We start from the raw sequence: 57,054 nt of genomic DNA, 5'->3' as shown, positions 1-57,054 counted from the left end.
GCTGGGCACTGGTCACGCGGTGCTGGCAGCACGCGCTGCAATTGCCCGTGGATATGACGATGTTCTCGTCTCCTTTGGCGACACGCCGCTTATTTCGCTCGAGGCTCTTAAGGCGCTGCGCGCAGGCCTTTCCGAAGGCGCACACGTCGTCGTCATGGGGTTTCGCACTGAGCGGCCTTCTGGCTATGGGCGGCTGATCGAAGATGGCGAGGCGCTGGTTGCCATCCGTGAGGAGAAGGACTGCACCGATGAAGAGCGCCGCATCACCTTCTGCAATGGCGGAGCAATGGGGATTGCCGGCAGCCAGGCGCTGGAGCTGCTCGAAGCCATCGGCAATGACAACGCCAAGGGTGAATACTACCTGACGGACATCGTCGAGATCGCAACCGCCCGAGGGCTCAAGGTGCGCGCCATCGAGGCCGATTATGAAAGCGCGCTCGGCATCAACAACCGAGCCGAACTCGCAGCCGCGGAAGCCATCTGGCAACAGCGCCGCCGAAACGCGGTGATGCTTGACGGCGTGACCCTCATCGCACCGGAAACCGTGTATTTTTCGCATGATACCGTTATCGGTCGCGATACGATCATCGAGCCCAATGTCTTCTTCGGTCCCGGTGTGACAATTGGAGAAAACGTCACCCTCAGGGCAAATTCGCATCTTGAGGAGGCGCGTGTCGACGCGGGCGCCTCAGTCGGCCCCTTCGCGAGACTGCGCCCGGGTGCCGAAATCATGGACGGCGCGAAGGTCGGAAACTTCGTAGAGATCAAGAAGGCGCGTGTGGAGCCGGGTGCCAAGGTCCCGCACCTTTCCTATGTGGGCGATGCACGGGTGGGAGCAGGAGCCAATCTCGGTGCCGGCACCATCACCTGTAACTATGACGGTTTCTCAAAACATTTCACCGATATCGAGCCTGGCGCGTTTGTCGGAACCAATTCGTCTCTGGTTGCACCGGTCACCATCGGGGCGGGCGCCTATGTGGCATCCGGTAGCGTGATCACCGAGTCCGTGCCTGCCGACGCCTTGGCTTTCGGCCGTGCCAGACAGTCCAATCGGGAGGGGCTCGGAAAACGCCTGCGCGACCGGCTGGCGGCGCTTAAGGCCCGCCGTTCGAGTAGCTGAAGCAGGGGCGTCAAAACGGCCGTACCGGCTTGATACGAAGTGAAAGACTTGTTGATTTTCATCCCCTTCTTCCGCGACCTAGAAGAATTGCGTGAATCGGGGATCGATTGTTTGGTGGGAGGCTGAGACAGCCATATGTGTGGAATTGTTGGCATTGTCGGGCAGACGCCGGTGGCGCCGCTCATCGTCGACGCGCTGAAGCGGCTTGAGTATCGCGGATATGATTCAGCCGGTGTTGCAACCCTGGATAATGGCAGGCTCGATCGACGCCGTGCCGAGGGCAAGCTGGTAAACCTTGAGAAGAGGCTGGGGGAGGATCCCCTTGGCGGCTTGATTGGCATCGGCCACACGCGCTGGGCAACCCACGGTGTTCCCAACGAAACCAACGCGCATCCGCATTTCGCCGGCGACGTGGCCGTCGTCCACAACGGCATCATCGAAAATTTCGCTGAATTGCGCGATGAATTGAAAGCCGGTGGTGTTTCGTTTTCCTCACAGACCGATACGGAAGTCGTCGCACATCTCGTTGCGAACGAACTGAAGAAGGGATCTGCTCCCCGGGATGCGGCTTTCGCGGCGCTGAAGCGTCTGCGCGGTGCCTTTGCCCTGGCGATCCTGTTCCGCGGTGATGAGGACATGATCGTCGGTGCTCGCAATGGCCCGCCGCTTGCGGTCGGCCACGGTGAGGGAGAGATGTATCTTGGATCCGACGCCATCGCGCTCGCACCGTTCACGAACACGATCACCTATCTGGAAGACGGCGACTGGGTGATCGTGCGGCGTGGGGGCATGGAGATCTTTGGCATGGATGGCCGGCCGGTCGAACGCGCACGGCAACAGTCCGTTGGCACCAGTCTGCTTGTCGACAAGGGTAACCATCGCCATTTCATGGAAAAGGAAATCCATGAACAGCCGGAGGTCATTTCCCACACGCTCGCCCATTATCTCAATTTCGCTGAGGGCGGAGTGGCGGAATTCGATCTGCCCTTCGACTTTGCGAAGATCGAGCGTCTGGCGATTTCAGCCTGCGGCACGGCCTACCTGGCCGGGTTGATCGGCAAATACTGGCTGGAGCGCTATGCACGTCTGCCGGTCGATATCGATATTGCCTCCGAGTTCCGCTATCGCGAAATGCCAATGCCGAAGAACAGCGCGGCACTGTTCATTTCTCAGTCCGGCGAAACGGCCGACACACTGGCCTCGCTGCGCTATTGCCGCGGAGAGCGGATCCCTATCTCGGCTATCGTCAATGTGCGGGAATCGACTATCGCGCGCGAAAGCGATGGCATTTTCCCCACGCTCGCCGGCCCGGAAATCGGTGTTGCCTCCACCAAGGCATTCACCTGTCAGCTCAGTGTCCTTGCGGCACTGACGCTCCGGGCTGCCAAGGCGCGCGGTACCATCTCCGCAGACGAAGAAAAGGCGCTTGTGCGGCAGCTTTCGGAAGCGCCGCGGTTTGCGTCCCAGGCGCTGAAATTGAACGCCAGCGTAGAGAAGGTCGCACGCGAACTCTCGCATGTGCGTCATGTGCTCTATCTCGGCCGCGACACGAACTATCCGTTGGCGCTGGAAGGCGCGCTGAAGCTCAAGGAAATCTCCTACATTCACGCCGAAGGTTACGCCGCCGGCGAACTAAAACATGGTCCCATCGCGCTCATCGATGAGCAGATGCCGGTGATCGTGATCGCCCCGCATGATCGCATATTCGAGAAAACCGTCTCGAACATGCAGGAGGTCGCCGCACGTGGCGGGCGGATTATCCTGATCACGGACGAAAAGGGCGCGAAGAATGCAACGCTTGACACGCTGGAGACGGTGGTTCTGCCGGATGTTCCGGAGTTCGTTGCCCCAATCATCTACGCTTTGCCGATCCAGATGCTTGCCTACCACACGGCCGTCATCATGGGGACGGATGTGGACCAGCCCCGCAATCTGGCAAAATCCGTTACGGTCGAATAGCAAGCACGGGGCTGTCATATGGCGGCCCGAATTCCTATTCTATTGTTCAGCCTGGTGGCGTAATGTCCACCGGGCTGTTCTTCCTTAATCCATCACATTCGAGGCCCGTTTCCGCATCATGATGACTCGTCTGCGCAACTATTTTCTCACGGGCTTTATTGTCACAGCGCCACTGGCCATCACCGCCTATCTCGCCTGGTCAATGATCGGCTGGGTGGATTCCTGGGTCAAACCCTACATTCCCTTCCGATATAACCCTGACAATTATCTTCCATTTGCGGTTCCGGGTTTCGGGTTGATTGTCGCCCTCGTCCTGATCACGCTGATCGGGTTTCTTACAGCGAATTTCATTGGGCGCACCATCATCGCCACCGGCGAGAAAATCCTCGGACGCATGCCGCTGGTTCGCAGCGTCTACCGAGGTCTCAAGCAAATCCTTGAGACCGTGCTTTCGGAAAGATCGGACACCTTCAAGAAGGTTGGCCTCATCGAATACCCTCGAAAGGGACTTTGGGCGCTTGTCTTCATCGCCACCGAAACGCGAGGCGAGGTCCAGGCGAAGATCGATGACGATATGGGGCAGACAATCGCGGTCTTCCTGCCGACCACACCCAATCCGACTTCCGGTTACCTCTTATTCGTCCCTAAAAAGGATGTGATAGAACTCAAAATGACGGTGGAGGAGGGAGCCAAGCTTGTCATTTCGGCTGGTCTTGTGGCGCCGGAATACCAGGCAAAGACAGAGGCGCTTGCCGCCGAGGCGAAGGCGAAATCCGCTCAGCCCGCCCGCAACAAGCGAATCGCCTCATCGCGCCCGAACAAATAAAGGAGAAGCCTAAGCGCTTCGCCACGTGGGGATTGCAGATCTGGATCGCGTGACAGGATCAGGCGCGCATCGTCGCGCGCGGCCTGCAGAAGGTCCAGATGGGCCTCGATCCGGGCGACCCGAAACCCCGGCGTCCCCGACTGTTTTGTTCCCAGAAGATCGCCTTCACCGCGCAATTTGAGGTCTTCCTCCGCGATGACGAACCCATCTTCGGTGTCGCGCATCACTTCCAGCCTGCGCGTTGCCGTCTCACCGAGCGGCCCCTTGTAGACGAGCACGCAGGAGGAGGCGAGCGCACCGCGCCCCACACGCCCTCGCAACTGATGCAATTGCGCCAAGCCGAATCGTTCGGCGTGTTCGATCACGATGATTGTCGCATCGGGCACATCCACACCCACCTCAACCACTGTGGTGCCGACAAGAATGCGCGTTCGCCCGTCCTTGAAGGCACGCATTGCCTCGTCCTTGTCCGCTCCCTTCATGCGCCCATGAATGAGACCGACCTTGTCTCCAAAGACCTTTTGAAGCGAAGCATGACGGTCTTCCGCCGACATCAGTTCAAGCTCTTCGGATTCTTCCACGAGCGGGCAGATCCAATAGACCTTCTGTCCTTCCGACAACGCTTTTTTTATCCGGTTCACCAGTTGCGGCAGGCGCTCGACCGGCAGTGTAACGGTGCGGATCGGCTGGCGACCGGCGGGTTTTTCGGTGAGGCGCGACACATCCATGTCGCCGAAGGCGGAGAGCACGAGCGTGCGCGGGATCGGCGTTGCTGTCATGACAAGCATGTCGGGCGCATTCCCTTTGGCCGTCATCGCAAGGCGTTGATGCACGCCGAAACGGTGTTGCTCGTCGACAACAGCAAGCGCCAGATCACGGAACTCGACCGTTTCCTGAAAGAGCGCATGGGTGCCGATCACAAAATCGGCCGCACCCGTCGCAATCTCCTCGAGAATGCGCTGGCGCTCCCGACCCTTTTCACGTCCGGTCAGGACCGCAACGCGCAGCCCGGCGGCCTCCGCCAGCGGCGTGATGGTCGCTGCATGCTGACGGGCGAGAATTTCCGTGGGTGCCATAAGGGCCGACTGTCCGCCTGCTTCGGCGGCGCGGGCCATAGCCAGGAGCGCCACCACGGTCTTGCCGGCTCCCACGTCACCCTGCAGGAGGCGCACCATGCGCTCTTCGCCTGCGAGATCCTCGAGGATATCAACTACGGCATTTTCCTGCGCGACAGTCAGCGAATAAGGCAGTGCTTGACGGATCTTTTTCTCAAAACGCCCGTCACCCTGGAGGGGCCGGCCAGACAGGCGCTTGACCTTTGCACGCACGAGCGCGAGTGAAAGCTGGCCGGCGAGAAACTCGTCATAGGCGATGCGCCGCCAGGCGGCGCTTTCGGGCTGAATGTCCTCTGGTGCCTGCGGATCGTGAAGCCTTTTGAGGGCGGCATTGAAGGGCGGCATCCGGTTTCGTGATAGAAAGCTCTCGTCCTGCCATTCAGGCAGATCCGGCAGGCGCTCCAGCGCTTGTGAAATGGCGCGGCGCAACACTTTTGCCGAAAGGCCGGCTGTCAGCGGGTACACCGGCTCCAGCATCGGCAGCGTGTGGGCTTCTGCTTCCGGGACAACGAAATCAGGATGCACCATGGAGGCGCGGCCATTGAACCATTCCATCTTGCCGCTCACCAAGACCCTTTCCCCTTCGGGAAGAATTTTCTCGATCCATGGCGCGCGTGCATGGAAGAAGGTGAGGGCGATCTCGCCAGTCTCGTCGAATGCGAAAACCCGGTAGGGAACATTTCTGCGGCCGGGCGGAGAGGGGAGATGGCGCCCCACTGTCAAATCGAGTGTGACGATCGACCCTTCCGGTGCGTTGGCGATGCCGGGGCGGCTGCGCCGATCAATCAGCGAATGCGGCAGCACGAAGAGCAGGTCGCCCACGCGAAGTTCACGCCCTGTCCCGTCGCCCGGAGCTATGTTCGCCAGAAGGTCGGCAAGTTTGGCTCCAACGCCATCGAGCGCAGTCACAGGAGCAAAAAGGGGATCGAGCAGTGTAGGACGCATCCTGTCATGATTAAGGGCCAAATTCGCCGACGCAAGGCTGACAGACGCTCATGCACACGCTATATCCGCCCGGGCGACCGACCGCTGCAGAGCATGAAAGCAAAACCATGACAGGTACCACCCGTTCCAGCCACGATCTCGATCCACGCCGCCGCCGAGCACTCGTGCGTTCCTGGCGCCGTGGCATGCGCGAGATGGATCTTGTGCTGGGTGGCTTTGCCGATGCCGAGATCGATCGGCTCAGCGACCAGGAAATGACTCAGTTCGAAGCGATTTTGAATGTGCCGGATACCAATCTCTTCAAGTGGGTCACGGGCGAACTTCCGGTGCCGCCGGATTATGATACGCCGTTGTGGAGTCGCATTATCGCATCGCAGGGACGCTGAGGCACGACGTCGATGACACTCATCAATGCTTTGAATCTCCCGCGCGCGGGGGTCGGCGCCGTTACCGTCGATGGAGTTGCCGATGGGTTTGAAGCATTCGCCCTGGCCGCCGCGGCGAGAGAGGTGGCACCCGACGGTCCGATCATCTTTGTGTTGCGCGACGGGCAGCGTCTACCGTCGCTCGTCGACACGCTTCGGTTCGTGGATCCCGGTCTGCCGGTTCTTGATCTTCCGGCGTGGGATTGTCTTCCCTATGATCGCGTATCGCCCGGGGCGGATGCAGCCGCGCGCAGGCTTGCCGCCATGAGCGCAATGGCGGAACTGCGTGCGAATCCCCACCGCGCGGCAGTGATTGTCAGCGCCAATGCGCTGTTGCAGCGTATGCCGCCGGCAGACCAGATCGGCGCGCAGGGCTTTTTCGCCCGGCCCGGTAATCAGGTGGACATGACGGCGCTGACGGCGCGGCTTGAAACCAGCGGGTTCGAGCGCGTTTCCACCGTGCGCGACGTGGGCGAGTACGCGGTGCGCGGCGGCATTCTGGATCTCTTCGCACCCGGTTGGGACGAAGCGTTGCGTCTCGATTTCTTTGGCGACACGCTCGAATCGATCCGCGCTTTTGACATCGCTACCCAGCGCACCACCGGCCAGCGCAAGGAAGTTTCGCTCCAGGCCATGAGCGAGATCACACTGTCTCCCGAGGTGATAAGCCGGTTTCGCCGAAACTATATCGAAACGTTCGGCGCTCCCTCACGCGATGACGCGCTTTACAGCGCAGTGAGCGAGGGGCGGCGTTTTGCCGGAATGGAGCACTGGCTGCCGCTGTTCCACGAGCGGCTTGACAGCGTGCTCGATTATCTGCCCGACGCGCCGCTTGTATTCGACCACCTTGCCGAAGAAGCGCTGGGCGAACGGCATGCGCTGATTGTCGATCACTATGAGGCCCGCCGTACGCAGATGGAGGGCACCGAGCTCGGCGGGGCCGTGCCCTATAAGCCAGTGTCACCCGAGACGCTCTATCTCGATCCGAAGGAAATCAATGCAGCCGCAGCTGCACGGCGCGTGATCCATTTTACGCCCTTTGCCACGCCAGAGACCACCAAGGCGCGCATCTATCATGCGGGTGCTGTTGCCGGGCGCAACTTTGCCGAGGAGCGTGCCGACCCCAAAGCCAATGTATTCGATCACGCCGTCAAGCACATTGGAGCGTTACGCGCCAATGGCAAGCGTGTGTTGATCGCGGGATGGAGCGAAGGCTCTGCCGAAAGGCTGTCCCAGATCCTTGCCGAGCACAATCTTGGCAATGTGGCCCGCATCGACACGCTGGGGGAACTGGAGAAACTTCCGCCTGAAAAGGCAGGCATCGGTGTCTTGCCGCTGGAAGCTGGCTTTGAAACGCCCGTCCTTGCCGTGATCGGTGAACAGGACATTCTGGGTGACCGCCTGGTCCGACGGGCCAAGAAGCGCAAGAAAGCTTCGGACTTCATCTCTGAGGTGGCAGCACTTTCGGCAGGAGACATCGTCGTACATGCCGATCATGGCATTGGCCGTTTTGTGGGTCTCAAGACCATTGAAGCCATGGGCGCGCCGCATGACTGTCTGGAGCTGCGGTATGCGGGTGATGACCGGCTGTTCCTGCCGGTCGAGAATATCGAGCTTCTGTCCCGCTACGGGTCTGATGGTCCCGACACCATGCTCGACAAGCTGGGCGGTGTGGCCTGGCAGTCGCGCAAGGCCAAGCTCAAGAAGAAGCTTTTGGAGATGGCGGGTCATCTGATCCGCATCGCCGCTGAGCGCGAGATGAGTCCCGGTGTCAGGCTTGCTCCGCCGGAAGGGCTTTACGGCGAGTTCGCCGCGCGTTTTCCCTACGAGGAGACGGATGATCAGCAGGCGGCCATTGACGCCGTCATTGACGATCTGGGTTCGGGCCGTCCTATGGACCGTCTGATCTGCGGCGACGTCGGCTTCGGCAAGACGGAAGTCGCGCTGCGCGCAGCGTTCGTGGCTGCGATGGAGGGGCTGCAGGTTGCCGTTGTCGTACCAACGACACTGCTTGCTCGCCAGCATTTCAAGACGTTCCGCGACCGATTTGCAGGGCTGCCGCTGCGTGTGCGTCAGGCCTCGCGCCTTGTCGGTTCGAAGGAGCTTTCTGAGACCAAGAAAGGCATTGCCGACGGTACGGTCGACATTGTTGTGGGCACGCATGCGCTTCTGGGCGGCTCGATCTCGTTCAAGAATCTCGGTCTTCTCATCATCGATGAGGAGCAGCATTTTGGCGTCAAGCACAAGGAGCGGCTGAAGGAGCTGAAGTCCGATATCCACGTGCTCACCCTTTCGGCGACACCGATCCCGCGCACCCTGCAACTGGCACTGACGGGCGTGCGCGAGCTTTCGCTCATCACCACGGCACCCGTGGACCGCATGGCGGTGCGCAGCTTCATCTCGCCGGTCGACCCGCTGGTGATACGCGAGACGCTTTTGCGCGAGCGTTATCGTGGCGGCCAGAGCTTCTATGTCGTCCCGCGCATTTCGGATCTGGCGGAGGTGCGCGCATTCCTCGAAGAACATGTGCCGGAACTGAAAGTGGCCACCGCTCATGGGCAGTTGCCGCCGGGCGAACTCGACGACATCATGAACGCCTTCTATGACGGGCAATATGATGTTCTCCTGTCCACCACGATTGTGGAATCAGGCCTCGACATCCCCACGGCCAACACCCTGATCGTACACCGCGCCGATATCTTCGGTCTTTCGCAGCTCTATCAGCTGCGTGGACGCGTGGGGCGCTCCAAGGTGCGGGCCTATGCGCTCTTCACCCTGCCGCCGAACCGGACGCTTACATCGACTGCGGAGCGGCGGCTCAAGGTGCTCCAGTCGCTCGATACGCTTGGCGCAGGCTTCCAGCTTGCAAGCCACGATCTCGACATTCGCGGCGCCGGCAACATTTTGGGCGAAGAACAGTCCGGTCATGTCAAGGAAGTTGGCTACGAACTTTACCAGCAAATGCTGGAAGAAGCGGTTGCCGAACTGAAGGGATCGGACGAGGCGGTCGATACCGGCTGGTCGCCGCAGATCACGGTCGGTACCGCCGTCATGATCCCCGAATCCTATGTTTCCGACCTGCAGTTGCGGCTCGGCCTCTATCGCCGCATCGCGGAACTGGAAACGCCGGAAGAGATCGACGCCTTCGGCGCGGAGTTGATCGACCGTTTCGGGCCGCTTCCGCAGGAGGTGGAACACCTCTTAAAGATCGTTTTCATCAAGGCGCTGTGCCGAAAGGCCAATGTGGAAAAGCTCGACGCCGGCCCCAAGGGCGCGGTGGTGCATTTCCGCAATCAGGAATTCCCCGAGCCCGTGGGGCTCGTGCGCTTTATTGGCGAACAGGGTTCACTGGCAAAAATCCGGCCCGACCACAGCATCGTGTTCATTCGTGACTGGGCGACACCGGAAAAACGCCTCGCCGGCTCCGCCGTCATCATGACGCAGCTTGTGCGGCTGGTCGAGAAAAAGGCGGCCTGAACACTCAAGCCGCCTTTGCCGGGCTCTTTACGCCTGGTCCTGGTCAAGCGTTCCTTCGGCCTTGGCTTGCGCCACCTGACGAATCGCGTCGGCAAGCGTGGCCGGCTCCTGAGCGCCGACCACCGCATAGCGGCCTTCAAGAAGAAAGCAGGGCACGCCCGTCACCCCCATTTGCTGTGCGGTGGCGATTTCCTGTTCCACCTCTGCCTTGTCGGCATCGGTTGCCAACAGTGTTTCGACCACGGCAGCATCCATGCCCGCATCCCGTGCAGCCTGAACGAGCACAGCGGAATTGCCGATATCCGCGCCTTCCTCGAAATAGAGCGCGAAAAGGCGTCCAACCAGCAGATCCTGTACACCAGGTTCGGCGGTTGCCGCCCAGCGGATCACCCGATGTGCGTTGAGCGTGTTCGGAGAGATATCAATGGCTTCGAAATTGAAATCGATCCCTTCCGCCGCACCGAGAGTGCTGATTTGCTCATGCATCTGGCGGATGCGTTCCTCATCGCCGAATTTTTCGGTCAGATAAGCTTTTCGGCTCTTGCCGTCGGGCGGAATGGTGGGGTCGAGCTGGAAAGGGCGCCAGCGTATATCGACCGCCAGGTCCGCAACGGTTTCAAGTGCTTTTTGCAGGCGCGCGCGCCCCACATAACACCAGGGGCAGACAACGTCGGACACGACGTCGACAGTCACGATAAGAGACATGGTTCTGGCCTTAATCTGCGTCTGGCTTGTGCCACCAGGTCTGCAGCTTGTATCCGTAGAGGGGTGTTTTTTCCGGGTGAGCCAGATCGTTCCAGTAGGCCACCCATTCGTCGCTGTCGTGTTGCATCGGAACGACATAGGCCCCCGACATCAAAAGCCGGTCGAGCGCGCGCACGGCAGCAGCATAATCATCCATGTCGCGTGCGTTCAGCATCGCATCGATCATCGCATCGATTGCCGGATCGGCTGCGCCCGAGAGGTTGAAACTGCCTTCGGCTTCGGCTGCGGCAGATCCCCAGCGGTTGATCTGCTCGATGCCCGGCGAAAGAGAACCGGAAAAGCCCACCGACGCGATGATGACGTCGAAGTCGTAGCGCTGTTTGCGCTGCTGCGCCTGTGAATCGTCCAGCAGGCGGATCGAAACACCGATACCGATCTTCCTCAGAGCGCGCTGGAAAACGGCAGCCAGTTTCTCGCCTTCCTCGGATGTGACAAGAATTTCGAAGGTGAGAGCCTCGCCCTCGGCATTCACCAGCGCGTTGCCTTCAAGACTGTATCCCGCCTCCTGCAGCATTTTTAGCGCTTCACGCATCTCGTTGCGTCCGATCGGAGCGCCGGCCATCTCGGCTTTCCCGTAGGTGCCGTCCATAACCTCTGGCGTCACCCGGTCGGCAAACGGCTCGAGAAGGGCGCGTTCGCGCTGATCCGCTGGTTTCCCAAGCGCCGAAAGGTGAGAGCCCTGCCAATAGCTCAGTGTGCGCTCATACTCGCCCCGCAACACATTGGTGTTGACCCAGCCGAAATCGTAGAGTTTGGACAGGGCACGGCGCACCTTGGGGTCGGAGAATTTTTCGCGCCGCGTGTTGAAGAAAAAGCCTGTGACGGCAGGCGGCACGCCATTGCTGAAGGTCTCGCTGACAACCTTACCCTCGCGCGCGGCAGGAAAATCAATGCCATGCTGGCGGCGGACCGGATCGGACTCCGCATAGACCGAGCAAATGCCCTTCTTGAACGCTTCGATCATCGAGTTTGCGTTCAGGAAATATTCGATCGTGACCTTGTCGAAATTGTCGAAACCGCGCTTGGAAGGGATGTTTTCGCCCCAATACTCCGTGTTGCGGGTGAAGACGATCCGGCGGCCGGGTTCGACTTCCGTAATGCGGTATGCGCCGCTGCCGATAACCGGTTTAAGCGTCGTCTGATCGAAGGTCTCGATGTCGAAGGCGTGTTCGGGAATGATCGGCGTCATCGCGATGATCAAAGGAAATTCGCGATCCGCCTTGTCGTTAAAGGTGAAGCGTACACTGTGATCGCCTGTTTTTTCGATCTTTTCGATCTTGGCCATTCGGCTGGAATAGGGAGGCCGGCCCTTTTCCGTATAGGCTTCATAAGTGAAGATGACATCCTCGGGTGTGACAGCCTTTCCATCGGACCACTCGGCCTCCGGGTTCAGATGGAACTCTGCGTAGGTGCGTGCCTCGTCCATCTCGACGCTTTCGGCCAGGAGCCCATAGAGCGTGAAGGGTTCATCCGCGCTTCGCATCATCAGCGGTTCGAACACCAGATTTCCGAAAATCGTGTCGATCACGCCCCGCGCTGTGGTGCGCATGCTTTTAAGGATGAAGGGATTCAGATTGTCGAACGATCCGACAACGCAATAGGTGACGTCTCCGCCTTTTGGCGCATCGGGATTGACGTAGGTGAAATGTTTGAAATCCGCCGGCAGTTCCGGTGTTCCGTGCATCGCGACGCCGTGCATCGGTTCAGCCTGGGCGAGGACGACACCGGATGCGATCAGGCTGGCAGAAATCGTGAAACGAAGGGTTTTGAGGGCTGCAAACATCGACGCACCTTTGGCGGGGAACTCGAACGGACCCATGCGGATCCATGATTCGCCGGGGAGCGTAACACACCACGTGTGTTTTTCCGGGGCATCCGGCGGATCGTGTGATGTTTGCCGCACCTTCTCACAAAGTCCAGCGAAATGCTTTGACGGGCTGGATTCGCGCCGCATGGCGGTGTAACACGCGGCCAAGGGTCATGCTGTCGCCGCATTTTAACAACAGGTGACGCATGGATCGATATTCTGGCGCTGTGCATTTAGAGGAACTGAGCCATATGAAAAGCCTGAACGCGAAAGCAACCCGCACCCTGTTCGCCCTTGCCGGCGCCGCCTGCGTGGCCGCAAGCGGAGTTGGTGTCGCCGCCGCGCAACAGCAGCAGCCGCCGCAGGGCTGGTTCAAGGCCTGCACCAAACAGGAAGATGTGGACATCTGCAACGTGCAGAATGTTCTCGTCGCGGAAACCGGCCAGATGATCACCGGCGTCAGCCTGATCGAGGTGAAGGGCAAGGTGAACCGCAAGGTCTTCCAGATCACCGTGCCGACCGGCCGCATGGTGCCTCCCGGCATCGGCCTGCAGATCGATGGCGGACAGACCCAAAAGATCGACTATGCGATCTGCCTGCCCGATCGCTGCATCGCGGAAGCGCCGCTGACTGATCAGCTCGTCGCATCCTTCAAGCGCGGATCGGAATTGACGCTTACCTCGGTCAACTTCCAGAACCAGCCGAACCCGATCAAGATGACGCTCTCCGGTTTCACCAATGCCTATGATGGTGACCCGCTGCCACAGTCCGACATCGAGGACCGTCAGAAGAAGCTTCAGGACTTCGTGAACAAGAACAACGAAGAGTTCACCGAGAAACTGCGTGAAGCGCAGGAGAAGGCAAAGAAGGCGGAGTAGCCTTTAAGACCTCGAAACAAGAACAGGGCCCGCGTGGCCCTGTTTTCATTTGAGACGGAAACTTCCGGTCAGTGATGCATTCGCTCGCGCGGCTCGTAATGGCCGTCACCGGTTTCCACGAAAAACTCTGCCAATTGTGGGTGCCGAACCGGCACGCCGGATTCATCCGGCACCAGGTTCTGCTCTGAAACATAAGCCACATACTCCGTCTCCTCGTTCTCGGCGAGAAGATGATAGAAGGGCTGATCCTTGCGCGGGCGCACTTCCTCGGGGATCGCCTGATACCAGGCTTCGGTGTTGTTGAATTCCGGGTCTACATCGAAAATCACGCCGCGGAAGTCGAACACCCGATGGCGGACGACCTGGCCAATGCGAAATTTTGCAGTTCCAATCGTTTGCATAATTATACCTCTGACTTCCTATGTGGCGCAGCAGCCGTCACAATTCAATCCCGCAGGCTTGACGGGCAGGGCGCTCGCGGGCTAGCCGGCATGTGTGGGCGATCCGTTTGCGCACCGTTTTCAAGGGGCGTTGAAGCGGGCGGTGGCCCAAGCAGGGATGGGCCATGACCAGTGTCGCAGGACTTGTTCTGCCGTTTTTCGGATTGATCTTCATCGGCTACGCCGTGGCTCGGCTGAAGCCGCATCCGGCTGATGCGCTTGGCTGGATGAACACCTTCGTCATATATGTGGCGCTCCCGGCGCTGTTTTTCCAGCTTCTGGCCAAAACACCTATCGAGCGCCTGACGGAGTGGGGCTATATTTTCGGCGCGGTTGCCTCCACCTACATCGTCTTCGGGATCATGTTTGCTGGCTCACTTTTCATCAGCCGCAGTTCGATCGCCGAAAGCACCATCAAGGGGCTTGCCGCCAGCTATGGCAATATCGGCTATATGGGGCCCGGCCTGGCGCTTCTCGCCTTCGGCGAAGAGGCGGCGGTGCCTGTCGCGCTCATCTTCTGTTTCGAGAATATGATCCACTTCGCGGTGGCCCCGATGATGATGGCGATCTCGGGTGGCAACGGTGAGAAACCTGGCCGACTCGCCCTCGACGTTGTGCGCAAGATTGCGCTGCACCCCTTCATCGTCGCGACCGCGGCTGGGGTTGCTGCAGCGGCTCTTAATTTCGCACCGCCATTGCCCATCGAGCGCCTGCTCGCCTATCTTGCTTCAGCAGCGGCGCCATGCGCGCTGTTCGCCATGGGGGTCAGCCTTGCTTTGCGACCGCTGAAGCGTGTGCCGCAAGAGGTGGGCGCCATCGTCGTCCTAAAGCTCATTCTCCACCCCGCAATCTGCTACGTGATGTTGAGCTGGATCGGCAATTTCTCTGAAAGCTGGGTGTTTTCGGCTGTGCTTTTGGCGTCGCTTCCCACGGCCACCAACGTCTTTGTGATCAGCCAGCAATACGGTGTTTGGATGGAGCGCGCTTCGGCAAGTGTGCTCATCACCACGCTCGTATCGGTGGGGACTGTGACCGCCTTGCTTTACGCGATCACGAACGGGATTCTGCCGCCGGACCTTTTCCCTTAAACGGGAGAAGCGCGGAAAACCCGCTGCCGGGCCGCATGCCTTCACGCATGAAGAGGGCCCGCAGCGGGGGAATGCTTCCAATGATGGAAAGTCCAGCACTGCGCGCCACCTGTGCGGGCAGGAATCCCGAAAGGAGCGAGGCGTTCAGCAGATTGACCGAATTGCTGCGGGCGAGCACATCCGGGCGCCGCGCAGCATGATAGCGGCTCATCGCGACCGTGGTTCCGGGATCATCGGGAAAGGCGTTGGCCACAGAAACGAGATCCTCCACGTCTCTGATACCCAGATTGAGGCCCTGTGCGGAAATGGGAGGGAAGACATGCGCGGCTTCGCCCACAAGCGCCACGCGGTTCTGTCCGAATCGCGACGGCATGAGTGTGCTGAGCGGGTAGATCTGACGTCCGGGCTCCACGGTGACGCGGCCCAGCATGGAGGAAAACTGCTCTTCGATCCGTAGAGAGAGTTCCTCGTCACCGAGGCTGTTCATCCGCTCGGCATCTTCAGGGTGAAGTACCCAGACAAGGCTGGAACGCATTCCGGGGAGAGGGACCTGCGTGCAGGGGCCGCTCTGGGTGTGAAGCTCCGTAGACACAAAGCCATGGTCACGCGCGTGGCTGAAATTCAGCACGAGCGCTGCCTGGGGCAGGGCGCGTGTTTTTGCCGAAATTCCGGCGGCCTCCCGCGCCGGCGAGTTACGCCCGTCGGCGGCAACCGCCAGCTTTGCTGTAACCTCCACACCGTTTTCGAGCGTGGCTGTCACGTGATCGCTTTCACAGGCCCATGTTTCTACGAGACTTTCGTGCCATTCAATCAGCGGCGAAGCTTCCGCTACCTTGGCCAGCTCTTCTGTCAGGCGCGCATTGGGGATGTTCAAGCCGAAATAGTCTTCGCCGATCTCTCCAGCATGGAATGTCACCGTGGGACTGCGCACCAGACGCCCTGTCGCATCCACGAGACGCATCGCGCGCAACGGCGCGGTTTCCGGCATCAGCGCATCAAGCACGCCGAGCGGCGCGATTGTATCAAGCGACGGGCGCATGAGTGCCACGGTCCGGCGATCGCGTCCCTGCGGAAGCGGACCCGCCAATGTCACCGCGTGGCCGTGATGTGCGAGCATCAGCGCAGCGACTAGGCCGGCTGGGCCTGTCCCAGCTACGACAATTTTGCGGTCACGATCGCCCACGGCTTTCCATCCATTTCTGTTTCTGTCTTGATCGACAGGACCGTCCCTGTCTTTCTCATGATGGGGCGGGTCGGCGCAAGCTTCAACGCGGCGAAAGACCCCAGTGAGTTTCATGAGGGCGATGTGAGCACCGAACATGACGACCTGACCGCTTTGACCGGCTCCCGTCGCACCGTGTACCGAACCGCGCGACAGGCCTATCCCCTCTCCCTTGGTGCGCTTCTTCTGGCCATTGCCATGTCATGGCTTTTTCTTGCGCTGATGGGGGTTAGAACTGCGGTGGTTGCCCCGGGTTCAGCAGGTCCTGGCGCGATGTGGCTTCGGCTTTCTCCAGATATTGCATTGCCATCGTCCTTCGAGGCTTTTTTGGCTCTTTGCCTTGCGCCAGTCCGTGCCGGCAGCGACTGGTCGGCATTCATCCTTCTGGCGTTGATGTGGTTCCTGATGGCGCTGGCGATGATGCTGCCGTCGGCCGGACCGTTGCTTCGAACCTATTGCGAAATTGCCGACACCGCCGCCCGCAAGGGTGAGCCTGCAGTGCATCCCGCATTACTCGCAGCCGGCTATCTCTCCGTGTGGCTTGCCGCCTCACTCGGTTTCGCCGGAACAGCGCTTGTCGTTTCCACGCTATCGCCCGGTGGAACACTCTTTGCTCCATGGACCGGGTTCGCGGGAGCGGCTGTGCTTGCGGTGGCCGGACTTTACCAGTTTTCTGGCCTTAAGGAGGCCTGTCTCGTCAAATGCCGCAACCCATTCGCCACACTGTTCGGACGCTGGAGCACACGGCCTTTATCAATCTACCGCCTGGGGATTGAGCAGGGTGTGTGGTGCCTTGGCTGCTGCTGGGCATTGATGCTCGTCATGTTCGCCGTCGGCATCATGAATGTGTTCTGGATGGCGCTTCTGGGCGTCTTCACCATGGTGGAAAAAACTGGTCATAGTCGCGTTTTCACACGCATTTCAGGCGCGCTTCCGCTTGTGTGGGCACTCGCGCTTCTTGTAATCTCACTTTAGAAGAGGGGCAGACGCCATGGGAAAGAAAGACTGGGCGCTGAAAGGCGAGCTGGTGCTGTCGTGCAATTGCACCGTGTTCTGCCCCTGCGTGCTTTCGCTGGGCAATCACCCTCCCACGGAAGGGTACTGCCAGACCTGGGCCGGTTTCCGGATCGATCAGGGGCATTACGGTGAAACGGACCTATCCGGCATCAATCTCGGTCTGGTGATGGAAATTCCCGGCTATATGAGCCGCGGCAACTGGACCGCCGGTATCTTTCTGGACGAACGAGCCTCGATCTATGCGGAAAAGGCGATTGGCAAGATCTTTTCCGGCAAGGCGGGCGGAACGACAGGTCTCCTTTCCATACTCGTCGGCCAGTTTCTGGGCATTCAGCGCGCGCCGGTTCACTATGAAACCCATGGAAAGACGCGCATCTTCCAAATTCCGAAAATCATCGACGGGGCCATCACGCCCATTGCCGGCAAGGATGCCGATAGCGACACGGTGATCACCAATTCCCAATACTGGATCGCTCCGGAAATCACGGTAGCGCGCTCTGAAAAAAGCCGTATGCGTGCCTTTGGCCGCAATTGGAACTTTGCCGGACGTTCGGCGGAAATATGCCCGCTCGATTGGCGCGGACCTTAGGCATAAAGCATGAAGACCAAGAAAGTAACTGCCCCCCAGGCCAAGGCGTTTTCCGTTCATCTTCTGACGGCGTCGGGGTCGTTTCTCGCATTCCTGTCTCTCGTGGCAGCCAGCGAGGAGCGCTGGGTGGCGATGTTCTGGTGGCTCGGTTTGGCGCTGTTCGTGGACGGCATCGATGGCCCCATAGCACGCAAACTCGACGTGAAGCAGGTTCTGCCCACCTGGTCGGGCGACATGCTCGACAACATCATTGATTACGTCACATATGTGCTGATTCCTGCCTTTGCGCTCTACCAGAGCGGCTTTATGGGCGAGGGGCTGTCATTCCTCTCAGCGGCGATCATCGTCGTCACCAGTGCAATCTATTATGCCGACACTGGCATGAAGACGCGGGAAAACTTCTTCAAGGGGTTCCCTGTCGTCTGGAATATGTTGGTTTTCACCCTGTTTGTGGTCGAACCCGGTGAATATGTCGCCTTCGCCGTGGTGCTGATTTCGGCTGTCACGACCTTCCTGCCGGTGTTTTTTCTTCATCCTGTCCGGGTGCAGCGCTTGCGCGCACTCAATCTTTCGATTTTTTTCGCCTGGTGTGGTTTGGGTGTTGTCGGACTGGTTCAGAACCTTGATGCCTATCCCCTGGTGCGGATTGGTATTGCAGCGACCGGCATCTACCTCTTTGTCATCGGCGGGATCATGCAGGCGTGGCCGAATCTGGGCAAAGGGCGTAAAGGGGAATAGGGCGGGCGCGTTTGAATCTCTTTCAAGCAATGCGGCTCTAATGCGCTGCAAAGTCGTCTGCCTATGATCGAGTTGGGAACAGAACAATAATGTCCGAAATGGGAGCCGGCGTGGATCAAACACACGAAGGCAAAGGTGGCGAGCTTCTCGAAGTTCGCGGGCTGACAAAGATATTCGGCACGTTGAGAGCCTGTGATGCGATCGATCTTTCGATCGGCAAAGGCGAAATTCACGCGCTTCTCGGCGAGAATGGTGCCGGCAAATCCACACTGGTCAAAATGCTGTTCGGCGCGCTGGAACCGGCCGCCGGTGAAATTTTCTGGAAGGGGAAACCTGTTTCCATCCAGTCTCCGGGCGAAGCACGCCGGCTTGGCATAGGCATGGTTTTCCAGCACTTCTCGCTGTTTGAAGCTCTGACAGCGGCAGAAAACATCATGCTGTCTTTGGACGACAAGACGCCTATCCTGCAGGTGGCGGAACGGGCGCGCGAGCTCTCAAAGGCCTACGGTCTTCCGCTCGATCCCTTTGCCCATGTGGGCGATCTTTCCGTCGGCGAGCGTCAGCGCATCGAGATCATTCGATGTCTCCTGCAAAAGCCGGACCTCATCATCCTCGACGAGCCGACTTCAGTTCTCACCCCGCAGGAAGCGGACAGGCTCTTTGTGACGCTTGAGACCCTGCGCGACGAGGGCAAATCCATCCTCTACATTTCCCACCGGCTCGAAGAGGTGAAGCGGCTTTGCGACCGCGCGACCGTCCTGCGCCATGGCAAGGTGGTGTCGCATTGCGACCCGAGGCAGGAGACGTCCGCCTCACTCGCCAAAATGATGGTCGGGGACGATGTCGACACGGTCCGGCGCACGGGGCACGCCGATAGCGAGGGTGCGGCGCTTCTGGAAGTCAAAGCTCTCAAGCGGCCGGCCGCTAATCCTTTCGCGATGCCACTGCGAGGCATCAGTCTCAAAGTCCGTTCCGGTACGGTTATGGGCATTGCTGGCGTGGCTGGGAACGGGCAGGGGGAATTGTTCGAGGCCCTGTCCGGCGAGGTCCTGCAGGACAAGGCGGACGCCATCCGCATTCGCGATACGGATGCCGGACGGCTTGGCATTTCCGGTCGCCGTCTTCTCGGCGCGGCCTTTGTGCCGGAAGAGCGGCTTGGCCATGGCGCTGCACCGCAAATGCGTCTTTCCGAAAACCTGTTTCTGTCACGGCATGTCACCGATAAACGCGCGCTTCTGGGCATGTTCGGCACCGTACGTACGAGTGCGCTTGCAAAGGCGGCTTCCCGCATCGTCAAGGTCATGGATGTTCGCAAAAGCGGGGAGGATCCCGAGGCCTCGGCCCTCTCCGGTGGCAATCTGCAGAAATTCATCATTGGCCGTGAGCTTGATCGTCAGCCGGCCGTCATCGTCGTGAATCAGCCCACATGGGGTGTGGATGCCGGGGCGGCGGCGCGCATCAGGCAGGCCTTGATCGATCTGGCGCGCTCGGGCTCGGCGGTTCTGGTCATCTCTCAGGACCTCGATGAATTGTTCGAGATTTGCGACAGTATCGCGGTCATGCATGACGGGCGACTGTCTGCGCCAATGCCGATCGCCGAAGCAAGCTTTGAAAGAATCGGCCTTCTGATGGGCGGCGCCGAGCCCGAACGTACCGGCCTGCCTGAAAACACGGAGACCGCATGATGCGCCTGGAACTCGTCAAGCGTCCGCAGCATTCCGTTTTGTTCAGTGCAATATCGCCGTTGATCGCCCTGGTGCTGACCATGATCGCCGGTGCGATCATGTTCTCCATACTGGGCAAGAATCCTCTCGATGCGCTCTATTACTATTTCATAGATCCGTTGCGCGAGACATGGTCGTTGCATGAGCTGGCGATCAAGGCAGCACCGTTGATCCTCATCGCCGTCGGCCTGTCGGTGTGTTTTCTGTCAAACAACTGGAACATCGGTGCTGAAGGACAGTTCATCGCAGGCGCAATTGCCGGCAGCATCCTGCCGGTGGTTTTTCCCGATTTTCAGACTTGGCTCGTTCTTCCCCTGATGCTCGTCATGGGGGTGGCTGGCGGTGCGGCTTACGCCGCCGTGCCGGCCTTTCTCAAGGCACGTTTCAACACCAATGAAATCTTGACCAGCCTTATGCTGGTTTACGTGGCGCAGCTCTTTCTGGACTGGATCGTGCGCGGCCCCTGGCGCGACCCAGGCGGCATGAACTTTCCCGAAACGCGTGATTTTCATGCTTTCGCCATCCTGCCCGAGCTGATGCCCTCGGCAGGGAGGGCCAATTGGGGCATCGTTTTCGCCGTTCTTGCTGCTCTCATACTCTGGTTCATCTTGCGCAAGACACGAAAAGGTTTCGAGATTCGGGTCTTGGGTCAAAGCCCAAGGGCAGGGCGCTTTGCCGGCTTCAGCTCGTCGCGGATGGTGATGGTGGCATTCCTGATCTCCGGCGGACTTGCCGGTCTCGCCGGCATTTCGGAGGTCGCAGGCGCCATTGGCCAGCTCCAGCCTTCCATTTCACCGGGCTACGGGTTTACCGCGATCATTGTTGCTTTTCTCGGTCGCCTGAACCCGCTTGGTATCGTTGCGGCAGGCTTCGTTCTTGCTCTCTCCTATCTTGGAGGTGAAGCGGCGCAGATCTCGCTTGGGCTTTCCGACAAGGCGGCGCGCGCTTTTCAGGGCATGCTGCTTTTCTTCGTGCTCGGCTGCGACACGCTCATTCACTACAGGATACGGCTTGCCGGGCGCGCGATGCGGGGCGGGGAGGTCACGACCAATGCTTGAATCCGTTCTCATCACCATCGCCACCGCAGCAACGCCGCTTCTGATTGCCGCCATCGGCGAACTGGTCGTGGAGCGCTCCGGTGTTCTGAACCTTGGCGTGGAAGGTATGATGGTGATGGGCGCCGTCACCGGCTTCGGCGTGGCAATCACCACCGGCTCTCCCTGGCTTGGTGTCTTCGCGGCCATTCTGGTTGGTGCGGCTTTCGCGCTGCTCTTCGGGTTCCTGACGCTGTCACTCGTTACAAACCAGGTGGCGACTGGCCTTGCGTTGACGCTGCTCGGGCTCGGTGTATCGGGTATGATTGGCGAAGCCTTCATTGGATTGCCGGGCGTTAAGATGGCGCCACTGGTCATACCTGTCCTGTCCGATCTGCCCGTGGTTGGGCGGTTTTTGTTTGCGCAGGCGCCGCTCTTCTATATCTCGATCCTGCTCGTGATCGGTGTCAGCTATTTCCTGTTCAACACGCGCGCCGGTCTGACGCTGCGCTCGGTGGGGGACAATCACGATTCCGCCCATGCACTCGGCATCAAGGTGATCGCGGTGCGCTATGCTGCGGTTGTCTTCGGCGGTGCCTGCGCCGGGCTTGCGGGGGGCTATCTTTCACTGGTTTATACGCCACAATGGATCGAGAACATGACGGCCGGACGCGGTTGGATTGCGCTGGCGTTGGTGGTGTTCGCTTCCTGGCGTCCATGGCGTGTCCTGGCGGGAGCCTATCTCTTCGGCGCTGTCTCTATCGGCCAGTTGCATGCGCAGGTGATCGGAGTATCTGTGCCTTCACAGTTCCTGTCTGCGTTGCCCTATCTGGCGACTGTCGCCGTTCTTGTACTAATCTCGCGAAACCGGCGCCTGACAATGGTCAACACGCCTGCATGCCTCGGCCGGCCCTTTGTGCCAGCCAGATAAGCCCTGCACTCAGTCAACAGAGAGGACGTCAAAAATGAAAAAACTCGTTCTGGCACTTGCCGCGACCACCGCGGTCACCGCCTTCGGTGCCGCGCCCGTCGCCGCGCAGGACAAGACCAAGGCCTGCTGGATCTACGTCGGGCCGATCGGCGATTTCGGCTATTCCTATCAGCACCATCAAGGCCTGCTCGATGTCGAGGAGCATTTTGGTGACAAGGTCGAGACGGCCTATCTTGAAAGCGTTCCGGAAGGGGCGGATGCCGAGCGCGCGCTCGAGCGCTTTGCGCGTTCCGGATGCGATATCATCTTCGCGACGTCCTTCGGTTTCATGGATCCGGTACAGAAGGTTGCCGCCAAGTTCCCGGACATCAAGTTCGAGCATGCCACCGGCTTCAAACGCGATCATCCGAATGTCGCCACATACAATTCACGCTTTCACGAGGGGCGTTATGTGCAGGGTGTGATCGCTGCCAAAATGTCGGAAAAGGGCGTGGCCGGCTATATCGCCTCTTTCCCGATCCCCGAGGTGGTCATGGGCATTAATGCCTTCATGCTCGGTGCGCAATCGGTCAATCCGGATTTTCAGGTGAAGATCGTCTGGGCCAATACGTGGTTTGATGCCGGCAAAGAAGCCGATGCAGCCAAGGCACTGCTTGACCAGGGCGTCGACATCATCACCCAGCACACCGATTCCACCGCGCCCCTTCAGGTGGCAGCAGAGCGCGGCATCAAAGGGTTCGGTCAGGCCTCTGACATGATCAAATTCGCGCCGGAAACTCAGCTCACCTCCATCGTCGATGACTGGGGCCCATATTACATCGAGCGTGTCCAGGCGGTCATGGACGGCACCTGGGAACAGAACGATGTCTGGGGCGGCATGAAAGATGGCCACGTCGTTATGGCGCCGTACACGAACATGCCCGACGATGTTAAGGCGGCTGCCGAGGAAATCGAGGCTAAGATCAAGGACGAGGGCTTCAACCCCTTTACCGGTCCTGTCTACAAGCAGGATGGAACGCTCTGGCTTGAAGAAGGACAGGTGGCGCCTGACGGAGAGGTCCTTAGCATGAATTTCTACATCAAGGGCATCGACGACAAGTTGCCGAACTGAGGCAATTCATCGTTGTTCGAGCGAAAAGGCGGCTTCGGCCGCCTTTTTTGTATCTAACAGATCGAACGGGGCAATCTGCTGACAGTCTCCTGTCAGGAGGGAGGTGATAAGGTCGGGCCATGTGAAAAGAGGGATATCCGATGCTGACGTTCTACCATGCACCCTGGTCACGCTCTTCCAGTATTCTCTGGCTCCTTGAGGAGCTGCAGATCCCATATGATCTGGAGATGATCGACATCCGCGCGCGCGAGGGTGTGCCCGAGAGCTACCGTTCCATTCAGCCCAGCAAGAAGGTTCCTGCCATTGTCCATGATGGGCAGGTCGTGACCGAGCGTGCCGCAATAACCATTTATCTGGCCGACAGGTTTTCACAGACCGGACTGGCGCCTGCGATAAGCGATCCGGACCGTGCGGCTTATCTGACAGCGCTGGTTTATTGTGATGCGGTCTTTGATCCGGTGATCTGCGCGCAAGTGCAGAGACTGGATTACACGAGCAACGAGTATCCGTTCGGTATTTTTGCCGATATGCTCGCCTACATCGAAGGTCGGCTAGAGAACCATCCCTTTGCCGCAGGGGAGCGCTTTACCGCCGCCGACACGCAGCTTGCATCCGGAATCAATTACACCATGAACATCCTGCGCGCTCTGCCTGAGAAGCCGGTTTTCAAGGATTATCTCGCACGCGTGGAAACACGGCCTGCCTATCGCAAGGCCCAGCAGTTGGACATGGAACTGGCTGCCAGCGTACCGTTCTTTTCCGGGCAGGGAAGCTGAAAGAGGAGAATGGGCCTTCTGGCCCATTCCTTACGCTTTTAAGGCGTCCTCAAGGAGCGTTTCGATGAAACGCGGAAGGGCGAAAGCCGCCCGATGATGCGCCGGTGTGTAATAACGGGTCTCGATCCCCGCCATACGTTCCCTAAGCGTCGCCTCACTGACCGAGAGTGCTTCCGGATCGTCGCTCGACCATCCCAACGTCATGTGCCCGCCGAAATAGGTGGGCACCGAAACGAGATAACAGCTCGTCGTCTCGAATACCGAGGAAAGCCCCTTCATCGCCTTGGAAAACTCCTCAGGCTGTAGGAAGGGAACCCCGTTCTGGGACACGACGATGCCTCCCGGGCGCAGGATGCGCTTCAGGTTCCTGTAAAAATCGGTGGTGAACAACACCGCGCCCGGACCTGTGGGATCGGTGGAATCGACGAGTATTACGTCGAAACGCTTATCGGTTTCCGCCGCAAAAACCGCGCCGTCGGCAATCTCTACCTGGAAACGGGGATCTTCAAAGACTGGCGCATTGAAATCGGCGAAATGCTCACGCGAGAAATCGAGCACCGAGGCATCGATTTCCACCTGGGTGAGGGTGCCGACGCGCTTGTGCTTCAGGACCTCTTCCGCCAAACCGCAGTCGCCGCCGCCGATGATGAGAACATCGGCGGGGTTTTCATGAGCAGCGAGCGGAACGTGCGCCAGCATCTCATGATAGATGAACTCATCCCGGCTGGTGACCTGCACCGCGCCGTCGAGCACGAGAACTTTTCCAAAGACCGGGTTTCGGATCAGCGAAAGCTGATGGTGTCCCGTTCCTTCCTCGTAAAGCACCTCGTCGACATCGAAAACCATACTGATGCCGTCATGGAGGGTTTCCGATATGGTTTTTCGATCGCTCACGCGTTTCGTCCCCGAAGCAACTCGTTCACATCCATGCGGCCAGGAGCGAATGCTTCCTTCAAGACGTCAATGCACCGCTCGGGCTTTGCGTCACCGCACATGAAAATGTCCAGCGCTGCATATTTCCGCTCCGGCCAGGAATGGATCGAGATGTGGCTTTCAGCCAGCACGGCAACGCCGCTGATCCCGCCATTCGGCTCGAATGGGTGCAAGTGGATATGCAAGAGAGTCGCACCGGCTGCGTTCACGCAATCGATCAACGTTTTCTTGATGTATGGCAGATCGTCCAGGCGTTCGGCCTCGAACAGATCCACGATGAGATGCGAGCCGGCGCAAAGAACGCCGTCCTTCTCGATAAAGTGATCCTTGTCGTCGCAAACCGCAGTGGCGGGCTGCGCGGTGGTGCTTTCTTCCTTTTGGGCGGTGTTCAGTACAACTGAATCCATCCCCAATTGGAAAAGGGCGTCTTGAGACATGGCGTCCTCTCCAACCAGCAGATGCTCAACCTGATCATTCAGGAGTGTGGCCCGTATATATGCAACGAAAGTCGGGACGCAAGCACAATCATACGCAATCCTTAGGGCACATATTGGCTTTGAGGGGCGCCCCCTGCATCCTTCCTGTTCAGAAGCGCTGCTATAGCGACTATGTTTTCGATATAATATTCACCAAAAAATATCAGTATAAAAAGGGCGTTTATTTCACAAAATTCACGATATAAATCCCTTCGTCATCATGTATATTATCCTAAACATGACGACGAAGACCAATATTTGTTATAGCTTTTTCATGGTTGATATTTTTTCTGATTGGTTGCGCGCCAATAGTTTGGATTCTCAGTTCCTTAAACGAAACCTGGTGGATCATCCCCTTCCCATTTTTTTGATCGGTCTGGGGGCCAGCGGTGGCGACAGATTCTTTGATCTGTCTGGAGAGGCGGCTTGGGAAATGGTTGCCGAGGCGCTGACGGCGGGGATCCCTGAACTGTCCTCGCTGATTCGAACCGTGCGGATGCGTGTGCCGAAAAGTTTCGAGGCTAACGAGGAAAGGGGAGGTCGCGCCTACACTTACGACCGAGGCCCGAAGAGCTTACCCTTCGTTCATTGCCCCTATAAAGGGACCGCTTCGGATGTTCTTACTGTCGCCCATGAGTTTTCGCATGCGCTGCAGATCGTTGCGTCCAGGCGCACCGCAATGCCGCCAATGGCCCGCGAACTATGCGCTTTTGTCGGGGAGCGCTTGCTTCTCACCTGGTTACGCGACAACCAGCCATCCTTATCTCCTTTTATGGAGACGGCGTGGTTGGCAGACAATTCCAGCTACCTTGGTACCAGTCTGCAATCGCTTGTTCGTGCTTTGGAGGACGGTAGCGACCTATACGACTACGCCTGGAATTATCCGGTAGCGCGGCTTCTGGCTCATGCAGTTGGGTATGAATGGTCCAGCGGCGAAACAGCTTTGCTCTTCAAAAGCGGCGCGAAGGCACCGTCTCATTTAGCGGAGTTTTATGAGCGGGCGCACATTCTGCCACAGCGGTATGTCCTTCCCGCGTTGACGGACACAGGCGGCACTGTCGCCAATCTCTATCGACAGATCGGTGCACTTTTGTTGTTGGATCTCCAGCGACAGGGAGCCGACACGTTCGAAGAAGCTATCGGCCCGCGATACGCACATCTTCTTCAGGCCATGCAGGGACGCAATGTGTTCCTTGCAACCGATCAGGAGCAGGTGCCGCTTGGTTATATCCTGTGGCAGTGCAGTGAAGGGGGCAAGCCGACCGGGTTTGAGCGCCGGATCGCCTGTGCGCAGCGTCTTCCCGATCTGCTTACGGCCTTCGAAAACCATTGCCCGCAGGCGGCGGCCGAGCTCCGACGCACCGCCCCGGACAACATTGTGGGAGATTTCGTGTCATGAAGCCGATCGATCTGTATTCGGGTGTTGGCTATGCGCTGGAACTTCTGGCACGCTCTGGAAACCATCGGGGTTTCCCTGTGAAACGGTATCTCGACGTGGAAATCCTGCCCCCGTTACATCTAGGTCAGGCGAGGTTTTATCTCACCCCCGACGGGATTCCCACGGGTTTCGTCAGCTGGGCGTTTGTCGATCTCGAAACGGAGAAAACCATCCTGCAAACAGGGCGCGCACTCGCCTTTCACGAGTGGAGAAGCGGGGAGCGCCTGTTCTTCAATGATTTCATCGCGCCCTATGGCACGGCGCGCGAAATTATCTCCGATCTCCGGAAGAACATCTTTCCTGGCTGCCGCGCGACCAGCGTGCGGCGAGCATCCGATGGCGCGCTTCGCTCCGTCAAGCGTTGGAGAAGCAGCGCCTAGTCGCAACACCCGAACCGACCCCTTGCAGGGCGTTGGTTTAGAAGGAATGCCCCGATGTATTTCGTGTCGGGTGCATACCGGTGAACATTATTCGCCGGTGAAACCGCCGATTGTTCGGCTTCATACTCAAAAACATATTTAAAACAGGACTTTGATAATGTTTCACGAGTTTCAGATTGACTACCCTGGCATCGATGCACCGATCAGCTTCGGTGGCGGCGGCGAGGGAGCCGAAAGTCTCGGCCACACCGTTGGCGCTGCTGTCGGTTCGTTCGTTGGCGGAGCCATCGGCGGTTACTTCGGAAGCGTGCCGGGGGCCGAGATTGGTGGCGCAGTCGGAAACACGGTCGGCGGCCTTATCGGCGGTGCCATCGAAGACGCTGTGGCTTAATTTTCAGCCGCGTTAGCCAGATAGCGTAGTGCGAAATTGCTCGCACGAAGGTTGGGGGCCGTGCACGTCCGCGGCCCCCGCCTGACAATGCGCTCCTAGCAGGTTTGTTTATGACGCAACGCTTCAAGACGAGTGAGCAGGGCGTTCCCCAGTCGTGGTTCACAACGACACTGGGCAAGCATATTCCATTATATGCTGAGCTTACGTTTTTGGCTGTCTGTGTGCGGCTCATAGGGCTTCTTGAGCCCTTCGTGTTTCAGGTGGTGATTGATCGGATCTTGCCGTTTCAGCGTGAAGCATCCCTGATCGTCGTTGTGATCGTCATGATTGGCGCCAATGTATTTCAGCTCTGCTTCAACCTGCTTGCAGCATTTCTGGGCGTTTCTGTCGCAAACCGCCTGACCTTGGAACTGGGAACACGGTTGTTTGAGCATCTGTTCCGATTGCCATTGCGCCATTTTCGCAAATGGCCGGTCGGCGAAACTCTCTCGCGGATCGGCGAGACCGATACGATCCGGGCGTTTCTTGTCGGTCTTACCACCGGTGCTTCACTGGATCTTTTCTTCACCTTTCTCTATGTCGCCGTTCTGTTGTCGATTTCAGGGCAACTGACACTGGTCGTTGCGGTGGCTCTGCCACTCCAGGCGGCATTGTATCTGTGCTTTGGCCCCATGCTGCGAAAGCGGCTGCGTGTCCAGTTCGACACGGGCGCTCGACACCAGGCGCGGCTGGTTGAGAACCTGACTGGCATGACGGCCGTGAAAGCACTAACGGCTGAGACCGCGATGCTGGCGCGGCTGCGGCAAACGCTTTCCCAAACCCTTCAGGCTTCGCGAAGGGTCTACACGATGAACGCCGTGAGCGGCCAACTTGCCATGATCTGTGAGAAAGGCGTTTTCATTGGAGTAATCTATATCGGAGCACAGCAGGTGTTTGCCGGTGAACTCACATTGGGCCAGCTCATCGCTTTCCAGCTCATTGCAGAGAAGGTCGCAGCCCCCATCGCAGGCTTTTCAAAATTATGGCAGGATTGGCAGAATCTCCGTGTCTCGCGTCAACGCTTAGGTGACATCCTGAGCAGCGAGCGCGAGCCCTTCGGCGAGAAAAAGCGTCTCCCAAACGGGCTCGAACCCCGGCTGGAATTCCGGTCTGTCTCCTTCTCCTATTCTATCGATCAGAAGCCGGTCCTGGACCGCGTTGACCTTGTGGCAGAACCTCACACCTGCACCCTTGTTGTCGGGCCGTCGGGAGTAGGGAAGTCGACATTCGGGCGCCTGGCTGCCGGGCTGGAAAAGCCGCAGGAAGGAGCAATCTGTATTGGTGGCGAGGATCTCAGCGGGTACGAACCGGAGAGCGTTCGGTCGCGGATCGTTTATGTTCCTCAAGACCCCTATCTTTTTTCGGGCACGCTCCGCGAGAATTTGCAGTTGCGATGCCCAGACGCAACCGATGCGGCGCTGCGCGATGCGCTTGCGGTCGCGGCTGCGGATGATCTCGTCGACCGATTGCCGCTTGGGCTCGATACGCCGGTGGGCGAGCAGGGGAATGCCTTGTCTGGCGGGCAGAGACAACGAATAGCTATCGCCCGCGCGGTGCTTCAAAGCCCGTCCGTTCTCATACTCGATGAACCGACCAGTGCGCTTGATGAAGCCTCACAGCGGCGAATGGTGGCGGAGCTGATGCGGCTCAGGAGAACGATGACGGTGATCGTGATCACACACAGGCCGGATGTTTTTGACGGCCGAGATCAAATCATCGACTTTGCTGCAGGAAAAAATCATGCGCCTGTTTGACACATCGGGTGCAGCCTCCCCGACATTGCATCTCACCGTGCTGATCAGCACGACCATCTTCATCGTCACTCTCATTGCGGCGTGCCTGTTGCGTGTTGAGGTTACCGCACGCGGAACCGTACGGCTCGTTCCGCTGGACAGAGTGCAGGTGGTGCAGGCCGAATATCCTGGCTCCATCACAGGAATCCTCGTGCGTGACGGTGTCAGTGTCAGCAAAGGAGAGCTGTTGCTTACACTCGATGCAACCCCAGCCGAAACGAAACTTCTTACGCTGGTCGAGGAAGAAGCGCGCCTGAAGCGCGAAAACGTCCGCTTCGCCGCTTTCCTGTCCGAACTCGTCGTGCTGCGCGACGGGGGAGATATTCGCAACGGTAAAGAAGACACCTCGTCAACCAGGGCGGGAGAAGACGCTGATGAGGCCATGCAGGCGCGCCTTCTCGAAGCCGAACTCAAGGACTTTGCAGATGGGTTAGCCGCGGCCGATGCTCGCCTGGAAGTCAATCGGAAGGCCATGGAGGTTCTGCAGGGTCGGATTGCCCAGGCGGATACCGCACTCGCCGTTCAGCAAGAGCGACTACAGGCGGCGGAAAAACTCATGGAACGTGGCATTTCTTCACGCGAAGCCTATCTGAAGGTACGCGCAGCCTATGACGATATTCGCAGTGCGAGAGATGTTCTCAAACGCGAGATCGCAAAAACCGCCGCGGAGGCTTCCGTCCTGGACGCCGAGCGGGCAGGGCTCTTCAGCGCGAATTACAACAGGTTCATGCAAAAACGAGACGGGATCGAGGCGCGATTGGCCGCGTTGCGGCAGGAACGCCGGGCTCTGGAGGAAAGAGTGGCCGCCACGCAGCTACGCGCTCCTGTGTCGGGCACGGTCGAACAGCTCTCCGTAACCACCGTAGGAGGCGTTGTCCAGGCCGGACAGGACCTGATGCGCGTGGTGCCAAACGACAGCCAGCTCGAATTCGAGGCCTTGTTTTCGAATGAAGACAGCGGGTTTCTTGAGGCAGGACAGAAAGCGCGCATTCGTCTTGATGCCTATCCTGCCGAACGCTTTGGCGCGATGATGGCCACGATCACTGATATCGCAAGCGATTCGATTGAAGTCGGAGGGAGCGGCCGCTGGGGGTTCGTCGTGCGGCTGAAACCAGAGGGTGATGCGTTGCAGTCACCGGCAGGGCGGTTGGCTTTGCGACCGGGGATGACTGGCAGTGTTGATGCCATCACGGGAGATCGCCGATTGATCAGCTATTTTCTGGCACCGATCACCGCACAGTTCAGTCAGAGTCTGGGCGAGCGCTGACAGGACTTGGCAAACTCGTCGCAAATCCCTCCTGAGCGGATGGTTTCGCGGGCCGGCTTGTTGTAAGGCTTGACCCGGATTGCTCGATGTCAGGGGGAAGAATGCCGGACCATATGATCTTGTTGGAAAGCATGGATTTGCGTGTTCGGGTTTCCCCACGCTTTGGTGTCGTTGTGGACGGATATCATCGGAATGGCCAGCCGTTCATGCGGCCGTTTGCGGGCGAAAACGGTGCGTTCGGGCCGACGGATACGGCGTGTTTTCCGATGGTGCCTTTTTCCAATCGGGTTGGCGGGAACACGTTCGACTATGAAGGTCGGACCTACACGTTCGAACCCAACGATACCCCACCATTCTACATCCATGGCGAGGGCTGGAAGAGCGATTGGACCGTTGTAGAGCGTACAGATGGTTCTGTGACGCTCGAAATGGAGCATGAGGGCAATACACGATCCCCGTACACTTATAGAGCCGAGCAGCGGTTCATGCTCGATCAAAATTGCCTGACAATAACAATCGAGGTGGAGAACAGGGGCGGGGACGCCATGCCGTTTGGCCTTGGTTTGCACCCATATTTCCCCAGAACCTCCGGCATGACCCTGGAGGCACCTGCGCAATCCTGGTGGACTGAAGACGAATACCACGTTCCGGACCGCAACGAGCCGCTGCCTGAAACAGTCGATTTTTCCAAACCCCGGCTGCTGCCTGATCACGGGCTCAATCATTGTTTCGAAGGATGGAACTGCCGGGCCCGGTTCGTCTGGCCCGAGCTGGAGCTTGGGGCGAGCATCGATACCGATCCGGTCTTTTCTCGCTATATGCTCTTTTCACCGCCGCCTGACTTCGAGTTTGTCTGCTTCGAACCCATGTCTCATACGGCAAACGGTTTTCACCACGCAGGTTTCGGTGGCCTTCGTCGTCTTGCTCCAGGTGAGATGATGGGCGGGAGCATGCGCCTGACGGTGGACGAAATTTCGTAGGCGTTATCGGGTCGAACCCTCAAAACACATATTCTGCGCGCAGCGCTGTGACGCGGTGAGAGAGGCGCGGGTGGCGCGTTTTTCTTGCGGAGCCAGCTCGTTGGTATTCATCCGCAAGTCGCGGTCCAAACTTGAACGCACCTTTGGACGTCAATAGATCGCATAAGATAGATTATGGAACTATCGAATATCTGCTCATGATGCAATATCGACCTTCTGAACGCTTGCGGCTTCGAAAAGCGCGGCTGGTTCAGCGGAGAAAACCGCATCGTGCGCTCCTGCTGCGGCCCACACCACATCGAACCCAAGAAGGCTCTCGTCGCCAAAACGCGCAACCTCGTCGGGCTGCCCGAGTGGTGAAACGCCTCCGATCGCAAATCCCGTAACATCGCGGATGTGCCGCGGATCCGCGCGTTTCAAGGGTTCACCGACCAGCGCCGCTGCCTTGCCGGTATCCAGCTGACGGCTACCCGAAACCAGAAACAAATAGAGCTTCTGGCTTTGCTCGCCTTGAAAGATCAGGGATTTCACGATCTGGGCGACGCTGCAGCCACATTGGTTTGCCGCTTCTTCCGCGGTTCGTGTGGATTCGCCCATGCGTTTGATTTCGATTGCCAGCCCGGCCGCATCAGCCGCTTGCTGCACCCGTTTGATGCTCTTGCTCATTCCATATCCTCCTCAATGGGCAACTCAAGCACCATGCCGTCAAAGGCCGGTTCCACGTGGTCCGGCGTTTCCCGCAACACGGTCTCATAGTCGAGCGGTATGTGCATGTGTGTCAGCACTGCGCGTCTTGGGTTGAGACGCTCAATCCAGCCCAGCGCTTCCCCAAGCGAAAAGTGGCTTGGGTGCGGACGATATTGCAGTGCATCGATGATCAGCGTGTCGGCACCTAAAATCAGCTCCGGAGTGTCGTCCGGAAAGGCGCTGACATCCGGGCAATAGGCGAAGCCGCCAATGCGATATCCGAGGGAAAGAATATCGCCATGTATCTGAGGAAGCGGAATAAATGGAATTTTCCCGCCGGCTCCCTGAATGGAAAATTTCGCCTCATGACTGATGGGACACGCCTTCAGGATCGGCGGATAATTGCTGCCTGGCGGCGTTTCGAAGCAATAGCCAAAGGCTTCGTTCAGGCGTTCCAGTGTCGGCTTGTCCGCATAGACGTCCATCAGGTGACGCTGATTGAGGACATAACCGCGAAGATCGTCGATACCGTGGATGTGATCTGCGTGAGGATGGGTATAGACGGCAGCGTCCAACCGGTCGACACCAGCAGAAATCATCTGTTCCCGGAAATCCGGCCCGGTATCGATGACAACACGTGTGGTGCCGCCGTTCTTCGAAATGCGCTCGACCATTGCTGCGCAGCGGCGACGCCGGTTTTTGGGATTTTCAGGGTCGCAGGCGCCCCAGTCGCCGGTAATCCGCGGCGTGCCCGGTGACGAACCGCATCCCAGGATCGTCAGGCGCAGAACATCGCTCACCGCGCAGCGTCCCGTGGCACTTTGGTGAACAGCCGGAAAAAATTCTCCGTTGTCAGGCGCGCCGTTTCTTCCTCGGAAAGACCTATGGTTTGTGCGAGAACACGCGCCGTATGCACGACAAAAGCCGGCTCATTGCACTTTCCGCGCTTCGGGACCGGCGCAAGATATGGCGCGTCTGTCTCGATCAGAAGCCGGTCGTGCGGCACGGTTTTGGCGATATCACGCAGTTCCTGGGAGTTGCGGAACGTCAGGATGCCCGAAAACGAGATATAACCTCCCAGTTCGACACCTGTCTTTGCAAGCGCGGCGCCGGAGGAAAAACAGTGCAAGATGAAGGGGAAGGCGCCCTTCTCTGTTTCTTCTTCGAGGATCGCCATCATGTCGTCATCGGCATTACGCGCGTGTATGACAAGCGGCAGTCCCGTCTGGCGAGCCGCTGCGATATGTGTGCGGAAGCCCTGAGCCTGAGCGTCGCGCGGAGCCTTGTCATAGAAGTAATCGAGACCGGCTTCGCCGATCGCGACCACTTTGGGATGCCCGGCAAGGCGCACAAGATCGTCAGCCGTCACATCCAGTTCCTCATCCGCATTGTGGGGATGGGTGCCAACGGAACAGAAGACGTTCTCATGTGCCTCGGCGATCGCGCGGATTCGCTCAAACTGGCGCACGCGGGTCGATATCGTCACCATGAGGCCGACGCCGACTTCCCCAGCGCGCTTGATGAAACCCGCCCGGTCCTCCTCGAAATCGGGGAAATCCAGATGGCAATGGCTGTCGACCAGCATCAATGTCAGGCCCCCTCACCGTCCGTTTTCGGCTCGACATAGCGTGGGAAGACCGGCTGTGGAGCCGGCAGAGCGGTGCCAGGCACCAGAGCGTTTTCGTCTCCCAGATGGGCAAACGTCCGTGCGTCCTTGTCGACCGCTAGAAGATCTAGCAGTTTTTCTGCCGACCCCGGTATGAAGGGCTGGCAAAGAATGGCCACCCGACGCACCAGTTCAGCGGTTGTGTAGAGCACGGATTGCATCCGCACCGGGTCCGTTTTTTTCAGCGCCCAGGGCTCCTGCCCCGCGAAATAGCGGTTCGCCTCGGCCACCACGTTAAAGATTGCCCCGAGCGCCTGATGAAGAGCCTGCGTGCCCATGGCTCCGCGTGCCGTCTCCAGCGCTTCGCCGGCGCGCTTCAGAATGGCCAGATCCTCCTCGGCAGGTGTGCCCTTCTGAGGAACGGCACCGTCGCAATTCTTGGCGATCATAGAAAGCGAACGTTGGGCGAGATTGCCCAGATCATTCGCGAGATCAGCGTTGGTGCGGTTGACGATGGCATCATGGCTGTAGCTGCCATCCTGCCCGAACGGCACCTCACGCAGGAAGAAATAGCGCACCGCATCCAGACCGTAATGCTCGATCAGCGCGAACGGGTCGACCACATTGCCGACCGATTTGGACATCTTCTCGCCGCGGTTGAACAGGAACCCATGCGCGTAAACGCGCTTGGGCAGCTCTATGCCCGCCGACATCAGGAAAGCCGGCCAGTAGACGGCATGAAACCGCACGATGTCCTTGCCGATCACATGCACGTTCGCCGGCCAGTAAGACCACCGCTCGGCATTCGTGTCGGGGTAACCGGCAGCCGTGATGTAGTTGGTCAGCGCATCCACCCACACATACATCACATGCTTTTCATCACCTGGTACCGGAACACCCCAGTTGAATGTCGAGCGCGAAATCGAGAGATCCTTCAGACCCGAGCGTACAAAGCTCATCACCTCGTTGCGGCGCTCGGCGGGACCGATGAAATCCGGATTGGCCTCGTAGTGGGCGAGGAGCTTGTCCTGATAGGCGGAAAGACGGAAGAAATAGGTTTCCTCCTCGTTCCATTCCACAGGTGAGCCCAGCGGTTCGCGGCGCACGCCGTCTTCGCCAACTGTCGTTTCGCTTTCGTCGAAATAAGCTTCCTGCCGCACGGAGTACCAGCCCGAATAGCGGTCCAGATAGATGTCGCCATTGTCGGCCATCTTCTGCCAGATCGCCTGGCAGGCGCGATGGTGCCGTTCCTCGGTGGTGCGGATGAACTGGTCGTTCGAGCCACCCAGCGCGGCGATCATATCGCGAAACACGGCGGTGTTGCGGTCTGCGAGGGCCTGGGGCGTGATGCCTTCCTTATCCGCTGTCTGTTGCATCTTCAGTCCGTGCTCGTCAGTGCCGGTCAGGAAGAAAACATCCTTGCCATCAAGCCGCTGGAAGCGCGCCATCGCATCTGTCGCGATCACCGTATAGGCATGTCCGATATGCGGTTTGCCGTTGGGATAGAAAATGGGCGTGGTGATGTAAAACTTATCGCGAGCCATTGGGAAGAACGTCCAGAAAACACATTGCTAGATGACGCCCAGATAGCGCATCGCGCATGCGCATGCCAGCCCAACACGCATCTTCAGGCATTGAATGCGGCATTAAGCTTCGCGGCAACGCCGGCGGCATGCTGCTTGCGGTCGAGATTGAAGGTGTCCGCATCCCGGATCGCTGTGTTTATTTCGTCCCAGAGGTCCGCTACCGCTGCTGCCCCTCTTGTGTCGCCGGCTTCAGCGCGCCTCGTGGCAAACTGATTGATCATGTCCAGCACCGTGCGGTTGAAGATCGCAAACTGGACATCCCGCTCGCGCCCGCTGACTGCGTCGCCAAGGCGCAAGGCTTCAGCGGCGTCAAACCTGCGCCCCGAGACCAGTTTTTGCAGGACGTCGGCGATTTCGGCTCCGCCAAACTGCGAGAGAAGGATCGCATTGCGCACACTGCCCTGGGCTCGTGCCGCAATCTCCTCATCGCTCTCACCATCTGCAGCACCCAATGTGCGCAACAAACCCACGAGATCCGGCGCGGCAAGCGGTTGGAGACGTACGATCTGGCAGCGCGAGCGGATCGTGGGCAGAAGCCGTCCGAGCGAATGAGTGATCAGGATGAAGACCGTTCGCGGTGGCGGTTCCTCAAGGCTCTTCAAAAGTGCGTTTGCAGCGCTGACGTTGAGATCGTCCGCCGGATCGACAATCACGACCCGGTATCCGCCATCATGAGTTGTCAGCGACAAAAACCGCTGAATGCGGCGGATTTCATCCACGGTGATGACGGTTTTGAATTTCTTGTCCCGCTCCACGAAGGGCCGTGACAGGTGCAGCAACGAGGGGTGTGCATCCTGCGCGATCAGTCGAAAAGCCTGCGATTTGGGATCGGGCACCAAGAGGCGTTCGGGAGCATCTTCCGCCCGCGGATAGGCGAAAAGATGATTGGCAAGGTGAAAGGCGAGCGTTGCCTTTCCTATGCCCGGAGGACCGGCAAAAAGGAGTCCGTGATGCAGTTTACCTGCCCGATAGGCACCGGCCAGCATGTCGGCCACCCTTTCATGGCCCACCAGAAGCGGATTCTCCGATGGTTCAGGGATTTCCGGCAGTGTATCGAAGCGTTCAGGCGCGGTGCGTTCAAACATCAGGCATCGCTCCTTTCACGTCCTGACTTACGTTTGGCCATGGTCTGCTGAACGACGCGCTGTATGGCAACCGTGACCCTGTCGGCGGGCATCGCTGCGTCGATCACGACACAGCGCGCCGGCTCGGCCTTGGCAATTTCGAGAAACGCTTTTCTTCGGCGGCGATGCGTCGCGAGCGCTTCTTTCTCGAAGCGGTCCGGCGCTTCGTCACCGCGTCTTGCGTTGGCCCTACGCAGCCCCTCCTCAGGGTCGATATCCAGGATAAGCGTCAGGTCCGGGACCATGCCGTTGACTGTGACACGTTCGAGACTTTGCATGAAATCGCGGCTCAGGTCGCCCGTCACCCCTTGGTAGACGCGCGAGGAATCCAAGAAACGGTCACACAGAACGACAGCTCCCTGCTCGATCGCCGGACGGATCACCTGCTCTACATGGTCGGAACGTGCTGCCGCGAAAAGAATGGCCTCCATCGCCGGCCCGAAAGGCTCGGCCGCTCCCGACAGAAGCACATGCCTGACCGCTTCGGCTCCGGCTGAGCCGCCGGGCTCACGCGTAATGATCACATCGTGCCCCTGCTGCCGCAGGCTGGCAGCAAGCCGCGTAATCTGAGTCGATTTTCCAGCCCCCTCGCCTCCCTCGAACGTAATGAAGAATCCGCGAGACAAGAGATCGTGTTCCTCTTCCGAATTGCGTGCGGCGTCATTGCCGGCAACGATCTACTTAGGCGTTCGTTTGTCCAAGGTCCATGCTGTTGTGCGGAGTGTAAACGGCTGTTTTAAACCAGGGCGGCCTAAGAGCGGTATTTGCGCAGCCAGCCGATCAGCAATTCGCCCACGGCATCAAGCGCACGGTCTGGCAGTCCTCCCTGCCCGACGCTCTCTGCCGCATAAAGAGGTGTCTCCTGGCTCAGCGTATCGCCGATCCAGACCTTCAGCGTGCCAACCTGATCTCCTTCCTCCACAGGAGCCGGGATCGGCCCCTGATAGACGATGCGCGCGCGCAAACGGTCTGCGTTGGTGATGGGACGAAAAATGGCGATCGGCCCCTTGGCTTGTACGGCCAGATCCGGCTTGTCACCTCCGAAAACCGAAATTCGACCAACCGTCTCACCCGTTTCGAAAAGCTCGATCTTCTCGAAGGCACGAATGCCCCAATCCAGCAGCTTGCGGGCTTCTTCGGCCCTTTCGCTTTCGCTTGAAAGTCCACTCATTGCGGCAAACAAGCGGCGCCCGTTCCTGTTCACCGCGCCAACGATGGCATAGCCGGAGGCTTCCGTGAAACCGGTCTTGAGCCCCTCGGCCCCGATATCCATGCGCAGGAGCGGGTTGCGGTTGCGCTGGAGGATCTTGTTCCAGGTGAAGGCATCTTGAGAATAGTATTTGTAAAATTCCGGATATTCCCGCTGCAGATGCATCGCCAGCGTAACCAGATCGCGCATGGTCACATGCTGGCCCTCGGCGGGCAGACCAGTCGCATTCACGAAGACGGAATCTCTGAGGCCGATCTTTTTCGCCCGCTCGGTCATCAGCTGGGCAAAGTTTTCTTCCGACCCGGCCATTCCCTCGGCGATGATGATACATCCGTCGTTTGCCGACTGGACAATCACACCCTGGATCAACGCTTCGAGCGGCACGGAGGACTTGATTTCGGCAAACATCGTGGAGGTGCCGGACACCGCTCCGCCGGTCCGCCAGGCGTGCTCGCTGACGTAAAACTCGTCGCTCAGCGACAACCGCCCGCTCTTTATGGCGTGGAAGACGACTTCCATCGTCATCAGCTTCGCCAGGGATGCGGGCGGTATGCGCTCGTCGGGGTTTTTTGAAAAAAGCACCGTGCCGGTTTCGGCTTCGACCAGATAGGCCTGTTTTGCACGGGTTTCAAACAGCTGTGCCAAGGCTGTCTGGCTTCCCAACAGCAGCAGGCAGCAGGCGAAAACCAGTGTTCTTTTGTACGCGGCAAACAAGACAACGCCCCCTAGCGCAGGAATAGATCCTGAAACTAGCGGTAGGAGCGCCCTGAAATCAACTGGTGGCGAGGTGGCGGATCGTGGCTATCGCACGATGAATGCGTCGTCCGCCCCACTTGCCCAGGCTGCCTGCAGAAGCGTATCCACGAGCGACTGCTTTCTGGGCGTCACCTTCAATGCGTAATGAACCACCCCGGATTCATCGTATACGGCTTCAATCTGCGGCTCGCCATAAGCCGCCAGTTTCTGAGCCCGCAGCTCGGCCTGTGCCCGCTCCGCCCAGGCACCCACGCTCACAAATATGCCCGTGTCCCCTGACGTCTCGGGTGGTGTCTCGGGCTGAACCGCGATGTTTTTCTGCCGCCACCAGCGTGTCACGTCTTGTGATCGTAGCGCATTGTCATTCAGCACGCTGTCAAATGCGCCTGCCGCAGCACTGATGCGCTGATCCGCATAAGAAAGTGCCGCCACATCCTGAGGAACCGCGTCGAGCGGTGCCGTGCGCGGACGATCAGGCACGATCGGTCCGGAACTCGGCAATTCAAACGCTGACGATGCCGCGATCGGCGTGGGTGGTGTCAGGCCGGGCTGGCTGGCAAAGGCATCGGCTGCCTTCACGCCTGGCAATGTCGCCGTTGGGGTCGGGCCGTTCATGGCCACCATCACGCCGGTGGCCAGACCGTCTGAAGGATCAGGCGCTGCACCGCCTGGCCTGTAGGATGCCATCAGATACTCGTCGTCACGACCTTCCAGCGGCGCGGGCCCCACATATTCGACCTTCACCTGCGCTACGCCGGCGCTCTGGTAATCGAGAAGTTGCGCGGCGCGTTTCGAAAGATCGATAATCCGGTTGTGCGCGAAAGGTCCACGGTCGTTCACACGCACCAGGACCGAGCTCCCATTGTTCATGTTGGTCACACGCGCATAGCTGGGCAACGGCATCGTCGGATGCGCGGCCGTCAGATGCGTCATGTCATAAATTTCGCCATTGGCGGTCAGCCGGCCATGAAAAGCATCACCATACCAGGATGCTGCACCGACCTTCTGGTAGTCGGGATCTTCCTTCGGGTGATACCATTTGCCCTTCACCTGATAGGGTTTGCCGACCTGATAGCGTCCCCCGCCCCGGCGCAGGTTGGAAGACTTTGTCGAAACGCGCGGGCTGGCTTTCACGCCATATTCGGATTCCGCGAAATATTCCTTGGATTTGCTTTTGCTGACGGCAACCTTCGGTGTCGTGGAATTGCATGCTGTCAACAATGCTGCGCAGGCAGCGATGGCAACGCCGGATGATAAGCGGCGGCTTGATTTGCGGCGCACGGCAATCGAAAAACTCATGCGCCCGCATCTCCCCCAGGCATCGAAATCTCGTTCATGATCGCGAGATATCCCCACTCATCAAAAATAACCGGAATCGAGGCGTTCCAGTCTTCAACAGTACAGGATGCCCTCCGCACCCTGGACCGAAATATCTTAGCAAGCTGTTAATCATTTGTGGCAGCAAAGGGGCAAACCGCTAAAATTGTGCTCTCGGGCGTTATTTCAGAGGCAAGGTTTACTGTAGCCACGTCCGATACGCAGGTCGCAATGGACGTAGAGCCTGCTCTCCGATGGTTCTGCCTGACAGTTCCACATGAGACCCTGTCGCCTGCCGAGAGGCCCCGGTGGTGAGTCAATCGTACAGGCGTAAGGAGAAAGTTATCAAGCTATATCAGCGGCTTTTCGTTGTTTCCTAACGAATGAACTGATCGACGAAATCGCCTCCCAACCCTACCCTTTCATAGTGCTTGCGGCACATCTCGATCTTGGTGAAAACATCCTCGAACCCCTCATGCTTGCCCCACGGGTCGACGTAGTACATCACCCCATTCACCTGAAACAGCGTGATCATCTCTTCGACGTCCTCGGGTACAACGAGGGTGTGGGTTTCGCCCGGCGGTTCATAGACATAGCCGCCCTCTTCCGCCACCCAGTCATGCTCCAGATAATGCCATCGCCCCTTGATCACATAGCCGTGCACCGGGTTGGGATGGCGGTGGCGGGCCAGAACACCCGCCTTGCGTACCTTCAGAAGGTTCACCCAGTAACCCTGCGAGGCGTTGAGGCAGAGCGGCCGAAACCAGACCTGCTCGGCCTGTGGAACCCACACCCGCTCATCCTCCGGAATAACGCTGGGTACCACGATGTCACTGCCTGCTTCCGGCGGCATGGGCAGTTGGTAAGGCATTCTCTTTTCGTCTTCGCTCTGAGCCATTTCTGTCTCTACCTCGCTTACATAACGCCAAAGGTTTCGAATGCCTCGACGGCGGGCATCCCTTCGCGGATCGCGTTTCCGACCCGGTTCTCCGTCTCCGCTTTTTCCAACGAGCGGCGCACCACTTCCTCCTCTGCGTCGTGCGGGATGATGAGTACGCCCTCGCGGTCGCCGAAGACGAGTGCGCCGGGCTCGACCTTGATGCCGTCGATCTGAACCGGTGAACGAAAATCAATGACCTTGCCACGGGGGCCCTGATCCTGCGCATAAACGCCGCGGCAGAAGGTCGGGAAGCCGAGTGCTTCGATGCCATCGGCATCCCGCACATAACCATCGAGCACGGCGCCGGCCGCTTTCAGGAAGCCAGCCCTTGTCGCCATGAGCTCGCCCCACAGCGCATAGCGCAACGACGCGCCGGTGGCCACATAGACCTCCCCCTCTTTGAGATCGTCCAGTGCCTCGAGCATGAGGCCAAACGGCTTGTGCGCGAGCGGACCGCGGGCCTCTTCTCCCGCATTGCCAAATACGTCGGCTTCGAGAACCGGCATGGCGCGGCCGACCGTAACCATGTTTTGTTTCAAAGGCGCAATGCCCGCCGGCAAGAACTGGTTTTGCAGGCCCATCTCGTCGAGAATGTCGCCGAGCACGGCGGTGAACAGGCGCTCGCGCATCAGCGCGAACATTTCCGTGTCGTTGGTGTAAGGTTTGTTCATCAGGGGGTCCTTCTTCAAGAGGCCGAATAACCGCCATCGACGGGCAGGATGACGCCGGTAACGAAGGCAGCTTCGGGAGATGCGAGAAAACAGGCGGGGCCGGCAAGATCCTCAGGCCTGCCCCAGCGTTTCATGGGGGTGCGCGACAGGATCTGCTCGCTGCGCGCAGTGTCTTCAGTCAGCGCCCGTGTCAAATCGGTGGCGATCCAGCCCGGGGCGATCGCGTTGACACGGATTCCGTCGGCTGCCCAGGCAATGGCCAGGGATTTGGTAAGCTGTGCCACCCCACCCTTGGAGGCCGCGTAGGCCGGTGAGGTGGCGCTGCCGAAATAGGTCAGCATGGATGCGGTGTTGATGATGCAGCCACTGGCAGCCTTGAGCGCTTTATGGGCAGCTTCGCAGCAGCGCTGCGTTCCATTGAGGTTGATGTCCAGCACCTCTGCGAAGTCCTTTTGGCGGAACTCCACTCCATTGCGGCGGATGACTCCTGCGCAATTGACCAACACGTCGATACGTTCAAAACCGGCGAAGAAGGTGGTAACGGCGTCGGGGTCCCGCACATCCAGCACCGCCCCCTTCACGTTTTCCGGCAGGTTGGCGATGACGCCGTCTTCGTGGCCGGTTGCAATAACGGCTGCGCCCTCCTCGCCCGCAAATCCGGCAGCGATCGCGCGGCCGATGCCGCTCGATCCACCGATCACGACAACAGTTCTCGTCATGTATTTATTCTCCAGTTGATGCAGCGCGACGCGATCTGGTCGCCCTGTAAAGCGACATGCCGATCAGCAGCGCCCAGATCGCCAGAGTGAGCATGCCCAGCGTTCCGCCAATGGGACGCGCAAAAAACTCAGTCAGTTGCCCGTCCGCCTTGATGATCGATTTCATGAAATTTTCCTCGACAAGTTGTCCGAGGATCAGGGCCAGGATCATGGGCGCCAACGGAAAATCATTCTCTTCCAGAACAAAGGCCACGAGGCCGACAACCAGCATGACCCAGACATCGAACAACGTGTTGTTGGCGGCAAACGCGCCGATGACGCAAAACAGAAGAATGATCGGAAAGAGAATGTCCTGCGGAATGCTGAGGAGACGGCGCGAGCCGTAGACTGCCGCCAGCCCCAAAGGCAGCATCAAAAGGTTGGCGATGATGAACACGGCAAAAATGGCGTTCACAAGCCCCGTATCCATCACGAAAACCATCGGCCCGGGCGTGATGCCCTTCATCAGGAGCACGCCGATCAGAATCGCGGTGATCGTGTCGCCGGGAATGCCGAAGACAAGGCTCGGCACATAGGCCCCTGATAGTGCCGCATTGTTGGCGCTGGACGCACTGACGATGCCCTCAGGATAGCCTGTGCCGAACTTCTCGGGCGTCCGGGAAAATTTCTTGGAAAGCGCGTAGGCAATCCATGCCGCGATATCGGCACCGGCCCCTGGCAGTGCACCGATGACGCTGCCGAGCAGAGAAGAGCGTGCAACCCCACCCTTGAAGCGCCAGATCGTGCTTCCGACACCCGACACCATCGCGCCAAGCCGCACCGGTGGCGGTGCAGGCAAGCGTGAGGGGCGCGCGACCTTGCGCAGGATCTCGGTGATGGCGAACATGCCGATCAGAACCGGGATGATGGAAACGCCTCCAATCAACTCGGTGTCGCCGAACGTAAAACGCTTCACCCCCATCACTACATCGATGCCGATCGTGGACAACATCAGACCGATGCACAGCGAGAGAACGCCTTTGACGGGTGAGCTGCTGGAAACGAAAATCGCACAGGACAATCCAAGCAGGGCCAGCCAGAAATACTCGTAGCTCGAAAAGCCGAGTGAAACCGCTGCGATCTGCGGCGCGGCAAGAATGAGAACGGCAACGCCCACAAGGCCACCAATGGTGGAGCACAGCATGTTGACGCCAAGCGCCAGCTCCACCTGCCCTTTCTCCCGCATGCGATAGGATTCATCCGTGTAGGCGGCCGACGCGGGTGTGCCAGGTATGCGCAGGAGCGCGCCGGGAATATCGCCGGCGAAGATTGCCATCGTAGTAGCGGCAACAATGGCGCCGATAGCAGGGATAGGGTCCAGAAAAAAAGTGATCGGGACGAGCAGCGCGGTGCCCATGGTCGCGGTGAGCCCCGGTATCGAACCGATCATCAGGCCGTAGGCGGAGGCCGCCACGATGATGAAGAAGACCTGCGGCTGAAGAACCTCGCCAAAGGCTGTCAGAACAGCATCCATCAGTAGATCACCTCTGTCAGAAGGCCGAGTGGCAGCGGCACACGCAGGATATAGGCGAACAGCAGCCACAGAGCAGCGGTGCCCAGCACTGCGATGGCGGCCGCACGCACCGGCCTGCCAGTGGTGACGGTAAGGAATGCACCGAGCAACACCGGCACCAGGAGGGGGAACCCGATCGGCTTGCTGAGATAGACATAGGCGATCACGAAGCCTGGCACCCAGGCCATGCGGTGAAGCGTGGTCGCGCCGCGCATCCAGTCCGCCACCGCAAGGAGCGGCGCACGGCTGCGTGCGCCACTCCAGATCAGTGCGAGACCGCATACCATCATCACGGCTGCAATGATGGTGGGAAACGTGCCGGGCCCATAGGGCTGGTCCGGCAAAGTGGGGAAGCCGCGAGCGGCAAACAGGATGAGTGCCGACAGGAGGACGAAAACGCCTCCCGTCACGGCGTCGTTCATACGCATGATCTAGGCCTCCCCACGCAAGGCTACTGTTTCAGGCCGAGCTTCTCGATGACTTCGGCATTGCTCTTGGAGGCGTTTTCCATGAACGTGCCGAACTCATCTGCAGGGAGCCAGCGTACGCCGAAACCGCGGCTGCTCATGAACTCCTGAAATTCAGTGCTCTGATAGACCTTGTCGAGCGCGGCCTCGACCTTGCCGGCAATCTCTGCGTCCAGTCCCTTCGGTCCGACAACACCGCGCCAGGTGCCACCCACCGAGGCGGTGCCGACAGCTTCCTTGGCGGTTGGTACATCGGGATAGGATGCAAGCCGCTCATCCGCCAGGACGGCGAGGGTTTTTACGAGCCCCGCATCGCGCATCGATGCTGCCTCCGGCAGGGAGGAAGGAACGACGGCCACGCCTCCTGAGACCAATTCCTGAAAGCCGGGAGCAGCGCCCTGGCTGGGCACAACGGTCAAAGCGGTCGGGTCGACGCCGTTGTCATTCAGAAAGCCGGCAAATGCCAGGTGGTAAGCAGCACCAACCGGGAAACCGGAAGCCTTGAATTTGCCGGGATTGGCCTTGATCGCTTCAAGTGCCTGGCCTGCGTCTTCCCACTCGCTGTCGGCATGCACATTGAAGGCGGACGCATCGAAGTTGACCAGAGCGATCGGTGTCACATCGGCCGGGGACGCTTCGGATGTGCCGATCGCGGCATAGGTGGTCAGTTCTGCCGTGGCCAGCCCGAGCGTGTACCCGTCCGGGTCGGCATCGATCATCGCCGTATGTCCGACAATACCGCCCGCCCCGGTGCGGTTCACCACGTTGACCGGTGTGCCGAGTTCCTCCTGCAGACCTTTGGCAAGCATGCGTCCGACAGCATCGGTGCCGCCACCGGCCGACCATGGCACGATGAGTGTAATGGGACGCTCAGGATACTCGGCAAATGCCGGCCCGGCAAAGGCCACGGTCGCTGCGAGCAGCGTCGTCAAAGTTACGTATTTCATTGCTTCTCCTCCGTTGATTGGCATTCCTCAATGCCGATTGTCGGTTCGCGTTGAACCGAAAAGCTCCTTCGTGTCGGACAGGCTCTGCTCGAGCAGACGCTCCATGGCGAAGCGGGCCTGATCCGGGTCGTGTGCGGCGATGGCTTCGTAAACCAGCCTGTGGTTTTTCAGATTGCCCTCGAAATTTCCCGGCTGTTCGATGAGCGCCTCGAAATTGGCGCGCACCGCGTGGATGATCGAGCGGATGATGGACTGGATGAATCGGTTGTTCGCTGCATCGGCCACGGATAGGTGGAAGGCGACATCGACCCTCACCTGCTCAGCAGTACTGCCGCTGCCACGCTGTTCTTCCATGTCGCGGTAGGCGGCGGCGATGGCCTCGACCTGGCTTGGCGCGGCCGAACGCGCGGCCTCGAACGCTGCCGCCGGCTCTATCGTCTGCCGCGTCTGAACCAGTTCCTCCATGAATGCGGAGTCGGCGCGAAACAGGGCGCCGAACCAGTCGATCACATCGGGATCAAGCACATTCCATTCCGCTCGCGGCAGAACCACGGTGCCCCGGCGCGGCGCAATCGCCACCATCGATTTGGCCGCAAGCAGCTTCATTGCCTCTCGAAGCGTGTTTCGTGAGACCGCAAAGCGCGATGCGAGTTCAGCTTCCAGAGGCAGCCGTTCGCCCTCCGAAAACTCTCCCTCAACAATCGCCTGACCGATGGCTTCTGCCGTGATGAAGGCTCCCGACCTCCATTGCGACCCAACGCGCGACGTCATGGCTCCTCCCTGCCGTCATTGGTAGGATCAATGAGCCTTGATTTTCAATTTCTGTCAAGACCCTGTCCCGGCAAGCCGGGTACGCTGACGGATTTCTTTCGGCAGAGTGCTGAAGAGATGCAGTGTTAGAGGGGGTAAAAAGTTTGGAAGTTTCTTGGGGATGACCGTGTGCCCCCTGACCAGCATCAGAGTCCGGTGGGCAGCATTGGCGCGATTTCGGTAGCCTGCGAATAGAGCGCGCACAGGCTAAAAAACGGGCGGTGAGAAGCCACCACCCGTTTTCTGTACGATATATCCTGCCTGAAATGGAGACTTGCCCAAGCCACCGTGCAGGAGCACTGATTGCAGGCCATAGAAGGCCAGACTGCTCGAAAGAGGTCCGCAATCAGCCGTTCAGCCAACGTTCCAGATTCGCAGCCACGAACGCATCATCATTGAGTTCCGGGTAATCGCGGCAGATCCGCTCTAGCTCTTCCATCTGGCCAGGTCCCATGGTCTCTTCCGGATTGAGGCACCATGTTCCTTCAAGCAGGCCCTGACGACGCAGGACTTCGTGCAGGCAGGCGATGCAACCTGCAAAATCGTTCGCCACATCGAACAATACGCCGTTGGCGTCGGTGGTGCGGGCATCGAGTTCCAGCCATTCGCTGGCGGTTCTGCTTTCAGGGCGGTCGTGAATTTCTTCAAGCAATGCAACAGCCTTGCGTGTCCAGACTGACCAGTGTCCCAGAAGCCCGCCCTTGATCCGCACGCTCACCGGCGCGCCATCGCGCATGAACGTAAACTTTGTCATCAGATCGGAGACGATGTGGTCGTCATTGCCGGTGTAGAGCGTGATGCGGCCTTCCGCCCGGGCGTCAATGACCGCGCGCACCACGTCGAGCGTGCGGTAACGGTTGAACGGCGCCATCTTGATTGCCACCACATTCTCGATCTCGGCAAAACGCCGCCAGAATGCATAGGGCAGAGCCTGTCCACCAACAGCGGTTTGCAGATAAAAGCCCACCACCGGGATCACATCGGCGACGGCGCGGCAGTGCGCAATCAGTTCATCAATGCTCGCCTCTTTCATTGCCGCCAGGCTGAGAAGCACGGCGTGGTAACCCATGGATCGCGCAAGCTCGGCCTCGCGCACGGCCTGCTGGGTTTTGCCGACTGCGCCTGCCACCATGAAGGGGGTGCTCGCATGAGCCTTTGCTTCTTCAGAGGCAAGTGTGAGAACGGGCTCCAGAAGGCCGTGTTCCCGGATTTCAAACTGGGTGGTGTGCACGGCAACGGCCAGGCCGATTGAGCCCGCATCGAGATAATAGCGCGACAGGGCGCGCTGGCGACGTTCATCGAGTCTGCGGTTGGCATCGAGCGCCAAAGGGTGCGCCGGGATCACGCCTCCCTTGCGCAGGGCGGCAAGCGGTGTGGCGGGAAGATCACTGATTTTCATGGTGAAACTTTCGTCGTCAGGCCTTCTGTGGGGAAGGCAGGTCCTGTCCCTCGGCCTCCGGGCGAAGATAGCCCAGTATGACCTCGATCACGTGCTCGCGGCGGCGCGCAAGCACCTCGGGCGTTTTCGGCAGACCGAAGATGGCCGACAGTGTGGACCGGTTGGCAATAAAGAAGTAGCAGATGCTGGCGATCGATATGTAGAGCTGCACGGGATCGACACCGGCGCGGAACTTTCCCTCCTCCTGTCCCCGCTCCAGGATCGTATCGATCATCGCCACGAGCGGGCTGTTCAGGTCCCTCGCCTTGGCCGAGTGCGCCACATGCACGCCGCCGTGCATGTTCTCGTCATTGATGAGCGATATAAATTCCGGGTGTGCGCTCACATAGTCGAAAGAGAAACCGATGAGCTCCTGCATGGCAGCAACCGGTTCGCGGTGGGCAAGATCAAGCTGCCGCTCGGCGGAGCGAATGGCCTCGTAATTTCTCTCCAGAACCGTGCTAAACAGGGCCTCCTTGTTCCCGAAATAATGGTAGATCAGAGCCTTGTTGCAGCGAGCTCGCTTGGCGATCGCGTCAATGCGCGTTCCTTTAAGCCCTTTTTTTGCAAACTCTTTCGAGGCTGCATTCAGAATGCGCGCGCGTGTCGCCGCCGCGTCGCGCGTCGCTTTCTGCCCTGTCTTGGAGGGGCTTTTCCTGCCTGCCTCGGCGCCGGCTGACGGCCGATCAGTATTTTCCATCGCGAACCTCGAAATGGGTCGGTTTTCCAAGGGAACGCCCGCCCTCTTTCATCCATTGTGCCGTCCACTCTATCAGCCGCGGCAACGGCACTGAGGGATAGCCGAAGAGTTTCTGCTGCAGGCTCGTGTCCACGATCCAAGCCCGCTCCTGTTCCGAACCTGCAAGAACCGGCTTCTTATCGAAAAATTCGCCGAATTTCCTCGCCAGGCTGCGCACATTCACCAGTTCGGGGCCGGAAAGATTGAGCACGAAAGGCGGATTATCCGCATGCGCCAGGGACTGCAATGCAATGTCATTCGCATCCCCCTGCCAGATGACATTGCAATGGCCGCTGTCGATCTGCACGGGCTCGCCCTGCTGGACCGCGTTTGCAACGTCATGCAAGACGCCATAGCGCAGATCGATTGCGTAGGAGAGCCGGATCAGCGCCACGCGCGTGCCATGCACGCTTGCGAAATGCTCGAACATGCGCTCGCGTCCCACGCAGGAATTGGCATATTCGCCGGGCGGGTCCAGCACCACATCCTCGCGTGCGCCCTGCTCCGTGATATTGACGAACGGATAAACGCAGGCCGTCGAGAAGGCGACGATGCGCGACGCCTTGAACGCCTCGGCGACGATTGCGGGCACATGAACATTCATGGCCCAGGTCAGTCCTTGATTGCCGCTCGACCCGAATTTGCGACCCGCCATGAAGATCACGTTTTCGGTTTTCTCCAGGCCTTCCACCGCTTCGCGATCCAGAAGGTCGCAGGAAACGGGTTCAATGCCCCAGCCTTCCAGCTTTTCCTTTAGCCCCGGCTCCGAGAATCTCGCGACGCCGATAACCCTCTTATGGGGCGCGGCGCGCTTGGCCATGCGCGCGAGGGTCGGCCCCATCTTGCCGCCGACGCCGAGAATGGTGATGTCGCCATCCAGTTCTGAAAGCACGGAGACAAGCTGGTCGCTCGGCTGCGACAGCATGTCTTCGAGCTGGGCTTCATCCAGTATTGCGTCTGGCAGTGATCGGGTCATGGTCTCATTCTCCTGTGCCGGCATGTCCGGCATCGCTTTTGTTGAGGCTATCGAAAGTCCAGTCGGCAGCGCGGGTGCGCTGACTGAGATTTGGAAGGCAGGCAAATCCCATGCCGGGGACCTGCAATGAGGCGATGTTGAGGGCACCGCCATCGATGGCGGTGACAATTGAAGACCCCTCGCGCCGATAAAGATCGGGATGGGCCGCCAGAGCAGCCTCTGCTTCACTCTTGGGTAGATTCTCAAGGCCTTGGAAATAATGGTGGCCATTGCGTTCCACATGGGTGATCCCGAGCGTGGCCACGACGGCAAGATCGGCTTGCAGGGAAACCACCGGCAGGCAGGTCAGATCTTCTGCCGACTGGAAGTAGACCCCCTTCCCCGACGTGCGATTGCGCTCGGCAGCGATCATCGCGTTCAACACGGACCGTATTACGCCCTTGCAGTTCTTGTGGCTTACGCCGTGATAGCCAAGGGTGATCGCTTCATGATAGGCGCGCGTCCAGCCATCGGCTTCATCGATGAGAAGCGGCTTGCCTATTGTCTTGAGGGCGTGAGGATCAAGAGGGGCCGAAAGCGCGACCGAGCGTTCCAAAGGCTGTTCAACAAAAAGAATCGATTGATAGAAGCGTCCAAGCGCCGGATTGCTACGGATGGCGTCCATCAGTGCTGCAAAATCCTCAAGCCGGCTATATTGTTCATTGCCGTCGAGCGTGAGTGCGAATGACCTGCCAGTCCGTTCCATCAGTGTGGCAATGCGCTCCAGCCGGGCCATATCCGAGGCTGGGTCACCTGCGATCTTGATCTTGAGATAGCTGAGATCATCCTCTTGAATGTAATCTGAGAGCGTTTCAGGCAGTCCATCATCAAGCCGATCTGCAAAAGCGATATCTTCGGCCTCGATCGGGTCGACCAGGCCGACCGTGTGGCGCAAGGCAATGCGCTCCAGCGGCTTTTCGGGAAGGATTGAGGCTGGCGGCAGACCCGCAAGCTCGGGGAAGACCGCACCGCCCTCAATACCAAAAGCATTGTTGCGCACCATTTCGAAAAAGCTTTGCCCGGTTGCACGTCCCAGCGCATCGATTATGGCGCGCTCCACCATGGAAGCACCGAAGGAAGCACCGAGCCGGTTGAAACCGGCGGCAACCGCCCGCCGATCGATTTCCTCGTCCAGTTGTCGCCACAGGGAGAATACGGACCCTTCCGGCAGAGCACTTGCAACGGTCAGCGCCTCCTCGATCACCCAGAGGAGATCTGCGACATTGTCGGCCGGTGTCTTTTCCGGCCGCTTGTCGAACCATTTGTAGGCGAGAAGATCGGAGGCGTAGCCGAGAACAGGCTGACCATTAACGAAAACTTCAAGCTCCAATGTGGCGCTGGCGGCAGCCTCCATCGTCACGACACCGAAGCGGAACGGCATGCGCGCAAAAGCATTGGCAATGCCGATGCGGCCACCGATGATCTTGAGTCTGGCCGTGCTCATGAACGCTCCTTCCGCATTTCAAAAAGTCCCCGGACATAACCCGCAGCATAGGCTGCCACCGTTGGCCCATCGGGGTGGTAGTCAAAGGGCTCCACGGCGATGACGCCGTCATAGTCATGCCGGACGAGACAATCGACGACTGGTGCAAACAGATCATCACCGAGCCCCGGCCCACGCTTCGAACGGTCGTTGAAATGAATGTGGCGGACATGGTCTCCCGGCAGAAAACGGTCCAGAACCGCTTCTGCTGGCTCGGCTTCGCCGCCCACTGCCGCATAAGTGTCGAGCATGGTCGCAAAGCCGGGCGAGCCAATGGTTTCGACCAGCTTAACCGCGTCGGCAACCGTGTTGACGAAATCGTCCATTGAGGGCGCAAGCGGTTCGATGCAGTAAAGTACCCCGGCACGCGCCGCCGCCTCTCCTGCTGCAGCAAGATGTGCCGTGGCGATCTCACGCGCACGCTCTGGCGAAGCCGCGTCCTGGAGTTGGCGCTGCCCGGGCGATCCGTGAACAAGGACGCTGCCGCCCAGATCCGCGCAAAGCTCTACCATCGCCAGAATGTGATCGCGCGTGCGGGCCGCCACAGCGGCGTCGTCACTCGTCAATGAGAGGCCCTCCGGCGCGGTCAAAAGCCAATGCAGTCCTGTGACCTCAAGCCCGTGATCGGCGACCATTGTGCGCAGACGCAGTCGCTCGGCAGCGGAAATCAAGGCAGGCTCATCCGACAGTGTGAAGGGCGCGATTTCGAGCCCGTCATATCGAAGTTCGGCAGCCAGCCGGCACTGCTTCTCAAAGGAAAGGTCACGCAACACTTCGTTGCAGAGAGAAAGCTTCATCGCGTCACCCCGGCAACCGAACGAGAAAGAGATCGGTGAACACGAAATCGATCGCGTAAGCCGCACCGCCGGCGAGCAGACATCCACCGATCAAAAGTTTCCAGGCGGGCAGGCGTCGTTCGGTATCGATCAGCTCCGCCCCTACCGTGAACACAAAAACGAAAAGCGCTGTGGCATAGAAGAAGGGCATACGGCCGAACAGAAGCGTGCCATAGACAAGCACCATCACGATGGTGAAGAGCGTCCGGATTGCACTGGCACGCGTCCATTGCGTGATGCTGGGCTGCGCACCTTCGGTCAAATTCCGTCCCGACATGCCGCGCAACAGAAGAACGATACCCAGCACGCACAAAACCGCGCTCAAAAGACCCGGCGTAAGACCGGGAACGGTGAACGGATCCGCACCGCGGGCCTCGAAGCGCGGCATACGCAGAGCTTCGACCAGTCCCGCCGCGCCCAACGCCGCCACCACGAGGCCGGAAAGGAAATCGGTCCTGTTGATGGTACGCATGATCACGCCCCCTTCTCTAGTGCGATCTGCGGAAGCGGTTTTTGCAGGAGCGCCTGGTCGATGGCTTCCAGAAGCGCCGCCATTTCCAAAGCGCCCTCATTTGCACTGCAGAGGGTCGGTCCACCGCTTTCGATTGCGGATACGAACAGATCGAAGCTCTTCGCCAGGAGAGATGGGGGCGTGATCCCGATCACCTGTTCGATTGTCATCGCGCCGGGAGACACATTCCAACCGCCCGACTTGGGTGTGTAGGAGACCTGCGCCTGCGTCAGCGTGTTGCGGTTGAAGTCGATGACGATGTTGCCGGCATCGCCGATCAATCGCAGCCGCTTTGTGGTCACAGCACCCGGCATGAAACCGTCTTCCACCTCACCGCAGGCGAGAATGCCAATCCGCAGATTGCCGCTTATGCCTCCCTCGAAAGTCAGGGCGATACGGATATCATCGTTTTTATGAGCACCGAGCAGGCTTGCTCCACGGGCCTCAACAGAACATATGGGAACACCCGCCAGATGGCGCATGAGATCGAGAAAATGCACGCCGTCATTTTCGATGATGGTGGAATCGTCGCGCATCCGCTTCCATCCCGAGAAGTCACCCTCCACCGCAATCAGGCGGCCAATGGCTTCCGAAGCGATGAGCGCCTTCGCCTTTTCGACAAGCGGATGACAGCGCAGAACGAAACCGATCTGGACAGCGCAGCCCGAAGTCTCCACCGCAGCCATCAGCTGCCGCCCCTCATCCAGCGATGTCACAGCCGGCTTCTCGATGAAAACATGTTTGCCGCGCTCAAGAGCCGTCAGCGCGACGGGCAGGTGCAGGCGTGGCGGCGTGACAATGTCAACGAGATCGACCTGATCCAGATAGACGGACGGGTCTTCCGTGACATGCTCGAGGCCCAGGGCACGCGCCCTGTCACGGGCTACGGGGTCTGGGTCGCTGACATAAAGGCGTGGAGCCGTGGTGCTCCGCCGCCAGGCGGCTGCATGCTGCGCGCCGAATGCACCGAAACCGCAAAGGAGTACACTTTTGACGCTCATCGCTCACCTCCGGCAAAGCGTGTGCGCAGGGTGGCCAGGCGGCGACGTACCGGCGGCAGGCTGAAAATGATGATGAGGAAAACCAGCGTCGCGATCACCGCGCTTATCGGGCGCGTCACAAAGGGAATCGGATCGCCCTGCGTCAATGCGAGGCTACGGCGCAAATTGTTGTCGAGGATCGGGCCGAGCACGACACCAAGGATCATGGGAGCGACCGGGAAGCCCGCCTCGCGCATCAGGAATCCGATCAGACCGAAGCCGATCATGACCCAGACATCGAAAATGCGGCCAGCGATGGCGAAAGCGCCAACGGTGCACAAGACGAAGATGATGCCCATCAGCCATTCGCGCCGCACTTTGAGGATGAGCAGCAGCGGCCGCGTGAGAAGCAGGCCCAGTATCAGCATGGCGCAGCTTGCCCAGAACACCATGGCCACCACCGAATAGAAGAAATCGGCCTGCGTGATCATGATCAGGGGACCGGGCCGCAGACCGTGAATGATCATGGCTGCCAGAAGAACTGCTGCCGGCGCAGACCCGGGGATGGCAAGCGTCAGAACCGGAATCAGCGCGCCGGGAACGGCGGCATTGTTGCCGGTCTCTGCGGCGAGCAGCCCTTCGGTCGATCCCTGCCCATACTCTTCCTTGCGTTTGGACGCACGTTTTGCAGCAGCGTAGGAAACCCACGCGCCCATGTCCTCGCCGACACCGGGAACCACGCCCATGAACGTGCCGATGAATCCGGAACGGAGCCAGGTGCGCGCATGACTGAAGGAGGAAAGCGCGGAACGGAAAACCCCGGTCACCTTGCCGGCGACGGCGCGGGTCGCTTCCTGCCGCATGACGATGAACACTTCCGTGCAACCAAATGCGCCGACAAGCACCGGCAAAAGGCCAAACCCGCCTTCAAGGTCGCGAATCCCATAGGAGAAGCGGGCATAGGCATGGATGCTCTCCTGCCCGACCATGGCGACAAGCAGACCGAAAAAGCCGGCGATCCAGCCTTTCAGTGCGTCGTCCATGGCGGTGAGCTGGCCGCAAAGGACAATGCCGAAGACGGCAAGCCAGAAGAATTCGAAAGAGGTGAAATCAAGCGCGAACTCAGCAAGCCAGGGCGCGACCAGAGCAAGCCCCACCATGCCGACGACCGAACCCAGAAACGAACCCGTGGTGGCAACCGCCATCGCCTCGCCTGCCCGCCCTTTCCGGGCCAGCGGAAACCCTTCAAGAGCGGAAGCGGCATTGGCCGGCGTGCCAGGAATGTTGAGCAGAATGGCCGTGCGCCCGCCGCCATAGATCGCGCCGATATAGACGCAGATCAGCACGAGGATCGCCGTGTTCTGTTCCATCGTGAAGGTCAGCGTCGTCACCAGCGCGACGCCCAGTGTCGCCGTCAGGCCCGGGATCATGCCCACGGTGATGCCGAGGAGCGTGGCCCAGAAGACAACGATGATCTGCGCGGAAAATCCGATTTCGGCGATCGCGCCCAGGAAATGATTTAGTCCGTCCATGGCCATGCTTGTCGACAGAAAGGGTCAGCGCGGCCAGGAAACTGGCAGCGCAAACTGTCCGGTTGCGTATAGGCGAAGCGTCGCGGGCTCCCCCGCCTCGCAGCAAGGGGAGCCACGCAACGAGCCTTATTCGGGGCGCGGTATGCCGAACTTGCTCGGGTCGTTCGGTGCAGCGCCGCTGTCGAACTGCTGCCAGGCGTTGATCGAGAGGAAGGGAAGCGCGGTCTTCGCCGCCTCTTCACCGTAGGTCGCCTTGAACAGCGCACCGCGCTCGGCGGCATGCTTCTTCATGACCTCGGAGTTGGCGATCTCTTCAGCCCAGACCTTGTCCATTGCGTCGAGCACCTCTTTGGGCGCATCGGCGGGGAGGAAAATGCCGAAGAAATTGGGGGCGCTGGCCACCTCTGGAAGCCAGTCGGTGACCGGCGGAACCGTGCCATAGCCCTGCAGCTCAAGCGGCTGATCGGCAATCACCGCGAGAGGCTTGAGCCGCCCCGCGCGGATCATGTCCACCTGCTCCGTTGCCGTCTGGGCCGTAAACTGCGTTTCACCCGACACCGTGGAAATCACCGCAGGATTGCCGCCCTCATAGACGATCTGGCGAAACTTGATGCCCGGTGCGGCCTTTTCGAGCGCCTGCATGGAGATGGCGGTGGCCGAGGAAAGTCCGCCCGAGGAAACCGTGATCGGTTCGCTCGCCGACTTCATGGCTTCCAGAAGATCGCCAAAGGTCTCCCATTCGCTGTCGGCGCGCACCGACACTAGGCCAGGATTGGCCACATGGAGATAAAGCCGCCATTGATCAAGCGTCGCATCCAGTGTCCCGAAAACCGGATAGGCGCCGAGATCGGCTGCCGCGCCCGCGGCCATGGTCATGCCGTCATGCGGGGCCTCCCAAACCGCACGCGTACCGACGGAGCCTGACGCGCCTGGCTGATTGATGATCACGAAATTCTGGCCGAAGGCCTTGCTGAGTTCCCCCGCGACAACGCGGGTGACCGTATCGGTGGAGCCGCCGGCGGACCACGGAACGATGATCGTTACGGGCTCGGCCGGCTTCCACTCCTCGGCAATGGCCGGCGCAGCGAGAAATGCAGACGCTGCGAAAGCCGCAGAAACCAAGCTTTTGGCAAGTTTTTTGCTCTTCATTTTGTTCCCCTAATTAAACAAACAGTTAGATAATTAGTGACGTGTTTTAACTTTCTGTCAAGAGCTTTTATGATCGCTCAGCGCGCGTCGCTCCCTGCTTCATCGGCTGCTGGGAGCGCACCTTTCAAGAGATTGCTGGAGAACGTCCGTGACGATCGGGTCATCACAGTGGGCAACGTTGAAGCGCATGAAACCGGTCGCAGTCTGCGAAACGCTGAACACGTTTCCCGGCGCAAGAACAACACCCTGGGCCAGGCTCGCGCGCGCGACATCGGCGGAATCGCAACCGTCCGGCAACTGGCACCAGAGGTAGAAGCCCCCACGCGGCATCAGCCAGGGTTCAATCCCAATGGAGTGCAAGTCGTCGATGGCTTTCTGCCTTGCGCCCGCAAGGCGACGGCGCAATCCTTCCATGTGCTTGCGATAACTTCCACTCGCCAGAACACCGCTGATCATCTGCGCCGCCACCGGGCTCGGACCTCCGAAGCTGGTCGCGACCTGCAGATCCACAAGGTCAGCGATCCAGTCGGGCCGGGCCGCGATATAGCCGCAGCGTACCGATGCCGAAAGCGCCTTCGAGAAGCTGCCGATACGTATCACGCGGTTGAGCCCGTCCAATGCTGCCAGCCTGATGGAAGGCTCGGGCTCGAAATCTGCGAAGATGTCATCCTCGACAATAATCAGATCATGGGCGGCAGCTTCGTTGAGCAGACGATGTGCCGTATTCGCGGAGAGCGTCGCGCCTGTGGGATTGTGAAGCGCCGAATTGGTGATGTAAAGGCGCGGGCGTTCCGCAGCCAGCGTCGCCTGAAAGGAAGTTATATCCGGCCCCGAACGGGTATAGGGAACACCGACAACCTTAACCTGGTGCGCGCGCAACAAGGCCCGGAAATTGAAGTAGCACGGGTCGTCCACCAAAACGGTATCGCCGGGCCGGAGGAGGCAACGACACACCAGATCCACAGCCTGCGTGCCCGATCCAGCGAGCATCAGCTGCTCCGGGGTTATGTCAATGCCTTCGTCGGCAAAACGCCCCATCAGAAGACGGCGCAGCGCAATCGAGCCACGGGTGCTGCCGTAATCCGACAAAACCGCGCCCTCGCCCCTTGAGACGGTCCTCAATGCGCGACGCAAGTCCCCTTGCGGCATCCAGTCCGCGGGAAGCCAGCCGCAGCCAGGCTTTACGGTCGCAGGATCTGCATCAAGCGACTGGCGAGAGACCCAGAAAGGATCGACGGCACGCTCCGTTTGAGGCAGATCCTCCGCCAGCGCCAGAGGTGGCAGCGCGGTGGTGG

Annotated in this window: 53 protein-coding genes (2 of these 53 running past the window's edge); 21 read left to right on the top strand and 32 right to left on the bottom strand. The window is 59.3% G+C overall.

Translation table 11 applies throughout. The features are described from left to right. The 3 genes from glmU to AC2CHD_RS02225 all read left to right on the top strand — a co-directional run. Positions 1-1,120, top strand: partial view of a bifunctional UDP-N-acetylglucosamine diphosphorylase/glucosamine-1-phosphate N-acetyltransferase GlmU gene (gene glmU, locus AC2CHD_RS02235; protein ID WP_484552455.1) — the 3' portion only. The gene continues 242 nt to the left of window position 1, outside the view; the window shows 1,120 of its 1,362 coding nt (coding positions 243-1,362); its start codon lies off the left edge, out of view; the stop codon is at positions 1,118-1,120. A 135-nt stretch (positions 1,121-1,255) separates the two neighbouring features. Continuing rightward, the gene (gene glmS / locus AC2CHD_RS02230; protein ID WP_484552454.1) at positions 1,256-3,079 is read left to right on the top strand and encodes a glutamine--fructose-6-phosphate transaminase (isomerizing); all 1,824 of its coding nucleotides are present in this window, start codon (positions 1,256-1,258) and stop codon (positions 3,077-3,079) included. Positions 3,080-3,200: 121 nt separating this feature from the next. After that, complete coding sequence (locus tag AC2CHD_RS02225; protein ID WP_229448023.1) at positions 3,201-3,905, top strand: DUF502 domain-containing protein; 705 nt, start codon at positions 3,201-3,203, stop codon at positions 3,903-3,905. Here the strand turns inward: AC2CHD_RS02225 and recG are convergent. Continuing rightward, positions 3,857-5,965 carry an ATP-dependent DNA helicase RecG gene (gene recG / locus AC2CHD_RS02220; protein WP_484552453.1) on the bottom strand — a complete coding sequence of 703 codons (2,109 nt, stop codon included), beginning with the start codon at positions 5,963-5,965 and terminating at the stop codon, positions 3,857-3,859. The genes AC2CHD_RS02225 and recG overlap by 49 nt on opposite strands. Before the next feature lie 107 nt (positions 5,966-6,072). On the opposite strand from recG, the gene AC2CHD_RS02215 reads away from it, so the two are divergent. After that, on the top strand, positions 6,073-6,351 hold the full coding sequence (locus tag AC2CHD_RS02215) for a succinate dehydrogenase assembly factor 2 (RefSeq protein ID WP_229446860.1): 279 nt from the start codon (positions 6,073-6,075) through the stop codon (positions 6,349-6,351). 12 nt (positions 6,352-6,363) lie between these two features. Beyond that, positions 6,364-9,867, top strand: a complete 3,504-nt coding sequence (gene mfd / locus AC2CHD_RS02210; protein ID WP_484552452.1) for a transcription-repair coupling factor — start codon at positions 6,364-6,366, stop codon at positions 9,865-9,867. 27 nt (positions 9,868-9,894) lie between these two features. Here mfd and AC2CHD_RS02205 read toward each other — a convergent pair whose 3' ends face one another. After that, positions 9,895-10,572 carry a DsbA family oxidoreductase gene (locus AC2CHD_RS02205; protein ID WP_484552451.1) on the bottom strand — a complete coding sequence of 226 codons (678 nt, stop codon included), beginning with the start codon at positions 10,570-10,572 and terminating at the stop codon, positions 9,895-9,897. A gap of 10 nt (positions 10,573-10,582) precedes the next feature. Beyond that, positions 10,583-12,415 (bottom strand): extracellular solute-binding protein, encoded by a 1,833-nt coding sequence (locus tag AC2CHD_RS02200; protein ID WP_484552450.1) that lies wholly within the window; start codon positions 12,413-12,415, stop codon positions 10,583-10,585. A gap of 275 nt (positions 12,416-12,690) precedes the next feature. On the opposite strand from AC2CHD_RS02200, the gene AC2CHD_RS02195 reads away from it, so the two are divergent. Beyond that, positions 12,691-13,317: an invasion associated locus B family protein gene (locus tag AC2CHD_RS02195; RefSeq protein ID WP_229446863.1), complete on the top strand. Its 627-nt coding sequence runs from the start codon at positions 12,691-12,693 to the stop codon at positions 13,315-13,317. Positions 13,318-13,385: 68 nt separating this feature from the next. Here the strand turns inward: AC2CHD_RS02195 and hspQ are convergent, their stop codons facing one another. Continuing rightward, on the bottom strand, positions 13,386-13,718 hold the full coding sequence (hspQ, locus tag AC2CHD_RS02190) for a heat shock protein HspQ (protein WP_229446864.1): 333 nt from the start codon (positions 13,716-13,718) through the stop codon (positions 13,386-13,388). 164 nt (positions 13,719-13,882) lie between these two features. Between hspQ and AC2CHD_RS02185 the strand changes: the two genes are divergently transcribed. Beyond that, complete coding sequence (locus tag AC2CHD_RS02185) at positions 13,883-14,845, top strand: AEC family transporter (RefSeq protein ID WP_484552449.1); 963 nt, start codon at positions 13,883-13,885, stop codon at positions 14,843-14,845. Here AC2CHD_RS02185 and AC2CHD_RS02180 read toward each other — a convergent pair. Further along, a complete protein-coding gene (locus tag AC2CHD_RS02180; protein ID WP_484552448.1) occupies positions 14,808-15,962 on the bottom strand; it encodes a UbiH/UbiF family hydroxylase in 1,155 nt (384 codons plus the stop codon). The two genes, AC2CHD_RS02185 and AC2CHD_RS02180, sit on opposite strands and share 38 nt — an antisense overlap. Before the next feature lie 123 nt (positions 15,963-16,085). On the opposite strand from AC2CHD_RS02180, the gene AC2CHD_RS02175 reads away from it, so the two are divergent. The 8 genes from AC2CHD_RS02175 to AC2CHD_RS02140 all read left to right on the top strand — a co-directional run bounded on the left by AC2CHD_RS02175 (position 16,086) and on the right by AC2CHD_RS02140 (position 23,987). Continuing rightward, the gene (locus AC2CHD_RS02175) at positions 16,086-17,042 is read left to right on the top strand and encodes a DUF2182 domain-containing protein (protein ID WP_484552447.1); all 957 of its coding nucleotides are present in this window, start codon (positions 16,086-16,088) and stop codon (positions 17,040-17,042) included. Between the two features lie 16 nt (positions 17,043-17,058). Continuing rightward, on the top strand, positions 17,059-17,673 hold the full coding sequence (locus AC2CHD_RS02170; protein ID WP_484552446.1) for a DUF1326 domain-containing protein: 615 nt from the start codon (positions 17,059-17,061) through the stop codon (positions 17,671-17,673). Between the two features lie 9 nt (positions 17,674-17,682). After that, entirely contained in the window at positions 17,683-18,411 is a 729-nt protein-coding gene (pcsA, locus tag AC2CHD_RS02165; protein ID WP_484552445.1) for a phosphatidylcholine synthase, read from the top strand. Between the two features lie 98 nt (positions 18,412-18,509). Next, positions 18,510-20,096, top strand: a complete 1,587-nt coding sequence (locus tag AC2CHD_RS02160) for an ABC transporter ATP-binding protein (protein WP_484553191.1) — start codon at positions 18,510-18,512, stop codon at positions 20,094-20,096. Further along, positions 20,096-21,193, top strand: a complete 1,098-nt coding sequence (locus AC2CHD_RS02155; RefSeq protein WP_229448026.1) for an ABC transporter permease — start codon at positions 20,096-20,098, stop codon at positions 21,191-21,193. The genes AC2CHD_RS02160 and AC2CHD_RS02155 overlap by 1 nt, the downstream gene beginning before the upstream one ends. Further along, positions 21,186-22,100, top strand: a complete 915-nt coding sequence (locus AC2CHD_RS02150; RefSeq protein WP_229446871.1) for an ABC transporter permease — start codon at positions 21,186-21,188, stop codon at positions 22,098-22,100. The genes AC2CHD_RS02155 and AC2CHD_RS02150 overlap by 8 nt, the downstream gene beginning before the upstream one ends. Positions 22,101-22,134: 34 nt before the next feature. Then, a complete protein-coding gene (locus tag AC2CHD_RS02145) occupies positions 22,135-23,211 on the top strand; it encodes a BMP family ABC transporter substrate-binding protein (RefSeq protein WP_484552444.1) in 1,077 nt (358 codons plus the stop codon). Positions 23,212-23,351: 140 nt separating this feature from the next. After that, positions 23,352-23,987: a glutathione S-transferase family protein gene (locus AC2CHD_RS02140; protein ID WP_484552443.1), complete on the top strand. Its 636-nt coding sequence runs from the start codon at positions 23,352-23,354 to the stop codon at positions 23,985-23,987. Positions 23,988-24,017: 30 nt separating this feature from the next. On the opposite strand, the gene speE is transcribed toward AC2CHD_RS02140, so the two are convergent. Beyond that, entirely contained in the window at positions 24,018-24,881 is an 864-nt protein-coding gene (gene speE, locus AC2CHD_RS02135) for a polyamine aminopropyltransferase (protein ID WP_484552442.1), read from the bottom strand. Then, entirely contained in the window at positions 24,878-25,327 is a 450-nt protein-coding gene (gene speD, locus AC2CHD_RS02130) for an adenosylmethionine decarboxylase (protein WP_484552441.1), read from the bottom strand. The genes speE and speD overlap by 4 nt, the downstream gene beginning before the upstream one ends. A gap of 289 nt (positions 25,328-25,616) precedes the next feature. Here speD and AC2CHD_RS02125 point away from each other — a divergent pair, with 289 nt between their 5' ends. The 6 genes from AC2CHD_RS02125 (at position 25,617) to AC2CHD_RS02100 (ending at position 31,684) form a co-directional block, all read left to right on the top strand. Next, positions 25,617-26,795 (top strand): hypothetical protein, encoded by a 1,179-nt coding sequence (locus AC2CHD_RS02125; RefSeq protein ID WP_484552440.1) that lies wholly within the window; start codon positions 25,617-25,619, stop codon positions 26,793-26,795. Next, complete coding sequence (locus AC2CHD_RS02120; protein ID WP_484552439.1) at positions 26,792-27,214, top strand: toxin-activating lysine-acyltransferase; 423 nt, start codon at positions 26,792-26,794, stop codon at positions 27,212-27,214. The genes AC2CHD_RS02125 and AC2CHD_RS02120 overlap by 4 nt, the downstream gene beginning before the upstream one ends. Positions 27,215-27,371: 157 nt before the next feature. Beyond that, entirely contained in the window at positions 27,372-27,605 is a 234-nt protein-coding gene (locus tag AC2CHD_RS02115) for a hypothetical protein (protein WP_484552438.1), read from the top strand. Positions 27,606-27,715: 110 nt separating this feature from the next. After that, the gene (locus AC2CHD_RS02110) at positions 27,716-29,398 is read left to right on the top strand and encodes a peptidase domain-containing ABC transporter (RefSeq protein ID WP_484552437.1); all 1,683 of its coding nucleotides are present in this window, start codon (positions 27,716-27,718) and stop codon (positions 29,396-29,398) included. Beyond that, positions 29,385-30,704 carry an HlyD family type I secretion periplasmic adaptor subunit gene (locus AC2CHD_RS02105; protein ID WP_484552436.1) on the top strand — a complete coding sequence of 440 codons (1,320 nt, stop codon included), beginning with the start codon at positions 29,385-29,387 and terminating at the stop codon, positions 30,702-30,704. Before AC2CHD_RS02110 ends, AC2CHD_RS02105 begins: the two co-directional genes overlap by 14 nt. A gap of 131 nt (positions 30,705-30,835) precedes the next feature. Beyond that, positions 30,836-31,684: an aldose 1-epimerase gene (locus AC2CHD_RS02100; protein WP_484552435.1), complete on the top strand. Its 849-nt coding sequence runs from the start codon at positions 30,836-30,838 to the stop codon at positions 31,682-31,684. 195 nt (positions 31,685-31,879) lie between these two features. On the opposite strand, the gene AC2CHD_RS02095 is transcribed toward AC2CHD_RS02100, so the two are convergent. The 25 genes from AC2CHD_RS02095 to AC2CHD_RS01975 form a co-directional block, all read right to left on the bottom strand. Then, positions 31,880-32,350: a YbaK/EbsC family protein gene (locus AC2CHD_RS02095; protein ID WP_229446882.1), complete on the bottom strand. Its 471-nt coding sequence runs from the start codon at positions 32,348-32,350 to the stop codon at positions 31,880-31,882. Next, the gene (locus tag AC2CHD_RS02090; RefSeq protein WP_484552434.1) at positions 32,347-33,171 is read right to left on the bottom strand and encodes an MBL fold metallo-hydrolase; all 825 of its coding nucleotides are present in this window, start codon (positions 33,169-33,171) and stop codon (positions 32,347-32,349) included. The genes AC2CHD_RS02095 and AC2CHD_RS02090 overlap by 4 nt, the downstream gene beginning before the upstream one ends. Then, positions 33,168-33,956, bottom strand: coding sequence for a TatD family hydrolase (locus AC2CHD_RS02085; RefSeq protein ID WP_484552433.1), 789 nt, complete (start codon positions 33,954-33,956; stop codon positions 33,168-33,170). Before AC2CHD_RS02085 ends, AC2CHD_RS02090 begins: the two co-directional genes overlap by 4 nt. Before the next feature lie 5 nt (positions 33,957-33,961). Next, complete coding sequence (gene metG / locus AC2CHD_RS02080; RefSeq protein WP_484552432.1) at positions 33,962-35,521, bottom strand: methionine--tRNA ligase; 1,560 nt, start codon at positions 35,519-35,521, stop codon at positions 33,962-33,964. Positions 35,522-35,604: 83 nt separating this feature from the next. After that, entirely contained in the window at positions 35,605-36,648 is a 1,044-nt protein-coding gene (locus AC2CHD_RS02075) for a DNA polymerase III subunit delta' (protein WP_484552431.1), read from the bottom strand. Further along, positions 36,648-37,313 (bottom strand): dTMP kinase, encoded by a 666-nt coding sequence (gene tmk / locus AC2CHD_RS02070; protein ID WP_484552430.1) that lies wholly within the window; start codon positions 37,311-37,313, stop codon positions 36,648-36,650. Before tmk ends, AC2CHD_RS02075 begins: the two co-directional genes overlap by 1 nt. A gap of 125 nt (positions 37,314-37,438) precedes the next feature. Beyond that, positions 37,439-38,611 (bottom strand): D-alanyl-D-alanine carboxypeptidase family protein, encoded by a 1,173-nt coding sequence (locus tag AC2CHD_RS02065; RefSeq protein ID WP_484552429.1) that lies wholly within the window; start codon positions 38,609-38,611, stop codon positions 37,439-37,441. A gap of 87 nt (positions 38,612-38,698) precedes the next feature. Then, positions 38,699-39,952: a septal ring lytic transglycosylase RlpA family protein gene (locus tag AC2CHD_RS02060; protein WP_484552428.1), complete on the bottom strand. Its 1,254-nt coding sequence runs from the start codon at positions 39,950-39,952 to the stop codon at positions 38,699-38,701. Positions 39,953-40,346: 394 nt separating this feature from the next. Then, a complete protein-coding gene (locus AC2CHD_RS02055) occupies positions 40,347-40,841 on the bottom strand; it encodes a 2,4'-dihydroxyacetophenone dioxygenase family protein (protein WP_229446890.1) in 495 nt (164 codons plus the stop codon). Between the two features lie 44 nt (positions 40,842-40,885). Further along, positions 40,886-41,581, bottom strand: coding sequence for an RraA family protein (locus AC2CHD_RS02050; protein WP_484552427.1), 696 nt, complete (start codon positions 41,579-41,581; stop codon positions 40,886-40,888). 14 nt (positions 41,582-41,595) lie between these two features. Then, positions 41,596-42,300: an SDR family NAD(P)-dependent oxidoreductase gene (locus tag AC2CHD_RS02045; RefSeq protein ID WP_484552426.1), complete on the bottom strand. Its 705-nt coding sequence runs from the start codon at positions 42,298-42,300 to the stop codon at positions 41,596-41,598. Positions 42,301-42,304: 4 nt separating this feature from the next. Next, the gene (locus AC2CHD_RS02040) at positions 42,305-43,813 is read right to left on the bottom strand and encodes a tripartite tricarboxylate transporter permease (RefSeq protein ID WP_229446893.1); all 1,509 of its coding nucleotides are present in this window, start codon (positions 43,811-43,813) and stop codon (positions 42,305-42,307) included. Continuing rightward, positions 43,813-44,280: a tripartite tricarboxylate transporter TctB family protein gene (locus AC2CHD_RS02035; protein WP_484552425.1), complete on the bottom strand. Its 468-nt coding sequence runs from the start codon at positions 44,278-44,280 to the stop codon at positions 43,813-43,815. The genes AC2CHD_RS02040 and AC2CHD_RS02035 overlap by 1 nt, the downstream gene beginning before the upstream one ends. A gap of 23 nt (positions 44,281-44,303) precedes the next feature. Continuing rightward, positions 44,304-45,266, bottom strand: coding sequence for a Bug family tripartite tricarboxylate transporter substrate binding protein (locus AC2CHD_RS02030; RefSeq protein ID WP_484552424.1), 963 nt, complete (start codon positions 45,264-45,266; stop codon positions 44,304-44,306). Positions 45,267-45,293: 27 nt separating this feature from the next. Next, positions 45,294-46,037, bottom strand: a complete 744-nt coding sequence (locus AC2CHD_RS02025) for a FadR/GntR family transcriptional regulator (RefSeq protein WP_484552423.1) — start codon at positions 46,035-46,037, stop codon at positions 45,294-45,296. A 385-nt stretch (positions 46,038-46,422) separates the two neighbouring features. Then, entirely contained in the window at positions 46,423-47,475 is a 1,053-nt protein-coding gene (locus tag AC2CHD_RS02020) for a dihydrodipicolinate synthase family protein (protein WP_484552422.1), read from the bottom strand. A 16-nt stretch (positions 47,476-47,491) separates the two neighbouring features. After that, the gene (locus AC2CHD_RS02015; RefSeq protein ID WP_484552421.1) at positions 47,492-48,214 is read right to left on the bottom strand and encodes a TetR/AcrR family transcriptional regulator; all 723 of its coding nucleotides are present in this window, start codon (positions 48,212-48,214) and stop codon (positions 47,492-47,494) included. Then, positions 48,201-49,229: an NAD-dependent epimerase/dehydratase family protein gene (locus AC2CHD_RS02010; RefSeq protein WP_229446899.1), complete on the bottom strand. Its 1,029-nt coding sequence runs from the start codon at positions 49,227-49,229 to the stop codon at positions 48,201-48,203. Before AC2CHD_RS02010 ends, AC2CHD_RS02015 begins: the two co-directional genes overlap by 14 nt. Positions 49,230-49,233: 4 nt before the next feature. Next, complete coding sequence (locus AC2CHD_RS02005) at positions 49,234-50,712, bottom strand: enolase-like domain-containing protein (RefSeq protein WP_484552420.1); 1,479 nt, start codon at positions 50,710-50,712, stop codon at positions 49,234-49,236. Continuing rightward, positions 50,709-51,548: a sugar phosphate isomerase/epimerase family protein gene (locus tag AC2CHD_RS02000; RefSeq protein WP_484552419.1), complete on the bottom strand. Its 840-nt coding sequence runs from the start codon at positions 51,546-51,548 to the stop codon at positions 50,709-50,711. Before AC2CHD_RS02000 ends, AC2CHD_RS02005 begins: the two co-directional genes overlap by 4 nt. 4 nt (positions 51,549-51,552) lie before the next feature. Continuing rightward, a complete protein-coding gene (locus AC2CHD_RS01995; RefSeq protein WP_229446902.1) occupies positions 51,553-52,059 on the bottom strand; it encodes a tripartite tricarboxylate transporter TctB family protein in 507 nt (168 codons plus the stop codon). Between the two features lie 2 nt (positions 52,060-52,061). Next, positions 52,062-53,099 (bottom strand): Gfo/Idh/MocA family protein, encoded by a 1,038-nt coding sequence (locus tag AC2CHD_RS01990; protein ID WP_484552418.1) that lies wholly within the window; start codon positions 53,097-53,099, stop codon positions 52,062-52,064. Next, positions 53,096-54,610: a tripartite tricarboxylate transporter permease gene (locus AC2CHD_RS01985; RefSeq protein ID WP_484552417.1), complete on the bottom strand. Its 1,515-nt coding sequence runs from the start codon at positions 54,608-54,610 to the stop codon at positions 53,096-53,098. Before AC2CHD_RS01985 ends, AC2CHD_RS01990 begins: the two co-directional genes overlap by 4 nt. 126 nt (positions 54,611-54,736) lie before the next feature. After that, entirely contained in the window at positions 54,737-55,759 is a 1,023-nt protein-coding gene (locus AC2CHD_RS01980) for a tripartite tricarboxylate transporter substrate binding protein (protein WP_484552416.1), read from the bottom strand. 99 nt (positions 55,760-55,858) lie between these two features. Next, on the bottom strand, positions 55,859-57,054 hold the 3' portion of the coding sequence (locus AC2CHD_RS01975; protein WP_484553190.1) for an aminotransferase-like domain-containing protein. Its footprint extends 178 nt past the window's final position; only the last 1,196 of its 1,374 coding nucleotides appear in the window; its start codon lies beyond the right edge, outside the window; its stop codon occupies positions 55,859-55,861.

The organism is Nitratireductor sp. ATLC21, from assembly GCF_057196525.1.
Note: the sequence above shows the minus strand (reverse complement) of the source record. Positions and strands in the feature narration are given on the sequence as shown.

Coding starts and splice junctions, on each gene's coding strand:
- AC2CHD_RS02000 (WP_484552419.1), bottom strand. CDS start 51,548: ATGAAGCTTTCTCTCTGCAACGAAGTGTTGCGTGACCTTTCCTTTGAG.
- AC2CHD_RS02185 (WP_484552449.1), top strand. CDS start 13,883: ATGACCAGTGTCGCAGGACTTGTTCTGCCGTTTTTCGGATTGATCTTC.
- glmS (WP_484552454.1), top strand. CDS start 1,256: ATGTGTGGAATTGTTGGCATTGTCGGGCAGACGCCGGTGGCGCCGCTC.
- AC2CHD_RS02140 (WP_484552443.1), top strand. CDS start 23,352: ATGCTGACGTTCTACCATGCACCCTGGTCACGCTCTTCCAGTATTCTC.
- AC2CHD_RS02060 (WP_484552428.1), bottom strand. CDS start 39,952: ATGAGTTTTTCGATTGCCGTGCGCCGCAAATCAAGCCGCCGCTTATCA.
- AC2CHD_RS02120 (WP_484552439.1), top strand. CDS start 26,792: ATGAAGCCGATCGATCTGTATTCGGGTGTTGGCTATGCGCTGGAACTT.
- AC2CHD_RS02075 (WP_484552431.1), bottom strand. CDS start 36,648: ATGTTTGAACGCACCGCGCCTGAACGCTTCGATACACTGCCGGAAATC.
- AC2CHD_RS02035 (WP_484552425.1), bottom strand. CDS start 44,280: ATGCGTATGAACGACGCCGTGACGGGAGGCGTTTTCGTCCTCCTGTCG.
- recG (WP_484552453.1), bottom strand. CDS start 5,965: ATGCGTCCTACACTGCTCGATCCCCTTTTTGCTCCTGTGACTGCGCTC.
- AC2CHD_RS02085 (WP_484552433.1), bottom strand. CDS start 33,956: ATGCTGGTCGACAGCCATTGCCATCTGGATTTCCCCGATTTCGAGGAG.
- AC2CHD_RS02160 (WP_484553191.1), top strand. CDS start 18,510: ATGGGAGCCGGCGTGGATCAAACACACGAAGGCAAAGGTGGCGAGCTT.
- AC2CHD_RS02225 (WP_229448023.1), top strand. CDS start 3,201: ATGACTCGTCTGCGCAACTATTTTCTCACGGGCTTTATTGTCACAGCG.
- AC2CHD_RS02170 (WP_484552446.1), top strand. CDS start 17,059: ATGGGAAAGAAAGACTGGGCGCTGAAAGGCGAGCTGGTGCTGTCGTGC.
- AC2CHD_RS01990 (WP_484552418.1), bottom strand. CDS start 53,099: ATGAGCGTCAAAAGTGTACTCCTTTGCGGTTTCGGTGCATTCGGCGCG.
- AC2CHD_RS01995 (WP_229446902.1), bottom strand. CDS start 52,059: ATGCGTACCATCAACAGGACCGATTTCCTTTCCGGCCTCGTGGTGGCG.
- AC2CHD_RS02105 (WP_484552436.1), top strand. CDS start 29,385: ATGCGCCTGTTTGACACATCGGGTGCAGCCTCCCCGACATTGCATCTC.
- mfd (WP_484552452.1), top strand. CDS start 6,364: ATGACACTCATCAATGCTTTGAATCTCCCGCGCGCGGGGGTCGGCGCC.
- AC2CHD_RS02025 (WP_484552423.1), bottom strand. CDS start 46,037: ATGACGTCGCGCGTTGGGTCGCAATGGAGGTCGGGAGCCTTCATCACG.
- AC2CHD_RS02010 (WP_229446899.1), bottom strand. CDS start 49,229: ATGACCCGATCACTGCCAGACGCAATACTGGATGAAGCCCAGCTCGAA.
- AC2CHD_RS02045 (WP_484552426.1), bottom strand. CDS start 42,300: ATGACGAGAACTGTTGTCGTGATCGGTGGATCGAGCGGCATCGGCCGC.
- AC2CHD_RS02145 (WP_484552444.1), top strand. CDS start 22,135: ATGAAAAAACTCGTTCTGGCACTTGCCGCGACCACCGCGGTCACCGCC.
- AC2CHD_RS02050 (WP_484552427.1), bottom strand. CDS start 41,581: ATGAACAAACCTTACACCAACGACACGGAAATGTTCGCGCTGATGCGC.
- AC2CHD_RS02150 (WP_229446871.1), top strand. CDS start 21,186: ATGCTTGAATCCGTTCTCATCACCATCGCCACCGCAGCAACGCCGCTT.
- AC2CHD_RS02040 (WP_229446893.1), bottom strand. CDS start 43,813: ATGGATGCTGTTCTGACAGCCTTTGGCGAGGTTCTTCAGCCGCAGGTC.
- AC2CHD_RS02215 (WP_229446860.1), top strand. CDS start 6,073: ATGACAGGTACCACCCGTTCCAGCCACGATCTCGATCCACGCCGCCGC.
- AC2CHD_RS02055 (WP_229446890.1), bottom strand. CDS start 40,841: ATGCCTTACCAACTGCCCATGCCGCCGGAAGCAGGCAGTGACATCGTG.
- pcsA (WP_484552445.1), top strand. CDS start 17,683: ATGAAGACCAAGAAAGTAACTGCCCCCCAGGCCAAGGCGTTTTCCGTT.
- AC2CHD_RS02115 (WP_484552438.1), top strand. CDS start 27,372: ATGTTTCACGAGTTTCAGATTGACTACCCTGGCATCGATGCACCGATC.
- AC2CHD_RS02175 (WP_484552447.1), top strand. CDS start 16,086: ATGATGGGGCGGGTCGGCGCAAGCTTCAACGCGGCGAAAGACCCCAGT.
- AC2CHD_RS01980 (WP_484552416.1), bottom strand. CDS start 55,759: ATGAAGAGCAAAAAACTTGCCAAAAGCTTGGTTTCTGCGGCTTTCGCA.
- AC2CHD_RS02195 (WP_229446863.1), top strand. CDS start 12,691: ATGAAAAGCCTGAACGCGAAAGCAACCCGCACCCTGTTCGCCCTTGCC.
- AC2CHD_RS02005 (WP_484552420.1), bottom strand. CDS start 50,712: ATGAGCACGGCCAGACTCAAGATCATCGGTGGCCGCATCGGCATTGCC.
- AC2CHD_RS02180 (WP_484552448.1), bottom strand. CDS start 15,962: ATGCTCGCACATCACGGCCACGCGGTGACATTGGCGGGTCCGCTTCCG.
- speD (WP_484552441.1), bottom strand. CDS start 25,327: ATGGATTCAGTTGTACTGAACACCGCCCAAAAGGAAGAAAGCACCACC.
- AC2CHD_RS02110 (WP_484552437.1), top strand. CDS start 27,716: ATGACGCAACGCTTCAAGACGAGTGAGCAGGGCGTTCCCCAGTCGTGG.
- AC2CHD_RS02125 (WP_484552440.1), top strand. CDS start 25,617: ATGTATATTATCCTAAACATGACGACGAAGACCAATATTTGTTATAGC.
- AC2CHD_RS02155 (WP_229448026.1), top strand. CDS start 20,096: ATGCGCCTGGAACTCGTCAAGCGTCCGCAGCATTCCGTTTTGTTCAGT.
- AC2CHD_RS02095 (WP_229446882.1), bottom strand. CDS start 32,350: ATGAGCAAGAGCATCAAACGGGTGCAGCAAGCGGCTGATGCGGCCGGG.
- AC2CHD_RS02015 (WP_484552421.1), bottom strand. CDS start 48,214: ATGGAAAATACTGATCGGCCGTCAGCCGGCGCCGAGGCAGGCAGGAAA.
- AC2CHD_RS01985 (WP_484552417.1), bottom strand. CDS start 54,610: ATGGACGGACTAAATCATTTCCTGGGCGCGATCGCCGAAATCGGATTT.
- AC2CHD_RS02205 (WP_484552451.1), bottom strand. CDS start 10,572: ATGTCTCTTATCGTGACTGTCGACGTCGTGTCCGACGTTGTCTGCCCC.
- AC2CHD_RS02030 (WP_484552424.1), bottom strand. CDS start 45,266: ATGAAATACGTAACTTTGACGACGCTGCTCGCAGCGACCGTGGCCTTT.
- AC2CHD_RS02020 (WP_484552422.1), bottom strand. CDS start 47,475: ATGAAAATCAGTGATCTTCCCGCCACACCGCTTGCCGCCCTGCGCAAG.
- AC2CHD_RS02200 (WP_484552450.1), bottom strand. CDS start 12,415: ATGTTTGCAGCCCTCAAAACCCTTCGTTTCACGATTTCTGCCAGCCTG.
- hspQ (WP_229446864.1), bottom strand. CDS start 13,718: ATGCAAACGATTGGAACTGCAAAATTTCGCATTGGCCAGGTCGTCCGC.
- AC2CHD_RS02100 (WP_484552435.1), top strand. CDS start 30,836: ATGGATTTGCGTGTTCGGGTTTCCCCACGCTTTGGTGTCGTTGTGGAC.
- metG (WP_484552432.1), bottom strand. CDS start 35,521: ATGGCTCGCGATAAGTTTTACATCACCACGCCCATTTTCTATCCCAAC.